60 protein-coding genes, 1 pseudogene and 1 riboswitch (1 of these 62 cut by a window edge) are annotated in these 54738 nt (G+C 72.0%); of the genes and pseudogenes, 37 read left to right on the top strand and 24 right to left on the bottom strand.

Annotation, left to right across the window (positions count from 1 at the left end; genetic code table 11):
- From ACZ4TR_RS10875 to ACZ4TR_RS10860, 4 genes are all read left to right on the top strand, one after another.
- Positions 1-2113, top strand: the 3' end of a protein-coding gene (locus ACZ4TR_RS10875; protein ID WP_465286839.1) for an amino acid adenylation domain-containing protein. The gene continues 16076 nt to the left of window position 1, outside the view; the window shows 2113 of its 18189 coding nt (coding positions 16077-18189); its start codon lies off the left edge, out of view; the stop codon is at positions 2111-2113.
- Complete coding sequence (gene panD / locus ACZ4TR_RS10870) at positions 2113-2523, top strand: aspartate 1-decarboxylase (protein WP_465286838.1); 411 nt, start codon at positions 2113-2115, stop codon at positions 2521-2523. The genes ACZ4TR_RS10875 and panD overlap by 1 nt, the downstream gene beginning before the upstream one ends.
- An 82-nt stretch (positions 2524-2605) precedes the next feature.
- Entirely contained in the window at positions 2606-3646 is a 1041-nt protein-coding gene (locus ACZ4TR_RS10865; RefSeq protein ID WP_465286837.1) for an ABC transporter substrate-binding protein, read from the top strand.
- An 11-nt stretch (positions 3647-3657) separates the two neighbouring features.
- Complete coding sequence (locus ACZ4TR_RS10860; RefSeq protein ID WP_465286836.1) at positions 3658-3867, top strand: MbtH family protein; 210 nt, start codon at positions 3658-3660, stop codon at positions 3865-3867.
- 253 nt (positions 3868-4120) lie between these two features.
- On the opposite strand, the gene ACZ4TR_RS10855 is transcribed toward ACZ4TR_RS10860, so the two are convergent.
- Genes ACZ4TR_RS10855 through ACZ4TR_RS10845 form a run of 3 tightly spaced genes read right to left on the bottom strand, consistent with a single transcriptional unit; the run spans position 4121 to position 8453 of the window.
- On the bottom strand, positions 4121-5872 hold the full coding sequence (locus ACZ4TR_RS10855) for an ABC transporter ATP-binding protein (protein ID WP_465286835.1): 1752 nt from the start codon (positions 5870-5872) through the stop codon (positions 4121-4123).
- Positions 5869-7539: an ABC transporter ATP-binding protein gene (locus ACZ4TR_RS10850; protein ID WP_465286834.1), complete on the bottom strand. Its 1671-nt coding sequence runs from the start codon at positions 7537-7539 to the stop codon at positions 5869-5871. Before ACZ4TR_RS10850 ends, ACZ4TR_RS10855 begins: the two co-directional genes overlap by 4 nt.
- 53 nt (positions 7540-7592) lie before the next feature.
- Positions 7593-8453: a DMT family protein gene (locus ACZ4TR_RS10845; protein ID WP_465286833.1), complete on the bottom strand. Its 861-nt coding sequence runs from the start codon at positions 8451-8453 to the stop codon at positions 7593-7595.
- Positions 8454-8497: 44 nt separating this feature from the next.
- Between ACZ4TR_RS10845 and ACZ4TR_RS10840 the strand changes: the two genes are divergently transcribed.
- On the top strand, positions 8498-9010 hold the full coding sequence (locus tag ACZ4TR_RS10840; RefSeq protein ID WP_465286832.1) for a DinB family protein: 513 nt from the start codon (positions 8498-8500) through the stop codon (positions 9008-9010).
- 342 nt (positions 9011-9352) lie between these two features.
- Positions 9353-10474, top strand: coding sequence for a PheS-related mystery ligase SrmL (gene srmL / locus ACZ4TR_RS10835; protein ID WP_465286831.1), 1122 nt, complete (start codon positions 9353-9355; stop codon positions 10472-10474).
- Here srmL and ACZ4TR_RS10830 read toward each other — a convergent pair.
- Positions 10430-10999, bottom strand: a complete 570-nt coding sequence (locus ACZ4TR_RS10830; protein ID WP_465286830.1) for a TetR/AcrR family transcriptional regulator — start codon at positions 10997-10999, stop codon at positions 10430-10432. The genes srmL and ACZ4TR_RS10830 overlap by 45 nt on opposite strands.
- Positions 11000-11047: 48 nt before the next feature.
- Here ACZ4TR_RS10830 and ACZ4TR_RS10825 point away from each other — a divergent pair, with 48 nt between their 5' ends.
- The 6 genes and pseudogenes from ACZ4TR_RS10825 (at position 11048) to ACZ4TR_RS10800 (ending at position 16463) form a co-directional block, all read left to right on the top strand.
- Positions 11048-12004, top strand: a complete 957-nt coding sequence (locus ACZ4TR_RS10825; RefSeq protein ID WP_465286829.1) for a zinc-binding dehydrogenase — start codon at positions 11048-11050, stop codon at positions 12002-12004.
- A 16-nt stretch (positions 12005-12020) separates the two neighbouring features.
- On the top strand, positions 12021-12731 hold the full coding sequence (locus ACZ4TR_RS10820) for an MBL fold metallo-hydrolase (RefSeq protein WP_364519562.1): 711 nt from the start codon (positions 12021-12023) through the stop codon (positions 12729-12731).
- A 125-nt stretch (positions 12732-12856) separates the two neighbouring features.
- Positions 12857-13674 (top strand): annotated as a pseudogene (locus tag ACZ4TR_RS10815) (ABC transporter permease).
- Complete coding sequence (locus ACZ4TR_RS10810) at positions 13659-14360, top strand: ABC transporter ATP-binding protein (RefSeq protein ID WP_465286828.1); 702 nt, start codon at positions 13659-13661, stop codon at positions 14358-14360. Before ACZ4TR_RS10815 ends, ACZ4TR_RS10810 begins: the two are co-directional and overlap by 16 nt.
- Positions 14347-15363 carry an ABC transporter substrate-binding protein gene (locus ACZ4TR_RS10805; RefSeq protein ID WP_465286827.1) on the top strand — a complete coding sequence of 339 codons (1017 nt, stop codon included), beginning with the start codon at positions 14347-14349 and terminating at the stop codon, positions 15361-15363. The genes ACZ4TR_RS10810 and ACZ4TR_RS10805 overlap by 14 nt, the downstream gene beginning before the upstream one ends.
- Complete coding sequence (locus ACZ4TR_RS10800; protein WP_465286826.1) at positions 15360-16463, top strand: LLM class flavin-dependent oxidoreductase; 1104 nt, start codon at positions 15360-15362, stop codon at positions 16461-16463. The genes ACZ4TR_RS10805 and ACZ4TR_RS10800 overlap by 4 nt, the downstream gene beginning before the upstream one ends.
- On the opposite strand, the gene ACZ4TR_RS10795 is transcribed toward ACZ4TR_RS10800, so the two are convergent.
- The 5 genes from ACZ4TR_RS10795 to ACZ4TR_RS10775 all read right to left on the bottom strand — a co-directional run bounded on the left by ACZ4TR_RS10795 (position 16460) and on the right by ACZ4TR_RS10775 (position 21253).
- A complete protein-coding gene (locus ACZ4TR_RS10795) occupies positions 16460-17050 on the bottom strand; it encodes a class F sortase (RefSeq protein WP_465286825.1) in 591 nt (196 codons plus the stop codon). The genes ACZ4TR_RS10800 and ACZ4TR_RS10795 overlap by 4 nt on opposite strands.
- Positions 17040-17888, bottom strand: a complete 849-nt coding sequence (locus ACZ4TR_RS10790; RefSeq protein ID WP_465286824.1) for a DUF4397 domain-containing protein — start codon at positions 17886-17888, stop codon at positions 17040-17042. Before ACZ4TR_RS10790 ends, ACZ4TR_RS10795 begins: the two co-directional genes overlap by 11 nt.
- A gap of 18 nt (positions 17889-17906) precedes the next feature.
- Positions 17907-19715, bottom strand: a complete 1809-nt coding sequence (locus ACZ4TR_RS10785) for a glycosyl transferase (protein WP_465286823.1) — start codon at positions 19713-19715, stop codon at positions 17907-17909.
- 95 nt (positions 19716-19810) lie between these two features.
- On the bottom strand, positions 19811-20596 hold the full coding sequence (locus ACZ4TR_RS10780) for an IclR family transcriptional regulator (RefSeq protein ID WP_465286822.1): 786 nt from the start codon (positions 20594-20596) through the stop codon (positions 19811-19813).
- 66 nt (positions 20597-20662) lie between these two features.
- Complete coding sequence (locus tag ACZ4TR_RS10775) at positions 20663-21253, bottom strand: TetR/AcrR family transcriptional regulator (protein ID WP_465286821.1); 591 nt, start codon at positions 21251-21253, stop codon at positions 20663-20665.
- A gap of 87 nt (positions 21254-21340) precedes the next feature.
- On the opposite strand from ACZ4TR_RS10775, the gene ACZ4TR_RS10770 reads away from it, so the two are divergent.
- Together ACZ4TR_RS10770 and ACZ4TR_RS10765 are read left to right on the top strand one after the other, a co-directional pair.
- Positions 21341-22258: an oxygenase MpaB family protein gene (locus tag ACZ4TR_RS10770; protein ID WP_465286820.1), complete on the top strand. Its 918-nt coding sequence runs from the start codon at positions 21341-21343 to the stop codon at positions 22256-22258.
- Positions 22259-22267: 9 nt separating this feature from the next.
- Positions 22268-23293 (top strand): LLM class F420-dependent oxidoreductase, encoded by a 1026-nt coding sequence (locus tag ACZ4TR_RS10765; protein ID WP_465286819.1) that lies wholly within the window; start codon positions 22268-22270, stop codon positions 23291-23293.
- A 20-nt stretch (positions 23294-23313) separates the two neighbouring features.
- Here ACZ4TR_RS10765 and ACZ4TR_RS10760 read toward each other — a convergent pair whose 3' ends face one another.
- Complete coding sequence (locus ACZ4TR_RS10760; protein WP_465286818.1) at positions 23314-23790, bottom strand: GNAT family N-acetyltransferase; 477 nt, start codon at positions 23788-23790, stop codon at positions 23314-23316.
- A 16-nt stretch (positions 23791-23806) separates the two neighbouring features.
- Between ACZ4TR_RS10760 and ACZ4TR_RS10755 the strand changes: the two genes are divergently transcribed.
- Genes ACZ4TR_RS10755 through ACZ4TR_RS10745 form a run of 3 tightly spaced genes read left to right on the top strand, consistent with a single transcriptional unit; the run spans position 23807 to position 26700 of the window.
- On the top strand, positions 23807-23941 hold the full coding sequence (locus ACZ4TR_RS10755; protein ID WP_465286817.1) for a hypothetical protein: 135 nt from the start codon (positions 23807-23809) through the stop codon (positions 23939-23941).
- Between the two features lie 43 nt (positions 23942-23984).
- Positions 23985-25298: an MFS transporter gene (locus ACZ4TR_RS10750; protein WP_364519534.1), complete on the top strand. Its 1314-nt coding sequence runs from the start codon at positions 23985-23987 to the stop codon at positions 25296-25298.
- Positions 25285-26700 (top strand): pyridoxal phosphate-dependent decarboxylase family protein, encoded by a 1416-nt coding sequence (locus tag ACZ4TR_RS10745; RefSeq protein ID WP_465286816.1) that lies wholly within the window; start codon positions 25285-25287, stop codon positions 26698-26700. Before ACZ4TR_RS10750 ends, ACZ4TR_RS10745 begins: the two co-directional genes overlap by 14 nt.
- A gap of 6 nt (positions 26701-26706) precedes the next feature.
- Here the strand turns inward: ACZ4TR_RS10745 and ACZ4TR_RS10740 are convergent, their stop codons facing one another.
- The 8 genes from ACZ4TR_RS10740 to mrf form a co-directional block, all read right to left on the bottom strand.
- Positions 26707-26979 carry a DUF6295 family protein gene (locus ACZ4TR_RS10740; RefSeq protein WP_465286815.1) on the bottom strand — a complete coding sequence of 91 codons (273 nt, stop codon included), beginning with the start codon at positions 26977-26979 and terminating at the stop codon, positions 26707-26709.
- Between the two features lie 13 nt (positions 26980-26992).
- On the bottom strand, positions 26993-27733 hold the full coding sequence (locus ACZ4TR_RS10735) for a dienelactone hydrolase family protein (protein ID WP_465286814.1): 741 nt from the start codon (positions 27731-27733) through the stop codon (positions 26993-26995).
- Positions 27730-29424, bottom strand: coding sequence for an MFS transporter (locus ACZ4TR_RS10730; RefSeq protein WP_465286813.1), 1695 nt, complete (start codon positions 29422-29424; stop codon positions 27730-27732). The genes ACZ4TR_RS10735 and ACZ4TR_RS10730 overlap by 4 nt, the downstream gene beginning before the upstream one ends.
- On the bottom strand, positions 29421-29855 hold the full coding sequence (locus tag ACZ4TR_RS10725; RefSeq protein ID WP_465286812.1) for a MarR family winged helix-turn-helix transcriptional regulator: 435 nt from the start codon (positions 29853-29855) through the stop codon (positions 29421-29423). The genes ACZ4TR_RS10730 and ACZ4TR_RS10725 overlap by 4 nt, the downstream gene beginning before the upstream one ends.
- Positions 29856-29934: 79 nt before the next feature.
- Complete coding sequence (locus tag ACZ4TR_RS10720; protein WP_465286811.1) at positions 29935-30990, bottom strand: GTP-binding protein; 1056 nt, start codon at positions 30988-30990, stop codon at positions 29935-29937.
- Positions 30987-31136, bottom strand: coding sequence for a 50S ribosomal protein L32 (gene rpmF / locus ACZ4TR_RS10715; protein ID WP_465286810.1), 150 nt, complete (start codon positions 31134-31136; stop codon positions 30987-30989). Before rpmF ends, ACZ4TR_RS10720 begins: the two co-directional genes overlap by 4 nt.
- Complete coding sequence (locus ACZ4TR_RS10710) at positions 31136-31390, bottom strand: type B 50S ribosomal protein L31 (protein WP_465286809.1); 255 nt, start codon at positions 31388-31390, stop codon at positions 31136-31138. The genes rpmF and ACZ4TR_RS10710 overlap by 1 nt, the downstream gene beginning before the upstream one ends.
- Positions 31387-32637: a ribosome hibernation factor-recruiting GTPase MRF gene (gene mrf / locus ACZ4TR_RS10705; protein ID WP_465286808.1), complete on the bottom strand. Its 1251-nt coding sequence runs from the start codon at positions 32635-32637 to the stop codon at positions 31387-31389. Before mrf ends, ACZ4TR_RS10710 begins: the two co-directional genes overlap by 4 nt.
- Before the next feature lie 78 nt (positions 32638-32715).
- Here mrf and rpmB point away from each other — a divergent pair, with 78 nt between their 5' ends.
- The 5 genes from rpmB to cobA all read left to right on the top strand — a co-directional run bounded on the left by rpmB (position 32716) and on the right by cobA (position 35112).
- Positions 32716-32952 carry a 50S ribosomal protein L28 gene (gene rpmB, locus ACZ4TR_RS10700; RefSeq protein ID WP_086678645.1) on the top strand — a complete coding sequence of 79 codons (237 nt, stop codon included), beginning with the start codon at positions 32716-32718 and terminating at the stop codon, positions 32950-32952.
- Positions 32952-33119 (top strand): 50S ribosomal protein L33, encoded by a 168-nt coding sequence (gene rpmG / locus ACZ4TR_RS10695; protein WP_003091682.1) that lies wholly within the window; start codon positions 32952-32954, stop codon positions 33117-33119. The genes rpmB and rpmG overlap by 1 nt, the downstream gene beginning before the upstream one ends.
- The gene (rpsN, locus tag ACZ4TR_RS10690) at positions 33119-33424 is read left to right on the top strand and encodes a 30S ribosomal protein S14 (protein ID WP_465286807.1); all 306 of its coding nucleotides are present in this window, start codon (positions 33119-33121) and stop codon (positions 33422-33424) included. The genes rpmG and rpsN overlap by 1 nt, the downstream gene beginning before the upstream one ends.
- Entirely contained in the window at positions 33421-33675 is a 255-nt protein-coding gene (gene rpsR / locus ACZ4TR_RS10685; protein ID WP_465286806.1) for a 30S ribosomal protein S18, read from the top strand. Before rpsN ends, rpsR begins: the two co-directional genes overlap by 4 nt.
- Before the next feature lie 210 nt (positions 33676-33885).
- Entirely contained in the window at positions 33886-35112 is a 1227-nt protein-coding gene (gene cobA / locus ACZ4TR_RS10680; protein ID WP_465286805.1) for a uroporphyrinogen-III C-methyltransferase, read from the top strand.
- Here the strand turns inward: cobA and ACZ4TR_RS10675 are convergent.
- Both ACZ4TR_RS10675 and ACZ4TR_RS10670 read right to left on the bottom strand, forming a co-directional pair.
- The gene (locus tag ACZ4TR_RS10675) at positions 35063-35641 is read right to left on the bottom strand and encodes a DEAD/DEAH box helicase family protein (protein ID WP_465286804.1); all 579 of its coding nucleotides are present in this window, start codon (positions 35639-35641) and stop codon (positions 35063-35065) included. The two genes, cobA and ACZ4TR_RS10675, sit on opposite strands and share 50 nt — an antisense overlap.
- Positions 35642-35653: 12 nt before the next feature.
- Positions 35654-36532, bottom strand: a complete 879-nt coding sequence (locus tag ACZ4TR_RS10670) for an alpha/beta fold hydrolase (RefSeq protein ID WP_465286803.1) — start codon at positions 36530-36532, stop codon at positions 35654-35656.
- 135 nt (positions 36533-36667) lie between these two features.
- Between ACZ4TR_RS10670 and ACZ4TR_RS10665 the strand changes: the two genes are divergently transcribed.
- Together ACZ4TR_RS10665 and ACZ4TR_RS10660 are read left to right on the top strand one after the other, a co-directional pair.
- Positions 36668-37510: a crotonase/enoyl-CoA hydratase family protein gene (locus tag ACZ4TR_RS10665; RefSeq protein WP_465286802.1), complete on the top strand. Its 843-nt coding sequence runs from the start codon at positions 36668-36670 to the stop codon at positions 37508-37510.
- A 15-nt stretch (positions 37511-37525) separates the two neighbouring features.
- On the top strand, positions 37526-39235 hold the full coding sequence (locus ACZ4TR_RS10660; RefSeq protein WP_465286801.1) for an AMP-binding protein: 1710 nt from the start codon (positions 37526-37528) through the stop codon (positions 39233-39235).
- Positions 39236-39285: 50 nt separating this feature from the next.
- On the opposite strand, the gene ACZ4TR_RS10655 is transcribed toward ACZ4TR_RS10660, so the two are convergent.
- Together ACZ4TR_RS10655 and ACZ4TR_RS10650 are read right to left on the bottom strand one after the other, a co-directional pair.
- The gene (locus tag ACZ4TR_RS10655; protein ID WP_364528425.1) at positions 39286-39687 is read right to left on the bottom strand and encodes a hypothetical protein; all 402 of its coding nucleotides are present in this window, start codon (positions 39685-39687) and stop codon (positions 39286-39288) included.
- A 35-nt stretch (positions 39688-39722) separates the two neighbouring features.
- Positions 39723-40235, bottom strand: a complete 513-nt coding sequence (locus ACZ4TR_RS10650; protein WP_465286800.1) for a hypothetical protein — start codon at positions 40233-40235, stop codon at positions 39723-39725.
- 315 nt (positions 40236-40550) lie between these two features.
- Between ACZ4TR_RS10650 and ACZ4TR_RS10645 the strand changes: the two genes are divergently transcribed.
- The 8 genes from ACZ4TR_RS10645 (at position 40551) to trxA (ending at position 44723) form a co-directional block, all read left to right on the top strand.
- Positions 40551-40781 carry a hypothetical protein gene (locus tag ACZ4TR_RS10645; RefSeq protein WP_465286799.1) on the top strand — a complete coding sequence of 77 codons (231 nt, stop codon included), beginning with the start codon at positions 40551-40553 and terminating at the stop codon, positions 40779-40781.
- A 13-nt stretch (positions 40782-40794) separates the two neighbouring features.
- Entirely contained in the window at positions 40795-41415 is a 621-nt protein-coding gene (locus ACZ4TR_RS10640) for a CDP-alcohol phosphatidyltransferase family protein (RefSeq protein WP_465286798.1), read from the top strand.
- Between the two features lie 100 nt (positions 41416-41515).
- Positions 41516-41902: a glycine cleavage system protein GcvH gene (gene gcvH / locus ACZ4TR_RS10635; RefSeq protein ID WP_364528410.1), complete on the top strand. Its 387-nt coding sequence runs from the start codon at positions 41516-41518 to the stop codon at positions 41900-41902.
- 137 nt (positions 41903-42039) lie between these two features.
- Positions 42040-42510, top strand: a complete 471-nt coding sequence (gene garA / locus ACZ4TR_RS10630; RefSeq protein WP_284750621.1) for a glycogen accumulation regulator GarA — start codon at positions 42040-42042, stop codon at positions 42508-42510.
- Positions 42507-43253, top strand: coding sequence for a transcriptional regulator FtsR (ftsR, locus tag ACZ4TR_RS10625; protein ID WP_465286797.1), 747 nt, complete (start codon positions 42507-42509; stop codon positions 43251-43253). Before garA ends, ftsR begins: the two co-directional genes overlap by 4 nt.
- 216 nt (positions 43254-43469) lie before the next feature.
- Positions 43470-43943, top strand: a complete 474-nt coding sequence (locus tag ACZ4TR_RS10620; RefSeq protein ID WP_009078856.1) for a bifunctional nuclease family protein — start codon at positions 43470-43472, stop codon at positions 43941-43943.
- Positions 43944-43986: 43 nt separating this feature from the next.
- Positions 43987-44397 (top strand): MerR family transcriptional regulator, encoded by a 411-nt coding sequence (locus ACZ4TR_RS10615; RefSeq protein ID WP_465286796.1) that lies wholly within the window; start codon positions 43987-43989, stop codon positions 44395-44397.
- The gene (gene trxA, locus ACZ4TR_RS10610) at positions 44394-44723 is read left to right on the top strand and encodes a thioredoxin (protein WP_465286795.1); all 330 of its coding nucleotides are present in this window, start codon (positions 44394-44396) and stop codon (positions 44721-44723) included. The genes ACZ4TR_RS10615 and trxA overlap by 4 nt, the downstream gene beginning before the upstream one ends.
- Here trxA and ACZ4TR_RS10605 read toward each other — a convergent pair.
- Positions 44720-45352 (bottom strand): TetR/AcrR family transcriptional regulator, encoded by a 633-nt coding sequence (locus ACZ4TR_RS10605; RefSeq protein WP_465286794.1) that lies wholly within the window; start codon positions 45350-45352, stop codon positions 44720-44722. The genes trxA and ACZ4TR_RS10605 overlap by 4 nt on opposite strands.
- Positions 45353-45629: 277 nt before the next feature.
- Between ACZ4TR_RS10605 and ACZ4TR_RS10600 the strand changes: the two genes are divergently transcribed.
- The 4 genes from ACZ4TR_RS10600 to ACZ4TR_RS10585 all read left to right on the top strand — a co-directional run bounded on the left by ACZ4TR_RS10600 (position 45630) and on the right by ACZ4TR_RS10585 (position 52798).
- Entirely contained in the window at positions 45630-46208 is a 579-nt protein-coding gene (locus ACZ4TR_RS10600; RefSeq protein ID WP_364528395.1) for a MerR family transcriptional regulator, read from the top strand.
- Between the two features lie 42 nt (positions 46209-46250).
- Positions 46251-46349, top strand: a riboswitch (glycine riboswitch).
- A 309-nt stretch (positions 46350-46658) separates the two neighbouring features.
- Positions 46659-49535, top strand: coding sequence for an aminomethyl-transferring glycine dehydrogenase (gene gcvP, locus ACZ4TR_RS10595; RefSeq protein WP_465286793.1), 2877 nt, complete (start codon positions 46659-46661; stop codon positions 49533-49535).
- A 78-nt stretch (positions 49536-49613) separates the two neighbouring features.
- Positions 49614-50573 carry an NAD-dependent epimerase/dehydratase family protein gene (locus ACZ4TR_RS10590; protein WP_465286792.1) on the top strand — a complete coding sequence of 320 codons (960 nt, stop codon included), beginning with the start codon at positions 49614-49616 and terminating at the stop codon, positions 50571-50573.
- A gap of 50 nt (positions 50574-50623) precedes the next feature.
- Positions 50624-52798: a glycosyltransferase gene (locus ACZ4TR_RS10585; protein ID WP_465286791.1), complete on the top strand. Its 2175-nt coding sequence runs from the start codon at positions 50624-50626 to the stop codon at positions 52796-52798.
- On the opposite strand, the gene ACZ4TR_RS10580 is transcribed toward ACZ4TR_RS10585, so the two are convergent.
- Positions 52728-53222, bottom strand: coding sequence for a GtrA family protein (locus tag ACZ4TR_RS10580; protein WP_465286790.1), 495 nt, complete (start codon positions 53220-53222; stop codon positions 52728-52730). The two genes, ACZ4TR_RS10585 and ACZ4TR_RS10580, sit on opposite strands and share 71 nt — an antisense overlap.
- A 241-nt stretch (positions 53223-53463) precedes the next feature.
- On the opposite strand from ACZ4TR_RS10580, the gene ACZ4TR_RS10575 reads away from it, so the two are divergent.
- The gene (locus tag ACZ4TR_RS10575; RefSeq protein ID WP_465286789.1) at positions 53464-54618 is read left to right on the top strand and encodes an NAD-dependent epimerase/dehydratase family protein; all 1155 of its coding nucleotides are present in this window, start codon (positions 53464-53466) and stop codon (positions 54616-54618) included.
- The last annotated feature ends 120 nt before the right edge of the window (positions 54619-54738 follow it).

Below are 54738 nucleotides of genomic sequence, written 5' to 3'. Positions count from 1 at the left end.
GTTCGAGCACCTCGTCGAGCTGCTCAACCCGGCCCGGTCCCTGGCCCGGCACCCGCTGTTCCAGGTCATGCTCGCGGTCTACCACTCGGGTTCGGAGCCGGAGCGGCTGCTCGGCCTCGACGCGTCCTACCGGGACACCGGGCTGCGGCAGGCGAAGTTCGACCTGTCCTTCGACCTGGTCGAAACCTCCGGTGGGCTCGAAGGTGACCTCGAATTCAGCCTCGACCTCTTCGACGAGCCGACCGCCCGGACCCTCACCGAGCGCCTGGTGCGGCTGATGGCGGCCGTCGTCGCCGACCCGGACCGGCCGTTGAGCCGGATCGACGTCCTGGACGCGGCCGAGCGGCACCGGATCGTCGCCGGGTGGGGGCGTGGCGAGCCGCTGACGACGTCCGCGCCGACGGTCGTCGACCGGCTGGCCGCGCAGGTGGCGGCGACGCCGGGCGCTACTGCGCTGAGCGACGCGTCCAGCAGCGTCACCTTCGCCGAGTTCGCGATGCGGACCGACCGCATCGCCCGCTGGCTGACTTCGCACGGTGCCGGACCCGAGAAGGTGGTCGCGCTCGTGCTGCCCCGGTCCGCGGCAGTCGTCGAGGCGATCTTCGGCGTGCTCAAGGCGGGTTCGGCCTACCTGCCGGTGGATCCGGACCAGCCGGCCGACCGGATCTCGGCGATCCTCGAGGACGCCGGTGCCGCGCTGGTGCTGACCAGCCGCGCGCTGGCTTCGCCGGTTCCGGGGGCCCTGTTCGTCGAGGACATTGTGGACACTGGGGTGGCGCTGACTCCGCCGTCGCCCGCGAACCCGGCGTACGTGCTGTACACGTCCGGCTCCACGGGCAAGCCGAAGGGCGTGGTGATCCCGCATTCCGGGCTGGCGAACCTGTTCCACAGCCACCGCGAGACGCTGTACCGCCCGGCGGTCGCGGCCGCGGGCGGGCGCCGGCTGCGGGTCGGGCACGCGTGGGCGTTCTTCTTCGACGCCTCCTGGCAGCCGCAGCTGTGGCTGCTCGACGGGCACGAGGTGCACGTCATCGACGACGACGCGCGCCGCGACCCCGACCGGCTGGCCGCGGTGGTGCGCGACCGCGGGCTCGACTTCCTGGAGCTGACGCCGTCGCACTTCGCGCAGCTGGCCGCGGCCGGGGTGGTCGAAGACGGTGAGTGCGCCCTCGGCGTCGTCGGCGTCGGCGGCGAAGCGGTGTCCCAGCCGCTGTGGGAGACGCTGCGGTCGATGCCCGGCACCGAGGCGTACAACCTCTACGGGCCCACTGAGGCCACAGTGGATGCCCTGGTCGGCCACTTCCGCGACGCCGACCGGCCGGTGATCGGCCGCCCGGTGCACAACGCCCGCGCGTACGTCCTCGACGGCGGCCTGACCCCGGTCCCGGCCGGCGTGCCCGGCGAGCTGTACCTGGCCGGCGCCGGACTGGCGCGCGGCTACCACGGCCGCCCGGCGCTCACCGCGGACCGGTTCGTCGCCGACCCGTTCGGGCCGGCGGGGGAGCGGATGTACCGCACCGGCGACCTGGTGCGGTGGCGGCCCGACGGGCAGCTCGAGTACCTCGGCCGCACCGACGACCAGGTCAAGATCCGCGGCTTCCGGATCGAACCGGGCGAGATCGAGACGGCCCTGGCCCGCCACGACGACGTCGAGCAGGCGCTCGTCGTCGTCCGCGAGGACCGGGACAAGCGCCTGGTCGCCTACACGACTCCGGCGACCGCGGATCCCGCGCGGCTGCGGGAGTTCGCCGCCCGGTCGCTGCCGGAGTACATGGTGCCGGCGGCGATCGTGCCCCTGGACGCGTTCCCGGTGACGCCCAACGGGAAGCTCGACAAGGCCGCCCTGCCGGTACCCGGGTACGAGACGCGGGGCCGGGCACCCGAAACACCCTTGGAGAAGACCCTCTGCGAAATCTTCGCGGAGGTCCTGGACGTGGGCACCGTGGGTGCCGACGACGACCTGTTCACCCTCGGCGGGCATTCCCTGCTGCTGGTGGTCCTGCGCAACCGGATCGCCGAGTGGACCGGGACCGAGCTCCCGATCGCCGAGTTCTTCCGCACCCCGACCGCGGCCGGGCTCGCGGCCCTGCTGACTGAGACACGAGGAAACTGATGCAGCGCACCCTGATGAACGCCAAGATCCACCGCGCCACGGTGACCCAGGCCGATCTGCACTACGTCGGGTCCCTGACCATCGACGCCGACCTGATGGCCGCCGCGGACATCGTCGAAGGCGAGCAGGTCCAGGTCGTCGACATCACCAACGGCGCGCGGCTGGAGACCTACGCGATCACCGGCGAGGCCGGGACCGGCGTGATCGGCATCAACGGCGCGGCCGCGCACCTGGTGCACCCCGGCGACCTCGTCATCATCATCACCTACGCCCAGGTCGACGAGGCCGAGCGCGCCGGGCACCGGCCGCGCGTGGTGCACGTGGACGCGGACAACCGCCAGGTCCACCTGGGCCACGACCCCGCGGAGCCGGTTCCTGGCGCGGAAGCCCAGTTGTCCGGTCGGAAGTGACGCGGGTGGGGGTGGACACAGGACGGTCGCGGTGGTTGCTTTTGGCAGGCTCGCCTAAATAAGGTGTGCCTATCCTAAAAGCTTGCGAGAGGTTCTCATGTCGGTGTTTCAAGGCGGTGCCGGGCTCAGCCGGCGAGGATTCCTGATCGGGACGGGCGGTCTCGCCGCGGCCGCGGCGCTCACCGCCTGCGGCAGCGGTGACGACAAGCCGGCGGCCGCCGCTTCCGGGCCGTGGGAGTTCACCGACGACCGGAACCAGAAGGCGGCGCGCGACCAGCGCCCGTCCCGCGTCGTGGCCTACGTCAGCTCCGCGGCCGCGCTGTGGGACTACGGCGTCCGCCCGGTCGGCGTGTTCGGCCCGCAGAAGACGGCCGACGGCGGCAAGGAGATCCAGGCCGGCAACATCGACCTGAACGCCGTGACGTCGATCGGCAACGCGTGGGACGACTTCAGCATGGAGAAGTTCGCCGCGACGAAGCCGGACCTGGTGATCACCGGGCTCACCGGCGCCAAGCCGACCGACCTGTGGGTGCTCAAGGACGACCTCGGCCCCAAGGTGCAGCAGGTCGCGCCGATCGTCGCGATGTCGGAGTACAAGGTCACGCTGCCGAAGGTGATCGAGCGCTACGAGCAGCTCGCCGTGGCCCTCGGTGGCGACGGGAACTCCGCCGCCATCAAGAAGGGCAAGGAAGACTTCCAGAAGGCGTCCGACGACCTGAAGGCGGCCGTCAAGGCCAAGCCGGGCCTCAAGGTCCTCGTGGTGTCCAGCGACAAGGACAACCTGTACGTCTGCAAGCCGGAGTTCTTCGCGGATCTCGCGTACTACCGCGACCTGGGCCTGGACATCGTCAACGGCGCCGGCTCGGACGACTACTTCGAGACGCTCAGCTGGGAGCAGGCCGGCAAGTACCCGGCCGACCTGATCCTCACCGACAGCCGCACGTACGCGCTTTCGCGTCAGCAGCTGGCGGCGATCCCGACGTGGGCGCAGCTGCCCGCGGTCAAGGCGAACCAGCTCGCCGACTGGTCGACCGAACCCCGGTTCAACCCGGTGCTCGCGGCCCCGGTCATCCAGAAGCTGACCGAGGTCGTCAAGGGCGCCCGCACGGACATCACCGCCTGAGGAGGCTGGGCATGACCAACCCGTTCGAAGACCCGTCCGGAACGTACCTGGTGCTGGTCAACGCGGAAAACCAGCACAGCCTGTGGCCGGAGTTCGTGGAGGTCCCGGCCGGCTGGACGGTCGCCTTCGGCCCGGCCGGCCGCCAGGAGTGCCTGGACCACGTGGAAGCGAACTGGACGGACATGCGGCCCAAGTCCCTGGCCGACGCCATGGACACCTGACCCTTCCCCCGCACGACACGCCGGGAGCCAGAAGGCTCCCGGCGTGTCGTCCGTCCATCACGAGTGATGCCCCCTCAATCACGAGTGATGCCCCTTCAATCACGAGTGATGCCTCTTCAATCACGCGAACCGACCCGCCAGGTACGCGAACCGACCCGCCAGGTACGCGAACCGACCCTCTGGGGACCGTGATCAGAACGCCGGCACGCGTGATTCCCGGGTCGATACGCGTGATCAGAGGGACGACACGGCGTCAGGCTCGCTGACCCGACCACGCCGCCCAGAGCTTCGCGTACCGGCCGCCCGCGGCCACGAGGTCGTCGTGCGTGCCGGACTCCACCACGGCGCCCGCGTCGAGGACCACGACCCGGTCGGACGCCGCCGCCTGGGTGAGGCGGTGCGCCACCACCAAGGCCGTCCGGCCCTCCAGGGCCGCCGCGGCCGCCGACTCCAGGACCCGCGAGCCGGCGCTGCCGGCCTCCGCCGTGGCCTCGTCGAGGATCGCGATCGGCGGGTCGGCCAGCACCAGCCGGACCAGCGCGAGCTGCTGGGCCTGGGTCACCGTCAGCTGGTGGCCGCCTTCGCCGACCACCGTGTCCAGCCCGGACGGCAGACTGTCCACCCAGGACAGTGCGCCCACCTTCGCCAGCGCCGCCCGCAGGTCCGCGTCGGACGCCGACGGGCGCGCGAGGCGGAGGTCTTCGGCCAGCGGGCCGGCGAATACGTGGACCTCCTGGCTGATCAGCGCGACCGTCCGGCGTGTGGCCTCCGGCCCGAGCTCCTCCAATGCCACCCCGCCGAGCGTCACCGAACCCGACGACGGCTGGTGGATCCCGGCGATCAGCTTGGCCAGCGTCGTCTTCCCGGCCCCGCTCGCGCCGACCAGCGCCACCCGCTCGCCGGGGGAGACGTCGAGGTCGACGTCGCGCAGCACCGGGTGACCGTCCACATAGGAGTAACCGGCCGCCGCCGTCTTCACCGACGCGTCGACCGGCCGCGCCGGCCGCGAAGGCGACGCCTCGGCGGGCAGGTCGGCCACGCCGATCAGGCGCGCGAGGCTGGCCGCGGCCGCCTGCGCGTCGTCGACCAGGGCCAGTGCCGTCGTGATCGGCCCGAACAGGCTGTGGAAGTACAGCGCCGCGGCGGTCGCCACGCCGACCGTGACCGCGTCCGCCCCGACCAGCAGGAACCCGACGGCCAGCACGGCGGACAGCCCGACGAACTCCGCCAGGTTGAGCCGCGCGTAGAACCGCGTCACCAGTCGGATCCCGCGCAGCGCCAGGTCGACGGCCGTGTCGGACCGCTGCCGCACCCGCTCCAGGTGCGCGTCCGCCAGCCGGAACGCCCGGACGGTCTTCGCGCCGCCGATGGTGTCGAGCAGCTGCTGCTGTTGCGCGCCGACGGCCTCGCGCTGGCTCGCATACAGCGGCTTCGCGCGCGGCACGTACCAGCGCACCGTCCACAGCTGGATCGGCACGGCGACCAGCGCGGCCAGCAGGAACCGCCAGTCCAGGACGGCCAGCGCGCCCAGCGTCAGCACGACCGTCAGCACCGAGCGGCCCAGCTCGGGCAGCGCCTGCCGGACGCCTTCCGCGACGACCGAGACGTCGTTCGTCACGCGCGCGGTGAGGTCGCCGGACCCCGCCCGCTCGAGCTGGTCGAGCGGCAGGCCGAGGGCCCGTTCGACGAAGCGTTCGCGCAGCTCGGCCAGGATCGTCTCGCCCAGCCGCGCCACCAGCGACACGCCGATCGCGGTCGCGATGGCCTGCCCGACCGCGACGAGGACCAGTGCGACGACCGGCGTGAGCAGCTCGGCCGCCGGCCGCCGCGTCGCGACGAGGTCGACGACCCGGCCGAGCAGGGGTGCGGTGAGCAGCCCGATCGCGGTGGCCGCGACCAGCATCGTGAACGCGGCCGCGGCGCGGCCCTTCGACCGGCCGGCCAGTTCGCCGACGACGGCGCGGATCCGGCGGCCGTCGGCCACGGGGAGGAGTTCACGGGTCATGACAGCACCGCCGCCCGGTAGTCGGCGCGACCGGCCAGGTCGGCGTGGCTGCCTTCGCCCGTGATCCGCCCGTCGTCGAGCAGGACGACGCGGTCGGTCGCGGCGAGCAGCGCCGGGCTGGTGGTCACGAGGATGGTCGTGCGGCCGCGCCGCAGTTCGGCCAGGCCCGCGGCGATGCGGGCCTCGGTGACGGTGTCGACGGCGGTCGTCGGGTCGTGCAGCACGAGCACCGGCGCGTCGACGGCCAGCGCGCGGGCGAGCGCGACCCGCTGCCGCTGCCCGCCGGAGAGCGACCGCCCGCGTTCGGTGACTTCGGTCGCGACGCCGTCGGGCAGCGCGCCGGCCACCTCGTCGACGGCGGCCGCGGTCATCGCTTCTTCGGTGAGCGGCCCGGTTCCGAAGTTCTCGGCGACGGTCCCGGCGAACAGGTCCGCGTCGTGCGCGGCCACCAGCACGACCTCGCGGACGCGGCTCGGGTCCACAGTGGACAGGTCAACCGCGTCGACCGACACCGAGCCGGTCGCGGGGTCGGCGGCGCGGCCGAGGCAGTCCAGGAGGTCGGTCGCGGCCGCGGGGTCGGTGGCGACGACGCCGAGCAGCTCGCCCGGGCGGGCCTCGAAATCGACGTCACGCAGTGCGCCCCGGCTGAGCGCGGACAGCCGGACGTGCCCCGCGGCCGGAGCCGGGATCGTGGCCTCGCCGGCGTCGACGGCGGACGGCGCGTTCAGCACGTCGGCGATCCGCCCGGCCGACGCGCGGCCCTGCGCGAGCTCGCCGTTGACCCACGAGAAGATCGAGAACGGCGTGATCAGGTACTGCGCCAGGCCGACCGCGGCGACGAGGTCGCCGACGCTGATGTCGCCCGCCGCCGCGAGGTTCCCGCCGACGAGCGCGACGACGGCGATGAAGATGCCGGTCAGTGCGAGCAGCGCGCCGTTGTGCCAGGCCTGGGCGCGCGCCGCGCGCAAGGTGGCTCGCAGCGAGTCCTGGCTGGTGCGGCGGTAGCGGTCGACGGCGGCGCGTTCGGCGCCGACGCCCTTGAGCACGCGCAGCCCCGCGACGAGGTCGGTCGCGATGCCGGAGGCGAAGGCGGAGCGCTCCTGTTCGGCCTCGCTGCGGCGTTCGAGCGGCTTGCCGATCAGGTGCGCCAGGTACAGCATCGGCGGCGTGCCGAGCAGCACGAGCAGGCCGAGCGGGAGGCTCATGGTCAGCAGCACGGCGGCGCTGACCAGCAGCCCGGCCAACCCGGCGACGCCGAACGGCAGGACGCCGTTGACCTGGCCGACCCGCTTCGCGTCCGACGTCCCGATGCTGACGAGCTCGCCCGCGAGGTTGCCGGCCTCGGCGCCGCCGCCGGGGTGCAGCACGCGGCGGCCGACGTCGAGGCGCAGGTCGTGGGCGGCGCGTTCGGCGGCGCGCTCGCCGAAGCGGGCGCCGAGGCGGTAGCTGGTCGACAGCGCGGCGAACAGCACGGCCAGCACCGCCAGCCAGAAGACCAGCGTGCCCACCGAGCCGCCCGCGACGGCCTGGTCGATCACCACACCGATCACCACCGGCACCAGCGCTTCGCCGCCCTGGTGGCACGCGGTCAGCAGCGAAGCGAGCGCCACCGATCGTCGTTGCCCGGTGATCGAACGACGGAGGACTTCCCGTCCGGTCGTGCTCACCCGCGCCTCCCTGTCCTGTCGTGGGATAGGTAAGGCTAGTCTAAGTAAACGAGTTACGGGAACACGGTCGGCTTCGTCTCATTTCCCTCGGCCGCCGGTTCTCCGAAGCGGGCCAGCGCGAGCGCGGCCGCGACGGCGAGGGCGAACCCGGCGATCGCGACGACGGCGAACCCGGGCCGGGTCCGGTCGCCGAGGACGAGCACACCGACCAGCGACGGGAAGACGGTCTCGCCGAGCACCATCATCGCGGTCGAGGTGGTGACGCTGCCGCGTTGCAGCGCCGTCGCGTAGAACAGCATCGCCATCCCGCCCGCGACGGCGACGGTGTAGGTGGCCGGATCGGTGAGCAGGTCCAGCGGAGCGAGGCTGGGGATGATCCGCCCGGCGATGGCTACGACGCCGAAGCTGAGCCCGGCGACGAGCCCGAGCGCGGGCGTCCTGATGCGACGGCTCGCCTTGCCGGCCGCGATCCCGGCGGCGGCCAGCACGACGACGGCCCCGATCAGCCCGAGGCGGAAGCCGAGCCCGACCGGGTCGGAGCCCTCGCTCTCGGCGGCCGCACCGAGCAGTCCGAGCCCGGCGCACACGACGGCGACGGCCGCCCATTCCCTTCGGCCGAGCCGGATCCCGAGGAACCGCGCGGCGACCGCGGTCACGGCGAGGCTCGCGGCGAGCGCGGCCTGCACGACGAACAGCGGCAGGACGTGCAGCGCGGCGATCTGCGCGACGAACCCGAGCACGTCCAGCGAGAGGCCGACCACGAACTTCCACTGGCCGAGGACGCGGACGAGCAGCTTCGGATCGACCCCGCCGGTACCGGTGTCTTCGGTCGCCTGGGCGGCGACCGACTGCATCACCGAAGCGACGCCGTACGCGATTGCGGCGCCGAGGGCGCAGAGCAGTCCCCACCACATGCCGATCACTCTATTTTGTCGGACCCGTGCGGTACTTTCCGGTCATGTCGAACACGAGTTCGAAGACGCACCGGTCCTGGCCGGCCCGCCTGGCGTGGGACGAGCTGCGCCTCCAGCTGGACTTCCTGCAGTTCCTCCGCGCGACGGCGGTGAACAAGCTGGCCGGCCTGTCGGTTTCGCAGGCCGCGGCCACCCCGTTCCCGACATCGCCGCGGTTGAGCGCGCTGGGGGTGGTGAAGCACCTGACGGCGGTCGAGCGGTGGTGGCTGTCGATCGAGGCCGGGGGAGCGGACCTGCCGTCGCTGTGGGCGGGATCGCCGGACCCGAGCTGGGACCTGGCCGCGGACGACACACCGGCTTCGGTCGTGGCGGCGTACAAGGCCGAGTGGGCCCGGTCGGAGAAGTCGCTGCGCCGACTGGGCCCGGACGACCGGACGCGGCGGCGATCGGAGTTCACGGTCCGCTGGGTGGTGGCGCACGTCGTGCAGGAGACGGCGCGGCACGTGGGGCACTTGGATCTGCTGCGGGAGCTGGCCGACGGGGAGGTGGGTGAGTGAGGGGGTTGGTGGGGTTGTTCCGGGCCGAGGCGGTGGCCGGGTGAGGTGGCTTGCGGCTTGCGGTTCGCGAAATCCGCGTGACGGCCCGGCTAACCTGGGTTCGTGGCCGTCGTCGCGGGTTACCGCCGATTTACCAGCCCCCTGGCCCTTCGCGGGTGCCAGTGGGGTTCCGGTGCCATGTCCGCGGTCGGCGCTGCCTGAAACGCATCGCCCTCGCGGTTCCGGCCCTTCGCAGAGGCCGGCCGGTCGTGACCGGTCTCAGCGTCGAACCGAACCTCGCCTGGTGTCCGGGCCAGGGGGAGCACCTTCGCTCACCCACCCGTTCACCCAGGAGGTTCCGCCATGCCCGAACTGCTCACCCCCGCCCAGCTCACCCGCGACCTCGCCGTCCGCGATCTCACCGATCCCGCGGCCGGGCCGCACGCCCTCCAGCGAGTCGTCGAGCTGGCTGTCGCGGCCGCCCGGGGACCGCGCACCGAAGTCCGGTGGTGGCGCGGCGATCGGATCGTCACCGTCGCCGACAACTACGACAACCTCGGCTACGACCCCGCCGACGTCACCCGCGACGCGCGCTACACCCGCTACGTCGACCCGGACCACGTGCTGCGCAGTCACTCCAGCGCCATGGTCCCGGCCGCGCTGCGGGCGCTCAAAGCGTGCCCGGCCGACGACGTCCTGCTCGTCTGCCCGGGCGTCGTCTACCGGCGCGACAGCATCGACCGGCTCCACACCGGTACCCCGCACCAGCTCGACCTCTGGCGGATCACCCGCACCGAAAAGACCGACCTGGGACAACTCGTGGCCGCCCTCGTCGAGAAGCTCCTGCCGGGCCGCCGGTGGCGGCTCGAACCCCGCCGTCATCCGTACACAGTGGACGGCGCGCAGCTCGACGTCGACCGGGACGGCGAGTGGGTCGAGATCGCCGAATGCGGTCTCGCCCACCCGGCCGTCCTCGCCCGCGCCGGCCTCGGCACCGGCTGGTCCGGGCTCGCCCTCGGCATGGGCCTCGACCGGGTGCTGATGCTGCTGAAGGGCATCCCGGACGTCCGCCTGCTGCGGTCACCGGACCCGGCCGTCGCCGCGCAGCTCACCGACCTCGCGCCGTACCGGCCGGTCTCGGCCCTGCCGCCGGTGCGCCGCGACCTCTCCATCGCGGTCGCGGCCGACGACCGTGCGGAGGACCTCGGCGACCGCGTCCGCACCGCCTTGGGCGACGACGCCGACCTCGTCGAGTCGGTCGAGATCGTCCAGGAGACGCCGTGCGCGCGGCTGCCGCCTCAGGCCCTGGCCCGGCTCGGCGCCACCGAAGACCAGAAGAACCTCCTGATCCGGATCACCCTGCGCCCGCTGGATACGACCCTGTCGGATCGTGAGGCGAACGTCCTGCGCGACCGCGCGTACGCCGCCCTGCATCAGGGGTCAGGCTCGCAGCCCGCGGAGAGCGAGCGCGGCGAAGCGCCGTGAAGCAACGACACGCGCGGCCGGTGACGGCGCCTGGATGCCGCTATTGGCCCTGACCACCAGGAACACGTCGTCCAGGACGACGTCGGGGCGCAGTTCACCGGCGTCCTGCGCGCGGCGGATCAGCTCCGCGATGGACCGCGTCGCCCGGGCACGGTCCGCGGTGAAGTCGATCGCGTGCGGGAACGTCGAGGTGAAGGCCGCGGTGAAGCCCCGGTCGCGCGCATGCAGCTCGCAGAGCTTCTCGACCACCGAGGCGAACCCGCGCCACGGATCGGGGTCGGCCAGGCCTTCGTCGACGATGGCGTAGCACGCCCGCATCTGATCCTCGAACGCCGCGGTGACCAGCAGTTCCTTGGTCGGGAACCGGCGGTACAGGGTGGCCGGCCCGACCCCGGCGCGCCGGGCGATCACGCGCATCGGCACGTCCAGGCCGTCGGTGGCGAACACAGCGCGGGCGGCGTCGAGGATGCGCTCGCGGTTGTCGCGGGCGTCCGAGCGCAGCAGGTGAGGCAAATGATCGGCCACGCTCTCACTTTAGCCAAACGGACGCCGGCGTCCACTACCGTCGGGCCCATGAAAGCGGTTGCGGTACAGACATTCGGGGCCCCTGAAGGCCTCACGGTCATCGACCTCCCGGACCCCGACCCGGGCGCCGGAGAGGTGCTGATCGCCACCGAGGCGATCGGTGTCGGCGGGGTCGACGCCGTCATCCTCAGCGGCGCCCTCGCCACCTACGGCTTCCGGTCCGGCCACGTCCTCGGCCGCGAAATCGCGGGTACCGTGACGGCGGCCGGTGACGGCGTCGACCCGGCGTGGCTCGGCCGGCGCGTGTGGGCGTTCACCGGCGGCGGTGGTGGTGGTTACGCCGAGCAAGCCGTCGCCCCCGTGGAGACGCTCGTCCCCCTGCCGGAGCCGCTGACCCCGATCGACGCGGTGACGCTCGGCAGCTCCGGCGTGGTGGCGCACTTCGCGCTACGCCAAGCCCACTTCACCCCGGGCGAGTCGGTGCTGGTCCGCGGCGCGGCCGGCGGGATCGGGATCATGACCGTCCAGCTCGCGACCGGCGCCGGCGCGACCGCGGTCACGACGTCGTCGCCGGAGCGCGGGCAGCGGCTGCGCGAACTCGGCGCGACGCACGTCCTGAACCGCGCCGGCGACGGCCCGGACACCTACGACGTCATCGTCGACGTCATCGCCGGCCCGGGGCTGCCCGGGTTCATCACCAAGCTGAAGCCGAACGGTCGCATGGTGGCGGTCGGCGTGGTCGCCGGCGAGCCGCCGGCCGACTTCGGCAAAGAGCTGATCACGGCGTTCCGGAAGTCGCTGTCGTTCGCGACGTTCAGCGCCGACACGATCCCCTGGGCCGACCGGCGCGCGGCGATGGCGGGCGTGTTCGCCGCGGCGAACAAGGGAGAGCTGACCTCGGTCGTGCACGAGGTGCTCCCGCTGGAGCAAGCGGTACTGGCGCACCGGAAGATGCAGGCCGGGGAGGTGTTCGGGAGGATCGTGCTGACCCCGTCGGAAAGCTGACCCGTAGGGTGTGGCCATGGCAGATCGGCTCTACTTCCGGCAGCTGCTCGCGGGGCGGGACTTCGCCGTCGGCGACCCGGTCGCGACGCAGATGGTGAACTTCGCCTACCTCATCGGCGACCGGGACACCAAGGAAGCGGTGATCGTCGACCCGGCCTACGCCGTGCAGGACCTGCTCGACGTCCTCGACGCCGATGGCATGCGGCTCACCGGCGTGCTCGCCACGCACCACCACCCCGACCACGTCGGCGGCGCGATGATGGGGTTCGAGCTGCCCGGGATCGCCGAGCTGCTCGCGATCCGGCCGGTGCCGATCCACGTCAACGGCGCCGAAAGCGAATGGGTCCGCCGCGTGACCGGGGTCGAGGACACCGACCTGCGCGCGCACGACCACGACGACGTCCTCGAGGTCGGGTCGATTCCCGTGCGGATGCTGCACACCCCCGGCCACACGCCCGGCAGCCAGTGCTTCCTCGTCGAGGACAAGCTCGTCTCCGGCGACACGCTCTTCCTCGAAGGCTGCGGCCGCACCGACTTCCCCGGCGGCGACGCCGACGAGATCTACCGCAGCCTGCAGGCCCTCGCCGGCCTGCCCGGCGACCCCGTCGTCTACCCCGGGCACCAGTACTCGGCCGAACCGTCGGCCGCGCTGTCCGACGTCAAGCGCACCAACTTCGTGTACCGGCCGCGGTCGCTCGACGAGTGGAAGGTCATGTTCGGCGGCTGATCAAGGGCGTTCCACGGGCTGAAACACCGCTATTTCACGGACTGGGCACCGATTGACTTTGCCCGGCCGGGGCTCGACTGTCGGGATCACGCAAGCCCGAACATCCCCGTCCCCGGGAGAAATCCGTGTCGATTTCCACCACGGGCGTGCTTCCGCGCGCCCGGAAACGCGCCGAAGGGCCGCCGCGCCGGACGGTGCGCCGGCCCGACCTGCGGCGCTGGATCAGCCCGGTGGCGCTCGTCGCCGCCTGGCAGATCGCGAGCGCCACCGGCGTCCTGCCGCCCGACAAGCTCAGTTCACCGTGGACGGTGGTGCAGGCCGGCGTCGAAGTCGCGCGCAGCGGCGAACTCGGGACCGCGTTCGCCGTGTCGCTCGGGCGCGTCGGCGCCGGGTTCGCGATCGGCGCCGTCATCGGTGTCCTGCTGGGCATCGTCTCCGGGCTTTCCCGCTGGGGCGAAGCGCTGGTCGACCCGCCCGTGCAGATGCTGCGCACCTTGCCGTTCCTGGGCCTGATCCCGCTGTTCATCCTGTGGTTCGGCATCGGCGAGAAACCAAGATCGTGCTGGTCGCGCTCGGCGTGGCCTTCCCGCTCTACCTGAACGTCCACTCGGGAATCCGCGGCGCGGACCCCAACCTCGTCGAGGCTTCGCGGGCGCTCGGCTTCAGCCGCACGGAACGGCTCTGGCACGTCATCCTCCCCGGCGCGTTGCCGCAGGCGCTCGTCGGGCTGCGGCAGTCGCTCGGGCTCGCGTGGCTCGCGCTGATCGTCGGCGAGACGGTGAACGCCGACGCCGGGGTCGGCTACCTCATCACCAACGCGCGGGAGTTCCTGCGCACCGACGTCGTGGTCGTCGGCCTCGTCCTGTACGCCGTGCTCGGCCTCGTCACCGACGCGCTGGTCCGGCTGCTCGAACGGAAGGTGCTGCGATGGCGCACCCGGTAGCCGAGGTCCGGGACCTCACCAAGCGGTTCGGGGACCGGACCGTCCTCTCCGGCCTCGACCTGACCGTCGACCGCGGCGAGTTCGTCGCCCTGCTGGGCCGCAGCGGATCGGGCAAGTCGACGCTCCTGCGCGTGCTGGGCGGTCTCGACGACGACGTCGACGGCCGCGCGGACGTGACCGGCACCGTCTCGGTCGCCTTCCAGCAACCCCGGTTGCTGCCGTGGCGGAAGGTCTGGCGCAACGTCGTCCTCGGCCTGCGTCAGGACGGCGTCGCGAAGTCCCGCAACCGCGCGCTGGCCGAGAAGGCGCTCGGCGAGGTGCACCTGGCCGACCACGCCGACGACTGGCCGCTCACCTTGTCCGGCGGCGAGGCCCAGCGCGTCTCGCTGGCCCGTGCCCTGGTGCGCGAACCCGATCTCCTGCTGCTGGACGAGCCCTTCGGCGCGCTCGACGCGCTCACGCGGATCGCGATGCACGGGCTGGTCCAGGACCTCTGGCAGCGCCACCAGCCGGGCGTGCTGCTGGTGACCCACGACATCGACGAGGCCCTGCGGCTCGCCGGCCGGGTCCTGGTGCTCGACGGCGGGCGGATCGTGGCCGAGCACCGGCCGCGCGAAGCCGACCACGACGACCTCCGCCGGCGCGTGCTGGCGGACCTGGGAGTGACCGAAGATGCAGTGGCGTAAGGGAATCGCCGTCGTCGCGACGGCGCTGGTGCTGACCGGGTGCGGCTCGGCGACGGGCTCGGACCCGGGACCGGCCGCCGTGCCGGGCCCGGTGAGCGCGGCCGACCTGGCGAAGGTGACGCTGAAGGTCGGCGACCAGAAGGGCGGCGTGAAGTCGCTGCTCACCGCGGCCGGCCAGCTCGACGGCACGCCGTACAAGATCGAGTGGTCCACCTTCACCTCGGGGCCGCCGCTGCTCGAAGCGGCTTCGGCGGCGGCGATCGACCTCGGGCGCGTCGGCAACACGCCGCCGATCTTCGCCGCCGCGGCGAAGGCCAAGATCGCGGTCGTCAGCGTCGCGCGCAGCAACGTCGAGCGGGAGACGATCCTCGTCCCGCCCGATTCGCCGCTGACGGACGTCGCCTCGCTGAAGGGCAAGACGGTCGGGGTCGCGAAGGGCAGTTCCGCGCACGGCCAGCTGCTGAACACGCTGCACAAGAACGGACTGTCCACGAAGGACATCAAGGTGAGCTTCCTGCAGCCGTCCGAGGCCTACGCGGCGTTCACCCAGCACACGATCGACGCGTGGGCGATCTGGGACCCCTACACCGCGCAGGCCCAGATCGAGGCCAAGGCACGGGTGCTCGCCGACGGGCGGGGCGCGTCCAACGGGCTGGCCTTCGAAACCGCGAGCACCGCGGCGCTGGCCGACCCCGGCAAGAACGCGGCGATCCGCGACTTCGTGATCCGGGTGGTCAAGGCCCAGAAGTGGGCCTACACGCACCGCTCGGAATGGGCGGCGGCGTGGGCCAAGGAGACCGGGCTGAAGCCCGAGGTCGCTCAGAAGGCCGTGGACGCGGGCCGTGACCGGCCGATCGCGCTGGACGACTCCGTGGTGGCCTCCGAACAGCAGCTCGCGGACGCCTTCACCGACGAGAAGACGCTGCCGGGCAAGGTGGACTTCGCCGCGTTCGCCGACCGGCGGTTCGCCTCCGGCCTGGATCAGGCGAGGAGCAACGGATGAGCATCAGGCTGCACTGGTTCCTGCCCACCAGCGGCGACGGCCGCACGATCGTGGAACGCTTCCACGCCAACCGGTCCCAGGGCCCGTCGGCGCAGCGCGAACCCGACCTCGACTACCTCGCCCAGGTCGCCCGCGCCGCCGAACGCCAGGGCTTCGAAGGCGTCCTGACCCCGACGGGCACGTGGTGTGAGGACGCCTGGCTCACCACGGCCGCGCTGATCCGCGAGACGACCCGGCTGAAGTTCCTGGTCGCGTTCCGCCCCGGCGTCCTCTCCCCGACGCTCGCGGCGCAGATGGCGGGCACCTTTCAAAGACTGTCGAACGGCCGCGTGCTGCTCAACATCGTCACCGGTGGCGACACCGTGGAGCAGCGGCGGTTCGGCGACTGGCACGACCACGACGCCCGGTACGCGCGCACGGACGAGTTCCTCACCATCGTCCGCGGCGTCTGGTCCGGGCAGCCGTTCACCTTCGAAGGCGAGCACCTGCGCGTCGAAGGCGCGACGACGCTGGCCGCGCCGGACCCGGTGCCGCCGATCTACTTCGGCGGCTCGTCGCCGGCCGCGCTGCCGGTCGCGGCCCGGCACGCCGACGTCTACCTGACCTGGGGGGAGCCGCCCGCGCAGGTGGCCGAGAAGATCGGCAAGGTCCGCGAGCTGGCCGGCGACCGGCCGGTCCGGTTCGGCGTCCGGCTGCACACGATCTCTCGCGACACCTCGGCCGAAGCGTGGGCGGAGGCGCAGAAGCTCCTCGACGCGCTGAGCCCGGAGCAGGTCGCCAAGGCGCAGGCGCAGCTCGCGGCGAGCGAGTCGGTCGGGCAGCAGCGGATGGTCGCCCTGCACGGCGGCCGGACCGACGGCGGCGTCCGCGGGCTGGAGATCCACCCGAACCTGTGGGCCGGCGTCGGCCTGGTCCGCGGCGGCGCCGGGACCGCGCTGGTCGGCAGCCACAGCGAGGTCGCCGACCTGCTCGAGGAGTACCACAGCGTCGGCGTCACCGAGTTCGTCCTGTCGGGCTACCCGCACCTCGAAGAGGCGTACTGGTTCGGCGACGGCGTGCGGCCCGAGCTGGCCCGGCGCGGGCTGATCAAGGAGGTCTAACCCCAGCGGGTCGAGGCGTAGACGACGATGTTGTCGCGATAGGACCGTTTCGCCGCGTCGAAGCTGCCGCCACAGGTGATGAGCCGCAAGGCGCTGCCCGGCGCCGGCCCGTAAACCGCGTCGGTCGGGAAGGCGTTCTTCGGGTAGCGCTGGACGGCGTCCACGACGAACCGGGTCTCCTGGCCGTCGGAGCGCGCGACGAACACTTGGTCACCGTCGCGCAGGTCGCGCAGCCGGAAGAACGGCGCCGGCCCGGAACGGGAGTCCACGTGCGCGGCGATCACCGCCGGCCCGGGGTCTCCCGGCACCGGGCCGGCGGCGTACCAGCCGACGTCTTCGAAGCGTCCAGGCGCTTGGAGCTCGTGGTCGGCATCGAGCCCGAGCGGGACGAGCGCGGGCGCGTCCACGCCGATGGCGGGGATCCGCAGCCGCACCGGGCGGACGTCGGCGGCCGGGGGCAGCGGCTGTGGCCCGCTCGCCACCGGCGCCGGCGGAACCGAGGACGAGGATGGAACCGGGGGCGGGGTCGCCGAGCAGCCCGCGGCCAGCAGGACCGCGACGAGCAGCGCGCCGAGGTCAGCGCGCACGGACCAGCCGGCGTCCGAGCACGAACGCGGCCAGCAGCCCGGCAGCGGCGAACGCCGGCCAAGGCGGCAGGCCGGACGACGGCGCCGTGCCGCCGCCACCGGTCTCGACGCCCAGCTTCGGCGGTTCGGGCAGCGAACCGCCGTCGGAGATCGGATTCGCCTTGAGCGCCCCGGCGTTCTCGGTGACCAGCAGCGTCGTGGACGTCCCGGCCTTGACGTCGACGTCGGCGGTGGACTTCACCGAGCCACCGGACAGCCGCAGCGGCCAGCGTCCTTGCGGAACGTCCACATAGGACGACGTCTGGCCGTAGGGCGCGTCCTCGGCGAGTGAGACACCCTGCGGGCCTTCGACGCTGACCGGCGCGATCGCCGCCGACCCTTCGACCACCCGGATCCGGCCCTTGCCCGCACCCGGCGCGGTGAGGTCGTCGGTGACCAGGTCGCCCTTGAGCGTGCCGTCCGGGCCGTTCGCGAAGACCAGCAGCGAGTAGGCGCTGCGCTCGGCGACGTCGATCGTCGCCGACAGTGCCGGCGGGGTGCCGGCCGCGGCGTCGGCGGGCCGCATCGACAGCGTGTACTTGCCCGGGCCGAGCGAGGAGTACGGGGTGACCGCGCCGTAGCCGGCCTTGCGGATGACGACCTTTTCGGCCTGGCCGAACGGCGCGAAGTAGATGTCGACCGGTGGGACCTGGGGAGAGAGGTGACCGACCCGGATCCAGCCGACGCCCGGGCCGGGGGCGGTCGCCGCTTCGGCCGTGACCGGCGTCAGCGCGACGAGGAGGAGGGCCGCGGCGGTCAGCCCGCCGGGTCTGAGCAATCGCCGGGGGAGAGTGCGCATCGGAGGGCCTTTCGCTGGTCAGGGGGAGGAGAAGGGGACGAGCAGTCCGGGGGGCGCGAACAGCGGATAGGTGACCAGCACGCCGCCGCCGGTCCGGGCGACCGACGAGGGGCGGAACAGGTCGCGCTGGCCGGTGTAGAACGCGGCCGCGCCGTCTTCGCCGCCGGTCAGCAGGACCCGGCGGCGGGGTTGCCCGGCGGGGTCTTCGCCGGGGACCTCGGGGAACGCCGCGACCCGGACCGGTTCCAGGGCCGCGAGCGCGGCGATCGTCGCGATCAGCCGGGGGTCGACGCGGCCCGCGCGGAGCTGGGCGGCGGCGTCCGGGGCGAAGGTGATGCGGGCCGACGCCTGGAGGGCCTCGCCGGCGTGGGCGCGCGCCGACGACTCCGACGGCGCGGCCGGGTCGGCCGGCGGCAGGCCGAGACGCGAGACGGTGACACGGCGCTCGCCGGTGCCGAACACCGCGGTCGCGCCGGCGTTGTCGAAGGCGGCTTCGAGGGCCGGATAGCGGCTGCGGAGGTCGGTCGCGTCGTCCGCGAAGACGGCCCACTCGGCGAGCGGGCAGGCGGCCGCGCACGCGGCGGGCGCGACGAGCATGCCGGTCGGCCAGCCGGCCTGGGCGAGTTCGGCCCAGGCGGCGTCGTCGACGAGGACGCGGGAGCCGGAAGCGTTGGCGCGCAACCACTCCCGCGCGTCGGCCATCGGTCCGCCCCGGTCGGTCGAGGGGTGCAGGGCCGGGTAGCCGTACACCCAGCCGGCGGCGACCATCGCGAGAAGGACGGCCGTGCCGAGCGCGACGCCGGTTCCCTGCTTCGCCTCCCATCGGTGAGCGGGGACGCGCTGCCGCGTGAGAGCTTGCACGATCCCGGCCAGCAGCAACGGCGTCACCGGCAGCAGCAGCGCGAGGACGGCGGTGTCCGGCACGCCCGGTATCGCCAGAGCGGCGGCGAGCAGCAGACCCGACACCGCGAACGGGCGCAGGGACGTCACGGCCAGCGCGGCCACCAGCGCGACAGTCGACAGCACCGCCCACGCCGGGTCGAGCGCGACCCAGTCGGCGGCCGACGGGCGGCCCGCGGCCGCGAGGTGCGGCCGGAGGATCCCCGCCGCCGGGCCGAACGCGATGCCGAGCCCGAGGTTGAGCAGCACCGCCACCAGCGCGGCCCGCACGGGGGCGCGCCGCACCAGCAGCCAGCCGGCCGCGGGCAGGAAGAACAGCGCCAGCGGCGAGGTGAGCACGGCGGCCAGCAGGCACACCGCGGCGAGGATGTCGTGCCGGATCCGGGCATCGGGCCGGGTGACGAGCACCAGCGCACCCAGGGCCCACCCCACCGCCAGGTGCTCGACGACGACCAGCCGCTGCAGGCCCAGGGCCAGGGGTGAGGCCGCGACCAGCAGCACCGCGACGGCCGCCGCCCACCGCGTCAGGCCGAGCCGGCGCGCCAGCACCCACAGCAGTACGGCACCGGCCAGCGCGGCGACGAGCATTGTCTCGCGGACCGCCGCCAGCGCCGTGGCCGAGCGGCCGAACGCGTCCGAGACCATCGTGTAGGCCGACAGCTGCCACCAGCCGAACGGGCTGACGCCGGCGCCACCCGCGTCGGTGAACGGCGTGAGGTGGCCGAGCGCGTAGGCGTGGGCGACGTTCGCGGCTTCGGTGGGCAGCGCCGGGGCGGGGGCGGCGAGGTAGAGCACTCGCAGGCCGCCGGCGAGGGCCAGCAGCGCGAGCACGATGTCGAGCGACAGCAACCGGTGACCGGCCGCCGGCTCGGGCTGCGTCGCGGGGGAGCGGCCCGGGAACGTCGTCCCCCGGCTGTGCTGGGCCATTCGACGGATCGTAGCCGCTGCCGATCACCCGTCCAGCTCGGGACGGTCACGTCAGCCGGACGGCCTAGAGCTGGGGAAAGCGTTGTCCCGCAAGATTATTTCCGACTGTCTCGAGTGGATCCGGAGAGTGTCCGGGTCAACGCGAGCGCGACCGTGCGGACCGCGGGCGAGACCCGTTCGGTCCGCATCCGGTTGGCCCAGCCGGAGATCGAAACCGCGGCGACCGCGACGCCGCGGGCATCGAGCAGTGGGCTGGCCGCGCACACGACGCCGACGCCGGATTCCTCGCGTTCCAAGGCGATCCCGTCCTCGCGGACCCGGGCGAGCTGCCGGCGCAGCAGGCCCGGCACGGTGATCGTCTTCGGGCTGATCCTGGGTAATCCGGCGTCGATCACCTGGTTCACCACGGATTCCGGAGAAAACGCGAGGATCGCCTTCCCGACCCCGGTGGCGTGTGCGGGGAACCGGCCGCCGATGCGTGAGGGCAGCGTCGGCGCGTCCGGACCGCGGAGCACGTCGAGGTAGACGACTTCGGTGCCTTCGAGGATGGCGAGGTGGACGGTGTTGCGCGTCGCTTCGCGGAGGTCGGCGAGGTACGGGCGGGCCGCTTCGACCAGTCCGCGGCGGGGTGAGGCGAGTTGGCCGATTTCGAACAGCCGCAGCCCGAGCCGCACCGCGCCGTCCTCGCGGGTGAGGAGGCCGGTTACGGCGAGGTGTCCCACCAATCGGTGCACGGTCGTCTTCGCCAGGCCGGTCCGGCGGGCCAGCTCGGAGACGCCGAGGGTCTCGTCGCCCGGCCGGAAGGCTTCCAGGAGCGCGGCGAGCCGGGCCGCGACGAGACCGTCGCCGCTCGCGCCGTCGTTCCGCCCAGCGGTACGCATGGGTTGAGTGTGCCCGATCGTCCCCGCCAGTGTCACGAGCACGGTCACCGGTCAGCGGAGGTGAGGTCAGTGGTCGTCGGCGCCGAGCACGAGCCGCACGCAGTGGGCGACGAGCCGCTCGCGGGAGACCTTGAGCGAGCCGTCGAGGTAGGCGATGAAGACGTTGCTCAGCGCCCCGACCAGCCCGACGGCGATCAGCCGGCGCTCGGTCTCGTCGCCGTGGGACAGCTGCTCGCCGACGAGCGCGGCGAACACCGGCAGCAGGTGCAGGCCCCGGCGGGTGAGCGCGGGGTCGGTGAGCGGCGCGAGGAGCAGAATCCGGCCCTTGCGGGGGTCGTCGACGATCAGCTCGACGAACGCGCGTACCGCGTGTTCGGCGCGCAGGACCGGGGTCGGGGCGTCCCGCACCGCGTCGACCAGTGCCTGCCGCGCCTGCTCGCCGACGTGTTCGTAGACCGCCGCGACGAGCTCTTCCCGGTCGGCGAAGCTCTCGTAGAAGTACCGCTCGGTGAGCTTCGCGTGCCGGCAGACCGCGCGCACGCTCGTCCCGGCCGAGCCTTCGGTGCCCAGCAGCTCGAGGCCCGCGGACACGAGCTGCTCGCGCCGCAGCGCCTTCCGGTCGTCCAGGGTCGTGCCCGCCCACGTGCGGCCCGGCATGATCGCTCCTCGGTTGACTACGTCTGTTGTCAGATCCTAGCCTGACAACAGCCGTGGTCAGTTCCGACTCGACGAGGAGCGCTCCCGATGACGCCGAAACCGCTGGGCCCCGACTCGCTGACGTGGAAGTACTTCGGCGACTGGCGCGGCCTGCTCATCGCGTTGTGGGCGGGGTCGATGCAGAACATGCACCCGGGTCTCGGCGCCGGCGTCGAGCAGCACTCGCGGTTCTTCGAGGAGCGCTGGCAGCGGCTCTTCCGCTCGCTCTACCCGATCGGCGGGGTCGTCTACGACGGGCCTCGCGCGCACCGGACTGCTCTGGAGGTCCGCGGCTACCACGACCGCATCAAGGGCGTCGACGCGCTCGGGAGGCGCTACCACGCGCTCGACCCGGACACCTACTACTGGGCGCACTCGACGTTCTTCGTCAGCACGATCCTCATCGCCGACCACTTCATGGGCGGCATCGGCGAGGCGGAGAAGCGGCGGCTGTTCGACGAGCACGTCACGTGGTGGCGGATGTACGACATGACGATGCGGCCGGTGCCGGAGAGCTGGGAGGACTTCCGGCGGTACTGGAAGCACATGTGCGCCGAGGTCCTCGAGGACAACAAGGCCACCCGGGACGTCCTCGACCTCCGCGGGATCGCGAAACCGCCGTTCCTGCCCTGGCTGCCGGACCCGCTTTGGCGGCCGGTCAGCGCGCTGATCGCCCGCACCTTCGTCTGGCTGACGACCGGGCTGTACGACCGCGAGGTCCGTGACCTGCTGGGGCTGCGCTGGACCGAGCGGGACGCGCGGCGGCACCGGCGCGTGGGGAAGCTGATCAACGCCGTGTTCAAGCTCGTCCCGCACGACCGCCGCTACCACCCGCGGGCCCGGGCCGGCTGGCGCCGGGCGCGCGGCGAGGTGGCTCCGGACGCCGCCTTGGTCGAGACTCCACGGAGGAACCTGCCGCCGCTGCCGGAGCGGGGCAAGCCCGAGCACTACGCGCCGAACGTCTAGGAGGCATTCGTGAAGCTGGGATTCCACGTCGGGTACTGGGGCAGCGGGCCGACCCCGGGCGCACTCGAAGCGGTGCTCAAGGCCGAGGAGCTCGGCTTCGACTCGGTGTGGACGGCGGAGGCGTACGGCTCGGACGCCTTCACGCCCCTGGCCTGGTACGGCGCGTCGACCAGCCGGATCCGCCTCGGCACCAACATCGTCCAGATGGCGGCGCGCACCCCGACCGCGACGGCGATGAGCGCGATGACGCTCGACCACCTCTCCGGTGGCCGGATGGTGCTCGGGCTCGGCGCGTCCGGGCCGCAGGTCGTCGAGGGCTGGTACGGCCAGCCGTACCCGAAGCCCCTCGCACGGACGCGGGAGTACGTCGACATCGTCCGGCAGGTGATCGCCCGCGAGGCCCCGGTGACCCTCGACGGCCAGCACTTCCAGTTGCCGCTCCAGGGCGGGACCGGGCTCGGCAAGGCGCTGAAGCCGACCGTGCACCCGCTGCGCAAGGAGATCCCGATCCACCTGGCCGCGGAGGGCCCGAAGAACGTCGCCCTCGCCGCCGAGATCGGCGACGGCTGGCTGCCGCTGTTCTTTTCGCCCAAGAGCAACGACTTCTACAAGGCGGCGCTGGAGGAGGGGTTCGCCCGCGAAGGCGCCCGGCACACCTTCGCCACGTTCGAGGTGCCGTGCTCGATCCCGGTGATCGTGCACGACGACGTCGAGGAGGCAGCGTCGTGGATCAAGCCGTCGCTGGCGCTCTACATCGGCGGGATGGGCGCGAAGAGCGTCAACTTCCACCACGACGTCTTCGCCCGCCTCGGCTACGAGGACGTGGCGGACAAGGTGCAGGAGCTCTACCTGGCGGGCCGCAAGGACGAGGCGACCGCGGCGATCCCGACGTCACTCGTGGAGGACACGTCCCTGATCGGGCCGCCGGCGAAGATCCGCGACGAGCTGCAGGCCTGGGAGGAAACGGTGGTCACCCAGCTGCTCCTGCGCGGCGACGCGGCGACGCTGACGAAGATCGCCGACGCCCTGGGCTGACGCCCGCCGGCGGGCGGACCTCAGGTGTCCCGCCCGCCGGGCGGCGCGGTCTGCAGCAGCTGGGGTGACGCGGCGAACCCGCGCCGCTCGTAGGCCGGCACGGCGCGTTCCGACGAATGCACGGTGACCCGCTCCAGCCCGAGCTCCGCGGCCAGCCGCAGGGCCGCGTCGATCAGCCGGCCGCCGAGGCCCTCGTCGCGGGCTTCCGGCACTACGTACACGCACTGCACGTCCCCCGAGGCCCGCGAGAACACCGCCGGCGCCGGCACGCGCGAGGTGATCGCCAGGAACGCCATCCCGATCACCCGGTCTTCGCGCACCAGGACCAGGCACCGGTGAGTGGCAGCGTTGGCCCGCGCCCAGGTGGCGAAGGCGCGTACGAACGCTTCGCGGCCGGCTTCGGGCAGGCCGTCGCGCTCGGCGACCCAGCGCCACCGCAGCCCGGCGACGGCTTCGAACTCGGCAGGGGCAGCGGGACGGACTTCGCACTTCGGCACCCGTCCATCTTGGCGCGTGCCGGCACTCCTCGGCCGCTGCGCGCCGCCCGCGTACGGACACGCCGAGGTCGGCCCGGTACGGCCGGTGCATTACGACGGTGGCACGATTCCCCCCGACCACTACCCGGTGCGGGCCGAGATCCACTACTGATCCCCTCTGTAGTGAACTCGGAATCCGCTCTGCGAGGAGGACCATGGCGACGCTGTCCGGCCGGACGAGGTTCCGCTATTCGCTCGGCTCGTTCGTCACCGGGTCCTTCGGCACGGTCCCCGGGCTCGTGCTGGTGAAGTACCTGACCGACACGATGGCCGTGCCCGCCGGCTGGGCCGCGGCGATCGTGTTCGTGCCCAAGGCCTGGGACGTCCTGTTCAACCCGATCGCGGGCCGGCTGTCCGACGCCGACCTGATCAAGACCGGCAGCCGGCGGCGCTTCCTGCTGATCGGCGGCATCGGCGTCGCGATCCTGTTCGCGGCGATGTTCGCCCACCCGGGGTTCGGCACCCCGCTGCCGGACGCGCTGTACGTGGCGATCACGTTCGCCCTCTGCGCCACGGCGTACGCGCTGTTCCAGGTGCCGTTCAACGCGCTGCCCGCCGAGCTGACCGAGTCGGCGACCGAGCGCACGAAACTCACCAGCGTCCGCATCGGCGTGCTGGCCGTGACGATCCTGATCTGCGGCGGCGGCGCCCCGGCGATCACCTCCGCGATCGAGGGCGTCGCCGGCTACCGCGTGATGGCCGTGGTGATCGGGCTGATCGTGCTGGCCGCGACGCTGCTCGTGTACTTCGGCCTCAAGGACGCGCCGGTCGGCTCGCTGCGGCCGAACACCGTGAACCTGAAGGAGCTCGTCCGCACGCTCGCCGGCTGGCGGCCGTTCCGCTGGCTGCTCGGCACGTACTTCATCCAGGCGCTGGGCATCGGCACGGTGCTCGCCGCGATCCCGTTCTTCGCGCAGCGCATCCTCGGCAACGACGGCTACGGCACGATCCTGTTCGTCATCTTCGTCGGCCCGGCGCTGGTCACCATGCCGCTGTGGCCGCGGCTGGGCGACCGGGTCGGCAAGCTGAACGGCTTCCGCCTGGCGACGGCGACGTTCGCGATCGGCCTGCTCGGCCTGGTCTTCGCCCAGGAGATCCCGCTGGTCGTGACGTTCGTCTTCGTCGCGCTGTGCGGCGTCGGGTACGCGGGGATTTCGGTGTTCCCGCTGGCCATCCTGCCGGACCTGATCACGGCGGAGGAGGAGCGCACCGGCGAGACCCGCGCCGGGATCGCGGCGGGCGTGTGGACCGCGGGGGAGACCCTGGGGCTCGCTTTCGGCGGTGGCCTGTGGGCGCTCATCCTCGCGTTCGGCGGTTACGTGTCCAGCACGGACGCCACGGCCGCCCAGCCGCACAGCGCGATCGTGGCGATCCTCGTCGGGGCGTCGATCGTGCCCGGCGTGCTGATCGCGCTGGCTCTGCCGCTGCTGCGGCGCAAGGTCCTGGAGCCGCGCCATGAACCCGCCTGAGGACGTCCTCGCGGCCCTGCGGGAGCTGCGCGCGGGGGACCTGCCGACGCACGGCGGCCGGACCCTGGCGTACGTCTACGACAGCGGGATGTCCGAAGTGGACTCCCTGGGGGCCGCCGCGCACGCGCTGGCGTCGTCGGCCAACGGCCTCGACCCGACGGCGTTCCCCAGCCTGCTGCGGATGGAGAACGACCTCGTTCTCGCGGCGTCTGCGTTGCTCGGCTCAGTGCCGGGTGTGGTCGGCTCGGTGACTTCCGGCGGCACGGAGTCGTGCCTGCTGGCGGTGCTCGCCGCCAGGGACGCGCACCCGGAGATCGCCTCGCCCTCGATCGTGCTGCCGACCACCGCGCACGCGGCGTTCCACAAGGCGGCGCACCTGTTCGGGCTGCGGCGGATCGACGTCCCGGTCGACCCGGTGACGTTCCGCGCGGACCCGGCGGCGATGGCGGCGGCGATCGATGATTCGACGGTCCTGGTGGTGGCGAGCGCGCCGTCGTACGCGCACGGCGTGCTCGACCCGATTTCCGAGATCGCGGCGGCGGCTCTCGAGCGTGGCGTCCGGATGCACGTCGACGCGTGCATCGGCGGCTGGGTGCTGCCGTACTTCGCGCGCCTCGGCGCCGACGTCCCGCCGTTCGACTTCCGCGTCCCCGGCGTCACGAGCATTTCGGTGGACCTGCACAAGTACGCGTACTGCCCGAAGGGGACTTCGGTGCTGCTGCACGCGTCGGCGGAGCTGCGGCGTTCGCACTACTTCGCGAGCGCGACCTGGCCGGGCTACACGATGCTGAACACGACGATCCAGAGCACGCGGTCGGGCGGTCCGCCGGCGGCGGCGTGGGCGGTGGTCCGGCACCTCGGCGAGGACGGCTACCTGCGCTTGGCGGCGTCCACACGGGAAGCGGTTTCCCGGATCCGGTCCGGCATCGGCGAGCTGCCCGGACTCCGCGTGCTGGGCGACCCGGTGTCGACGCTGATCGCGTTCACCGGCGACGACGGCTTCGACCTGTTCACGGTGGCGGACGAGATGAAGGTCCGCGGCTGGTACGTCCAGCCGCAGTTCGCGCACCTGGCGTCCCCGGTGAACCTGCACCTGACGGTGACGGCGGCGAACCACGGGAGCGAGAAGGAGTTCCTGACGGACCTGGCGGCTTCGGTCGACGCGGCCCGCGCGGCCGGTCCCGTGGTCATCGACGCCGCCGTGGCCGACTTCGTCGCGGCCCTCGACCCGGCGACCTTGACGTCCGACCAGTTCGCCGGCCTTCTCGCCGCGGCCGGCCTGGGCGGCGCTGCGGGGCTGCCGGACCGGATGGCGCCGATCAACGCCCTCCTCGCCACGGCACCCGCACCCCTCCGCGAACGCCTCCTGCTGGAATTCCTCGGCGCCCTCTACACCCCGTGACTTGGGCTACTGGTTGCGGGAAGCGAGGCCCGCGGGGGCGGACTCGACGGCCGCGTGGATCGCGTCTGCCAGCGCCAGCGCGTCTTCCTCGGTGAGTTCGAGGGCGACGCGGGCCGACGCGCCCAGCCCCGGGTTGCGGAAGTCGATGTTCACCGTGTGCCCGTAAGGCGCGTGGACCGGGTGGTCGACGTACACGGTTCCCTCGTTCAGGCGGAACCAGCCGCGAGCCCCCTTGCCGCTGCCTTCGAGCGCGAACTTCTCGGTCAGATACGTGCACATGAGCGGGGTCCTCTCAGGCGGTGAGCGTGCGGGAGTAGAAGTCGAAGATGCGTTCCCAGCCGTCCTTCGCGGCTTCGGGACGGTAGCTCGGGCGGTCGACGGAGAAGAACGAGTGGCCCGCGCCCGCGTAGGTGTGGAACTCGTGCTCCTTGCCCAGCTTCTCCAGCTCGGCCGCCAGGACCGCGACCTCGTCCGGGCCGGGGAACTGGTCGTCGGCGCCGAAGAGTCCCAGCAGCGGGCACGACAGCTGCGGTGCCAGGCCGAGCAGCGGCTTCATCTGCTTCATGGCCTCCGGCGGGTCGTTGACGACGAACGCGCCGTAGCAGTCGACCGCCGCGTCGAGGTCGAGCGAACAGCCGGAGAGGAACGCCTGCCGGCCGCCCGAGCAGTGCCCGATGACCCCGATGCGGCCGTTCGCGTTCTCGAGGGCGCGAAGGTAGTCCGCCGCGCCGGAGACGTCGCCGACGAGCCGGTCGTCCGGGACGCCGCCGGCCGCGCGGACCGTGGCGGCCGCGTCGTCCGGGTCGGCGCCCGGTGCTTCGCGCGTGTACAGGTTGGGGCAGAGCGCGTTGTAGCCTTCGACGGCGAAGCGGCGCACCATCTCCTTCGTCGCCGCGTCGTAGCCGGGCATGTGGTGGATCACCACGACGCCGCCGCGCGGTGTCGTGTCGGTCGGCTTGGCCAGGTAGGCCTCGAGCTCGTCACCGCCGTGGCCGGTGATGGTGACGGTCCCGGCGACGATCTCGTCGGTCATCGAAACTCCTTCGATCCCTCGGGGGTGTGGAAGTAGCGCTTGCCGCGTGAGGCCGAAGCCACCGCGGCGACGACGGCCATCACCGCGGCCGCCGTGAACACGACCACCAGGCCGTGGTGGAACGGCCCGGAAACCAGCTGGGGGAAGAAGTCCCCGCCGGTCAGGGCCGAGCGGTCGGCCGGGGCGAGCCCGGCCAGGACGTCCGGGCCGAGCAGGTGCCCGACCGGGTTGCTGCCGAGGAACGCCGCGAACAGCGTGCTGACCGGCGGCAGCTGGGCGACGCCGTCGGCGACGGACGCCGGGACGCCGTGGGCCTGCAACCCGCCGGTCAGCGTCTGCGGCAGCGAGGACGCCAGCCCGGCGATCATCAGCGAGAAGAACACGCCGATCGACAACGACGTCCCGGAGTTCTGGAACGTCGCCCGCATCCCGGACGCCACCCCGCGCTGCTCGGCCGGCACGCTGCTCATGATCGCCGAGGTGTTGGGCGCGGAGAACATGCCCTGGCCGATCCCGCTGACGACGAGCAGCGCGGCGAACGCCGGGTACGGGAAGTCCACCGGCAGCGCCAAGAGCCCGAGGAACGCCGCCGCGACCAGCAGCAGCCCGCCGGTGGAGAACAGCCGTGCCCCGAACCGGTCGGACAGGTAGCCCGACACCGGCCCGGCGATCAGGAACCCCACGGTGAGCGGCAGCAGGTAGATGCCCGCCCACAACGGCGTCTGCTCGTAGTCGAACCCGTGCAGGGGCAGCCAGATCCCCTGCAGCCAGATGATGAGCATGAACTGCAGGCCACCACGGGCGACCGACGTCAGCAACGCGGCGACGTTGCCCGCGGCGAACGCGCGGACCTTGAACAGGCCCAGCTGGAACATCGGCGCCGCGACCCGGGTCTCGATGACGCCGAACAGCAGGAGCAGCAGCACCCCGGCGCCGATCCCGCCGAGCACCCACGGGCTGCCCCAGCCGGTCGCGGCGCCGCCGTAGGGCTGGATGCCGTAGGTGATCGCGGCCAGCAGCACCGCGGTCCCGGCGGCGAAGGTGGCGTTGCCGCCCCAGTCGACCTTCGCGCGCTTCGGCGTGCCGACCTCACGGAGGCTGCGGATCGACCAGATCGTGCCGAGCAACCCGAACGGGACGCTCACCCAGAACACGGCGCGCCAGTCGATCTCGGCGAGCAGCCCGCCGGCGACCAGGCCGAGGAACTGCCCGGCCAGCGCGGTGATCTGGTTGACGCCGAGCGCCATCCCGCGTTGTTCGGTGGGGAAGGCATCGGTCAGGATGGCGGCCGAGTTCGCCGTCAGCATCGACCCGCCGACGGCCTGCACGACCCGCCAGCCGATCAGCCACAGCGCCCCGCCGCCGGCGTGGAACGGGTCGAACGACAGGGCCACCGACGCGGCACTGAAGACGACGAAGCCGAGGTTGTACATCTTGACCCGGCCGAACATGTCGCCGAGGCGCCCGAGCGTCACCACCAGCACGGCCTGCACCAGCAGGTAGCCGAGGATCATCCAGAGCAGGTAACCGATGTTGCCCGGGGCGAGCGGGTCGAGGCCGATGCCGCGGAAGATCGCCGGCAGCGAGATGGTGACGATCGAGCCGTCGAGCGCGGACATCAGCACGCCGAGCGTGGTGTTGGAGAGGGCGACCCACTTGTAGCGGCCGCTCGTGGCCGGCGGCGCGGTCACAGCTCGCCCGCCAGCCGCTCGATCAGCGGGATGGCGGTGACGAGCTCGCGCTGCTCGGCCGCCGTGAACTTCTCGGCCAGCGCGGTCGCCATCAGCTGGGTCGTACGCGAGCGCCGGTCGGTGAGCAGCTTGACCCCGGCCTCGGTGACCGACATCAGCACCTTGCGGCCGTCGGAGTCGTCCTTGCGCCGCTCGACGAGCCCGCGGTCGACGAGCCCGGCGAGCGTGACCCCCATGGCCTGTGGTTTGACGCGTTCCAGGTCGGCCAGGCACCCCGGCGTGGCCGGACCCTCGCGGTCGAGCCGGGAGAGCACCGAACGTTCGGGCAGGGTCAGCTCGCCGACGACGTACCCCTGCCGCAGCCGCCGGATCAGCCGCCCCAGGGCGACGCGCAGGTCGGTGCTCGCCTGGAGCAGCTCCTCGTCCGTCACGATCGTCAACCTAGGCTGATAAACCTGGGTTGATCAACTCGGACGTTCGCCCGCTATCGGGTGAGCCGGGAGCTTTCGCTCAGTGGACGTGGACCGGACCCCAGTCCGGGAACGGATCCGGTCCGGTCGCATCTCCCAGGCAGTCCCGCAACGCGGCCAGCAGTGCCTCCCCGGCGAGGTCGACGCCGATGAACACCAGTTCCTGGCGCGGCTCGTCCGCCACGCCCTGAGGCTCGAACCGGGCCACCGTCCCCGCCTGGGACCACAGGCCGGTCACCCCGGGCCGGGACGCCAGCGCGAAGAACCCCTTGGACCGCACCACGGTCCCGAACTCACCGGAGTCCAGCCGCCGGGCGACGAAGTCCCACAGGGCCGCCGGGTCGAACGCCCGCGAGGCGCGGAAGACCACGCTGGAGATGCCGTACTCCTCGGTCTCCGGCACGTGGTCGCCGTTCAGCTCGGCGACCCAGCCTGGTGCTTCCTGGGCCTTCACCGCGTCGTACCGGCCGGTGCCGAAGACCCGGTCGAGGGGCACCTCGCCGAAGCTGCCCGTGACGACGTCGGCGGCCGGGTTGAGCCGCCGCAGCGTCGCCACCAGGCGGTCCACCTCCGGAGGCGGAACCAGGTCGGTCTTGTTCAGCAAGAGCACGTCGGCGAACTCGACCTGGTCCACCAGCAGGTCGCTGACCGTCCGCTCGTCGTCTTCGTACTGGTCCAGCCGGCGCTCCACGAGGGAGTCGCCGGCCGCCAGTTCCCGCGCGAAGTTCGCCGCGTCCACGACCGTCACCATCGTGTCGAGACGGGCGACCGAGTCGAGGAAGGTGAACGTCGCCGCCACCGGCATCGGCTCGGAGATCCCGCTCGACTCGATCAGCACGTGGTCGAAGCGGCCCTCGGCGCAGAGCCGGGACACCTCCTCCAGGAGGTCCTCCCGCAGGGTGCAGCAGATGCACCCGTTGGTCAGCTCGACGAGACGCTCCCGCGAGCGCACGAGCGCCGCGTCGATGTTGACCTCGCTCATGTCGTTGACGATCACCGCCACCCGCATCCCCGACCGGTCGGCGAGGATGCGGTTGAGCAGCGTCGTCTTGCCGGCGCCGAGGAAGCCGGACAGGACGGTGACCGGGACGGTCATGCGTGGAAGTGCCGCATCAGCCGGCGCGGGACCAGCTGGACCTCGCCGTCGACCTTGATCGGAACCAGGTCCGGCACCGCCGCTTTCCACCGCGCGCGCCGGGACCGGGTGTTGCTGCGCGACTTCCTGCGCTTCGGGACGGCCATCAGCGCGTGCCCCGCTTCCCGTAGCGGCGGTGGAACTTCTCGACCTGACCGGCGCTGTCCATGATCCGCTGGGTGCCGGTCCAGAACGGGTGCGACCACGAGCTGATGTCGACCACGACCAGGGGGTAGGTCCGGCCGTCGGACCACTCGATCGTCTTGTCCGAGGTGATGGTGGAGCGGGTCAGGAACGCGTCGCCGGTGGACGAGTCCTTGAACACCACGGGGTGGTAGTCGGGGTGGATGCCTGTCTTCACTGGTCTTCCTTTCGGTTCACCGCGGTCGCGTCATGCCGCGCCGGGTCGGTTTCGGTGTCCTCGCACGGTTCTTCGTGCCAGTCGCCGAACGGGTCGGGGTAGCGCTGCCACACCTCCGGGCCGGCGGCCAGTTCTTCTTCGGTGAGTAAAGCGCCGCGCAGGGCCGCGTCGATCTCGTCGGGCGTTGTCTGGTCCGTCACCACGACGAGCTCCTGCGCGCGGTCGCCGTGCACGGGGTGCCAGCGCAGCGACGCCAGGGTGCGGCGCTCGGCGGAGACGTCCGTCCATTCCGGACCGTCCGGCGCCGCGAGCCACGGTCCGGCGTGGCCGATGCCCAGGCCGCCGCCGGCCGACTCGATCCAGAACGCGATGTCGGGCCGGCTCGCCACCCAAGCCCGCCCGCGGGTGCGGACGACACCGTCGAGCAGCACGTCGAGCGCGTCGTGGAGCCGTTCGGGGTGGAACGGCCGTTGGGCGGTGAAGGTGACCAGCCCGATGCCGCAGTCGACGTGCACGGGCGGTTCGCCGCGCAGCAGCGCGCCGTGCATGTCGGTGACCTCGCCGCGGCGGGCGTCCTCCGGCACGGCGTCGAGCACGCTGTGCCCGTCGATCCGCGACAGTTCGACCCGCGGGACCGACGGCGCGACCCGGTCGAGGACCGCGGACGCCTTCGCGGCGGTCCACGCGTCGCCGGCCGCGCCGGCCAGCACGAGGACGTCGGCGAACTCGACCTGGGACAGCGCGACCTGGGCGACGGTCCGCTCGTCCTCCGGACTGGCCTGCAGGTTCCGCTCGGCGAGGACGTCGTCGCCGGTCGCGTCGGAGAGGAAGGTCGCGCAGTCCACGACGGTGAGCACCGCGCGGAGGTCGACGTCGTCGCCGACCGGGTGGTCGCCGACCAGGACGTCCCGGATCGCCCAGCTGACCGGCTCCGGCTCCATGGCCTCGTCGAGCCGGACGACGATCCGGCGGACCTGAGGCATGCGGGCGAGGTGCCGCAGCAGGGGAAGCAGGTCCTCGCGCAGGGTGCAGGACACGCACCCGTGCGCCAGCTCCAGCACGGTGAGCTGGTCGCGCTGTTCCAGCCGGAGCCGGCGGCGGACCACGCCGGAGTGGATCTCGCGCAGGTCGTGGTGGACGACGGCGGTGCCGGGCCCGGCGACGCGCAGCAGTTCGGCGAGTTCGGCGTTCGGTCCCGGGGCGAGGCCGCTCACGAGGACGAGCGGGACGCGGGGGTGAGGGGTCACGAGTGCTCCAGGAATACGGGCGGGGTACGGTGCGTAGAGTAAATGAAAACGACAACCACTATCAACTCGGGAGGGTCCGTGTCCGCCGTGTGCCAGGTCACCGGCCGCAAGCCGGGCTTCGGCAAGCAGGTCTCGCACTCGCACCGCCGTACGTCGCGGCGCTGGGAGCCGAACCTGCAGAACCGCCGGTATTTCGTGCCCAGTGAGGGCCGCTGGGTGCGCCTGCGGGTTTCCGTCAAGGGCATGAAGACGATCGACAAGCGCGGCATCGAGGCCGTCGTGGCCGAGCTGAAGGCAAGGGGAGTGAAGCTGTAATGGCGAAGAGCACCGACGTCCGGCCGATCATCAAGCTGCGGTCGACCGCGGGCACCGGCTACACGTACGTCACGAAGAAGAACCGGCGGAACGACCCCGACCGGATGGTCCTGCGCAAGTACGACCCGGTCGCGCGCAAGCACGTCGAGTTCAAGGAAGAACGCTGATGGCCAAGAAGTCCAAGATCGCGAAGAACGAGCAGCGGAAGGTGATCGCGGCGCGGTACGTCGACCGCCGGCGCGCGCTGAAGGCCGTCATCGCCTCGCCGTCGTCATCGCCGGAGGAGAAGGGCGAAGCGGTCGTCGCGCTGCAGAAGCTGCCGCGCGACGCGAGCCCGACGCGCATCCGCAACCGCGACGCCGCCGACGGACGTCCGCGGGGCTACCTGCGGAAGTTCCGGCTGTCGCGCGTCAAGATGCGCCAAGCCGCGCACCGCGGCGAGCTGCCCGGCGTCGCGAAGTCGAGCTGGTGAGCCGGATGCCGAAGCCGAACCGCGACCGTCCCGCCAAGCGCAAGGTGAACCTGTTGCGCGCCAACAAGGTCACCGAGGTCGACTGGAAGGACGTCGACCTGCTGCGCAAGTTCGTCTCCGACCGCGGCAAGATCCGCGCCCGCCGCGTCACCGGATTGACGCCGCAGCAACAGAAACAGGTTGCCACGGCGATCAAGAACGCGCGCGAGATGGCCCTGCTGCCGTACCCGGCGTCGGGTCGCGCGAGCTGAACTCCGGCCGCCGGGCGGGTCACGCCCGGCGGCCGGCAGTCCGGTCGGCCACCGCCGCCACGCCGACCGCCGGCGCCGGCGGTGGGGCGCTCGCGCGCGGCCGGGCGCCGGCGCCCGGGTGACCGCGTCCGGCCTCGCGTGGCCGGTCTTCGGCGTGGCGTGACCCACGCTGGGCTGGCGCGCGGGTGAACCGTCAATAAACTCCCGCCCATGGACGACCCGCACTACCTCTCCGGCCTCCAGCTCACGGGCCGCCGCGTCGTGCTGTTCGGCGGCGGCTCGGTCGCCCAGCGGCGGCTGCCCCGGCTCATCGGCGCGGGTGCCCGCGTCGAACTGGTGTCGCCGCACACGACGCCGTCGGTGCAGGGGATGGTGGACGCGGGCGAGCTGGTCTGGCATCGGCGCCGCTACACCGAGGGCGACCTCCGCGACGCTTGGTACGCGCTGGCCTGCACGAACGACCCCGACGTGAACGCGGCGATCTGCGCCGAGGCCGAGCGCGAGCGGGTCTTTTGCGTCCGCGCCGACGAAGGCGAGTCGGGTTCCGCGGTGACCCCGGCGTCCGGCCGTCACGGCGGGCTGCTGTTCGGCGTCCTCTCCGGCGGCGAGCCGCTGCGCTCGGCCGCGGTCCGCGACTCGATGCTCGACGGCCTGCACAACGGCACGATCGAGGACGGCCGGCAGCCGCACCCCGAGGGCAGCCTCCCCGGCGTCGCGCTGGTCGGCGGCGGTCCCGGCGATCCCGAGCTGATCACCGTCCGCGGCCGCCGGCTGCTCTCGCGCGCGGACGTCGTGGTCGTCGACCGGCTGGCGCCGCGCGAGCTGCTCGACGAGCTCGCCCCCGAGGTCGAGATCGTCGACGCGGCCAAGATCCCCTACGGCCGCGCGGCCAGCCAGGACGTCATCAACAGCACGCTGATCGAGAAGGCCAAGGAAGGCAAGTTCGTCGTCCGGCTCAAGGGCGGCGACCCGTACCTGTTCGGCCGCGGCTTCGAAGAGGTGCTGGCCTGCGCCGAGGCGGGCGTCCCGGTGACGATGGTCCCGGGCATCACGAGCGCGTTCGCGGTCCCCGCGGTGGCGGACGTCCCGGTGACCCACCGCGGCGTCGCGCACGAGGTCGTGGTGGTCTCCGGCCACGTCGCGCCGGGCGACGACCGGTCCCTGGTCGACTGGGAGCTGCTGGCCCGCCTGCGGGGGACGATCGTGCTGATGATGGGCGTGGAGCGATTGCCGCAGTTCGCGAAGGCGCTGCTGGACGGCGGCCGCCCGGCGGACACCCCGGTGGCCATCGTCGAGGACGGCACGATGCGCACCCAGCGCACCCTCCGGTCCACTCTGGACGCGGTGGTCACCGACGCGGCGGCCTCGGGCGTCCGGCCGCCGGCGATCATCGTGATCGGCCCGGTGGCCGGCCTGGCCCCGGTTCGGCCCGCGTAGGGGACAGCCGGCCGGCGGCGGCCAGGATCGCGTCGGCGACTTCGGCGAGCGGGCGGCGACCGTCGACGACGATCGTCGCCCCGAGCTGCCGGTAGGCGGCCTCGGCACCCGCATTGGCTTCGAGGGCCGCAGCCAGCTCCTCCGGGTGCTTGCCGAAGGAGTTCGACGTGCGGGTCAGGAGCCGGTCCCGGAGCGTGTCGTCGTCGACCGTCAGGCAGACCACGAGGTCGAAGAGGTCCAGCAGGTCCGCGTCGTTCTCGGCGGATCCACAGAAGAACGCGATGTCCTCGCGAGCTCTCGCCGCGAGGGACTCGACCTCGGCGCGGCTGGTCTCCCACCCGAAGCGGTCGAGCCAGCCCGCCGGCACCGGATCAGGGGGATCGGCGACCACCTGTCCGCTCGTCCGGTCCACCCAGTGGTTGTAGCCCTCCCAGTCCGCGTCGACCGCGAGCTTCCCCTGGCTCTTCAGGAACACGCAGACCGCCGACTTGCCGGTCCCGGAGTTGCCGGTCACCCACACCAAAGGCACGGGCGGAGCATCTCAGTCTTCGTAGCAGCTCGCGGCGAAATCGCGGATCGCGTCCGACAGCCGGGTCGGGTCGAGGCGCAGCTCGACCGGGCTGCGCGCCTGGACGAACTCCGCGGCCGGCATGTCGATCGCCAGGGTGTCCGCGTCGCCGAACGGGTGGATCGGGTCGCCCTGGTGGCCGATCACCAGTGTCCGCGTCGCGATCTTGCGGCGCACCGACTTCGGTGGCGCGATCCGGCCGAACAGCACCCCGTGCAGCAGCGCCGCCATCGGCGCCGGCCGCTGGGACAGCGTGTCCGTGACGACGTCGACCCACTGGTTGCCGTGCGGGACCAGGGACGCCGCCAGCGCCACCGCCTGGACCGTCACCGGCAGGAACCGGGCCGCCATCAGCAGCGGCGCGAACGTGATCAGCCCCGCGACGATCGCATTGTCCAGCACCGGCATCTCGACGATCAGCCCGCGGGCCCGTTCCGGAGCCTGCACCGCGACCTCGAGGGAGACGTTCGCACCGAGCGACGTCCCGCCGATCACGGCGGTGCCGACCTCGAGGTGGTCGAGCAGCGCCAGGGTCTGCTCGGCGAACGAGGGCATCGAGTAGAGCCACGACTCGGTCGGCCGGTCGGAGTCACCGTGGCCCAGCAGGTCGAGCGTGACCACCCGGAACCCGGCCCGGGCCAGCCGGCGCGCGAGCGGGGCGTGCATCCGGCGGGTCAGCATGATGCCGTGGGTGAGGACGACGACCCGGTCGCCGCTGCCGAACTCCGTGTACCAGAGCCGGTGGCCTTCGTGGTCGAAGGAACCGGTCAGCTCGATCGGGCGGGACTCGCGCCGGGCGGGCGCGGCCGCGGGCTCCGGCTCGATCAGGGTCGCGCTGCTCGCCGGGCTCATGTCCCACCGTCCTCCCCGTGTCGCGGTCACCTACGTCCAGGAAAACATCCCCTGATCACCTTGGCACAGTGACCATGGCATCAATTGACAACGCGCCAATGGCGGCTCGTCGCGGGCATGGGTCAAGATGACCCCATGACCGCTACTGCTGACAGTCTGCCCGACCTCGTCTCCCTGAAGGTCGACGTCGACGGCCCCGTGGCCGAAGTGACGCTCCTCGGCCCGTCGAAGGGCAACGCGATGGGGCCGGACTTCTGGCGCGAGCTGCCGCTGGTCTTCCGCACGCTGGACGCCGACCCGCAGGTCAGGGCCGTGGTGCTGACCGGCAGCGGGGCGCACTTCTCCTACGGTCTCGACCTGCCGGCGATGATGGGCGACTGGGCACCGATGCTGGGCGGGGACAACCTGGCCGGGCCGCGGACGGCGTTCCTCGACCAGGTCCGGTCGCTGCAGGCGGCGGTCAGCTCGATCGCGGACTGCCGCAAACCGGTCATCGCGGCTGTTTCGGGCTGGTGCATCGGCGGCGGGGTCGACGTGGTCGCGGCCGCCGACATCCGCCTGGCCAGCGCCGACGCCAAGTTCAGCGTCCGCGAGGTGCGCGTTGCCATCGTGGCCGACCTCGGCAGCCTCCAGCGGCTCGCCTCGATCATCGGCGAAGGCCACCTGCGCGAGCTCGCGCTGACCGGCAAGGACATCGACGCCGCGCGGGCCGAGAAGATCGGCCTCGTCAACGACGTCCACGCCGACCAGGACGCGCTGCTGAAGGCCGCGCGGGAACTCGCCGGGGAGATCGCTGCGAACCCGCCGCTCGTGGTGCAGGGTACGAAGCAGGTACTGGCGGCGAACACCGAGCGCCAGGTCGCCGACGGCCTCCGGTACGTCGCGGCGTGGAACTCGGCGTTCCTGCCCAGCAAGGACCTCGGCGAAGCGGTCCAGGCCTTTATGGAGCGCCGGAAGCCGGAGTTCAAGGGCGAATAGCAAGGAGGCAGCAGGGTGAGCAACGGCGCTTCGGAAGTCCACCACGCGTTCCGCGTGGCCCGGGACTACCTGCAGACCCACCGCGAGGACTACGACACGGCCTACCGTGACTTCGCGTGGCCGGAGTTCGACGAGTTCAACTGGGCGATCGACTGGTTCGACGTCGTCGCGCACGACCCGGACAACGCCGAGCGGTACGCGCTGTGGATCGTCGAGGAGGACGGCACCGAGAACCGCTGGACCTACCCGGAGCTGTCCGGCCGGTCCAACCAGGTGGCGAACTGGCTGCGGAGCCTCGGCGTCCGCCGCGGCGACCGGCTGATCCTCATGCTGGGCAACCAGGGCGAGCTGTGGGAGACCATCCTCGCGGCGATCAAGCTCGGTGCCGTGATCATCCCCGCGTCCACCCTGCTCGGGCCGGCCGACCTGACCGACCGCGTGGAGCGCGGCGCGGCCAAGCACGTCGTGGTCCGCTCGGTGGACGCGGAGAAGTTCGCGGACGTCGAGGGCGGTTACACGCGGATCGCGGTGGGGGAGCCGGTCGAGGGCTGGCGGCCGTACTCGGAGGCGTTCGCCCAGTCGCCGGAGTTCGCCCCGGACGGCCCGACGAAGGCCGCCGACCCGCTGCTGCTCTACTTCACCTCCGGCACGACGGCGAAGCCGAAACTGGTGCAGCACACCCACGTCTCGTACCCGGTGGGCCACCTGTCCACGATGTACTGGATCGGGCTGGAGCCGGGTGACGTCCACCTGAACATCTCCTCGCCCGGCTGGGCGAAACACGCGTGGAGCAACTTCTTCGCCCCGTTCAACGCCGAGGCGACGGTGTTCCTCTACAACTACCAGCGGTTCGACGCGAACGCGCTGATGGCCCAGATGGACCGGTGCGGCGTCACGAGCTTCTGCGCGCCGCCGACGGTGTGGCGGATGCTGATCCAAGCGGACCTGACGGCGCTGAAGACGCCGCCGAAGAAGGTCGTCGGGGCGGGGGAGCCGCTCAACCCCGAGGTGATCGAGCAGGTCCGGAAGTCGTGGGGCGTCACGATCCGCGACGGCTTCGGCCAGACCGAGAGCAGCGTCCAGATCGCGAACACGCCCGGCCAGGACGTCGTGCCCGGCTCGATGGGCCGCCCGCTGCCCGGGTTCGTGGTGGCGCTGGTCGACCCGGTCAGCGGCGAACGGGCGTCGGAGGGCGAGATCTGCCTCGACCTCCAGCACCGCCCGGTGGGCCTGATGACCGGCTACACCGGCGACGACGAGCGCACGTCGGCGGCGTTCAGCGGCGGTTTCTACCACACAGGTGACGTCGGTTCGGTCGACGAGCGCGGCTACATCACCTACGTCGGGCGCACGGACGACGTGTTCAAGGCGTCGGACTACCGGATCTCGCCGTTCGAGCTGGAGAGCGTGCTGATCGAACACGAGGCGGTGGCCGAGGCGGCGGTGGTCCCCGCGCCGGACCCGATCCGGCTCGCGGTGCCCAAGGCGTACGTCGTACTGGCCGCCGGCCACGGGCCGACGCCGGAGACGGCGAAGGCGATCCTCGCGTACTGCCGCGAGCACCTGGCGCCCTACAAGCGGATCCGCCGGCTCGAATTCGCGGAGCTGCCCAAGACGGTCTCGGGCAAGATTCGCCGCGTCGAGCTACGCGGCCGCGAGAGCGATCCGGCGCGCGGCGCGGGCACGGAGTTCCGTGAAGAGGACTTCCCGGACCTGAAGTCCTGACCCCGGCCCCGGGCGCCCCAAGGTGGCCTTGGGGCGCTCGGGGCCGGGTCTCAGGCGCGGGTGCCCTCGACCTGGCGGCCGTCCTCCGTCGAGCAGGCCGTCACCGGGTCGTTCGGGCCGCTGCCGCACGTCCACTCGTCGAGGACGATCGGGCCCGGGCCGTCGGCGGAGGCCGCGTCGGCCGGGGTCAGCTTCGCGAAGTAGTCCTTCAGCAGCTTCGTCGCCGCGGCGCAGTCGACCTGGCCGTGCGCGACGACCGCCGTCTTCGCGCCGCCCGTGCCGGTGACGTCGCCGCACGGCACGCCCGGCGCCGTCGACCCGGCCGCTGCGGCTTCGGCGGGGACGGGCGCGGGGGCAGCCGCGGACGGCGCCGCGGGCGCCGGGTCTCCGCCGCAGCCGGCCAGCACGGCGGAGGCGGCGACGAGCAGCAGGGGATAGGCGAGTGTCTTCATGGGCCCTTCAGGAGCGGAAAACGGATCGGGAGAGGTCACTCGGACGGCACGACGGCGGCGAAGACCGTCTGCTCGCCCTTCGTGCAGGTGGTGCCGCCCTGGGCGGCGGGCGGTCCGGACGTGCACAGCCAGCCGTCGACGGTCTCGTTCACCGCGTCGTTCGAGCCGGCGCCCTGGCGCCCGGCGATCGTGCGGTGGAAGTCGCCGACGAGCTTCGTCGCCGCGACGCAGCTGACACCGGCCGAACCGCTGTCGAACACGTAGAGCGTCAGCCCGCTGGCGGCGGTCACGGTGCCGCACGACCCCGGGACCGACGGCGGCGCGCCGGACGGCTTCGGCACCGGCGGGGGCGCCGGGGAGCTGCCGTCGGCGGGTGGTGGAGGCGGCGTGCCGGTGGACGACGCCGGCGCGGAGGTGGTGGCCGCCGGGGAAGACGAGGACGGCGGTGCCTGGGCGGCCGGCTCGCCGGAGCAGGCCGCGAGCGCGGGCACGGCGAGGCAGGCGGCGAGCAACGGCCGCCACGTCCTCGTGGTGGTCGGGTGGGGCACCGCGATCGTTCCTCCCCGGTCAGGCTGGCCCGGTCATCCTGGCCCATCCGGGCCGGGGCCCCGTGGACCGGCTCGCCCACAGGTGTGCGGCAGATTACTCCAGCCGGGTCGCGGCCCGGCCCGGTGGCCACCAAAGCACCGTCCACAATGGACAATTAACATTCCGTTCACGCTCCGAAACCTCACGCTGCCATCAAGAATCGATCGGTCTAATTCCGGCCGTGCCGGTTAACATCCCGGCCCCGGCAGCCGAAGATCTCGGTGGAGGCCGACGAGCTTCCCGTCCCCGACAACCGCCCCGAGCCCGTGAGAGCGATGAACGCCGACGCTGTGACCAGCCCCCAAGCCAGCACCGACACCAGCACCGAAACCGCCGGCCCCCCGACCGTCCCCAGCAGCGTCGTCTGGTGCTGCGGACGTCCCTACGTCCTGGAGGCGCGCCCCGGCCGCGCCCGCTGGATGGGCACCGACCTCCGCGGCCGCCCCGAGGCGCTGAGCAGCGCCGAACTGCAGCGACGCGGCTGGAGCAGCCGCCGCGCGTGCTGACTACGCTGGCCGGGTGAGCACCGCCGCACCCGAACCCGCCGCTCAGGCGAGCGCCGCCGAGCCGTCCCTGCTGAGGCAGGCCTTCAACGTCCCCAACATGCTGTCGCTGCTGCGGCTGGCCGGCGTGCCGGTGTTCTTGTGGCTGCTGCTGGGACCGGAGGAGGACGGCTGGGCGCTCGCGCTGCTCGTGTTCAGCGCGCTCACCGACTGGCTCGACGGCAAGCTGGCCCGCTGGCTCAACCAGATGTCCCGGCTGGGCCAGCTGCTCGACCCGGCGGCCGACCGGCTCTACATCCTCGCGACGCTCATCGCGTTCCTGGTCCGCGACATCATCCCCTGGTGGGTCGTGGTGCCGCTGGTGCTGCGCGAAGCCGTCCTCGGCGGGTGCGTGCTGGCCCTGCGCCGCGGCGGCTTCGCCCCGCCGGAGGTGACCTACCTCGGCAAGGGCGCGACCTTCGTGCTGATGTACGCCTTCCCGTTCCTGCTGCTCGCGCAGGGCGGCTCGGACGTCGCCGCGGTCGCCCGGCCGATCGGCTACGCCTTCACCATCTGGGGCGGGGTCCTCTACGTCTGGTCCGGCGTGCTCTACGTCGTGCAGGCGCGCGCCGCGCTGCGCGGCGCGGCCGACGACTGAGCGCGACATTTTTCCCGGCCCGGACCCGGCGCTGCGCCGTGTGGGTGTAAGACTTCGCCCAGCACGTTTTCGCCAGTGAGGGCATGAAAGGGGACCGGCGGTGTCCGCTCCTGAAGAGCTTCGCTACACCGAGGAACACGAGTGGGTCGCCACCCGCGGCGAGGACACCCTCGTCCGCATCGGCATCACCGAGTACGCGCAGGACCAGCTCGGCGACGTCGTGTTCGTCGACCTGCCGGAGGTCGGCCGCCAGGTGAGCGCGGGCGACGTCTTCGGCGAGGTCGAGTCGACGAAGAGCGTGTCCGAGCTGTTCGCGCCGGTCGACGGCGAGGTCGTCGCGATCAACGACGCCGTCGCCGAATCGCCGGAGCTGATCAACAGCGACCCCTACGGCGAGGGCTGGCTGATCGAGATCCGGCTCGACGACCCGGCGGGGCTCGAAGCCCTGCTGGAAGCCGAGGCGTACGACGCCCTGACCAAGGGCTGAGCTCCGCCGGCGGCCGCCCGGACCGGCACTGCGCCGGTTCGGGGAGCCGGGGCTCGGAGAATCGATCAGGCACGGTACGTTGGCAGCTACACGTTCTTGAGTACTAGGCAACACAGCATGTGTGGAGGAGAGCTCAGGTGAGCACGAACGACGGGCCCGGTGGCGTTCCCCCGGAGCAGTCTCCGGAGCGGACCTCTGTCTTCCGGGCCGACTTCCTGGCCGAAGCCGAAGGCCACGAGTCCGCCCCGGCCGCGGAGGCGCCCGTCCAGGGCGTCGACGCCCTGCCCGCGGGTTCGGCGCTGCTGGTCGTGAAGCGCGGCCCGAACGCGGGTTCGCGGTTCCTGCTCGACCGCGACACGACCAGCGCCGGGCGCCACCCGGACAGCGACATCTTCCTGGACGACGTCACGGTCTCCCGCCGGCACGCCGAGTTCCGGCGTGAGGGCGGCGAGTTCGTCGTCATCGACGTCGGCAGCCTCAACGGCACCTACGTCAACCGCGAGCCGGTCGACCAGGCCGTCCTCGCGGGCGGCGACGAGGTGCAGATCGGGAAGTTCCGCCTGGTCTTCCTGACCGGCCCGGGGCACGGGGGCCAGGGGGCGCAGTGACGGCGGCCGGGCGGCCACAGAGTCACGGACTGAGCATCGGGGCCGTCCTGGCGCAGCTGCGCCAGGACTTTCCCGACGTCACCATCTCCAAGATCCGGTTCCTCGAAGCGGAAGGCCTGGTCCAACCGGGCCGGACGGCTTCGGGGTACCGGCAGTTCGTCGCGGCGGACGTGGAGCGACTGCGGTTCGTCCTGGCCGCCCAGCGGGATCACTACCTGCCGCTGAAGGTCATCAAGGAGCAGCTGGACGCGGCGGACTCGGGTGCCGGGCCCGTCGCGGACCTGCCCCGCCCGCCGCGCCGGCTGGTGCCGATCGACGCGGTGGCGGAGAACGTCGGCCTGCCGGTGGCGGAGGACTTCGCCGGCGGCAAGGAGCTGCGCCTGACCCAGGAGGAGCTCCTGGAGCAGGCCGGCATCGACGCCGCCGCACTCGCCGAGCTGCAGCAGTACGGCCTGGTCCGGTCCGGCCCCGCGGGGTTCTTCGACCCGGACGCGGTGCTCGTCGCGCGGACGGTGAAGGCGATGACCGAATTCGGTATCGAGCCGAGACACCTGCGTGCCTTCCGCGCCGCGGCCGACCGCGAGGTCGGGTTGCTGGAGCAGATCGTGACCCCGGTGTACCGGCATCGTGATCCGGAAGCCAAGGCGAGGGCCGACGAAGTGGTGCGAGAGCTCGCGGCACTGTCCGTGACCCTGCACACGCTCCTCGTGAAGGCGGGAATCCGTGGCGCCACGGGTTGTTGAGCCGTAACGGGACGGTGAGATCCTCTTTGCGGTCCCATGTCAATGACTGAATGTTCGGCACCTCATGCCGTACCGTGAGAACAACGGTTTGCGGTAGGCGAGCCGAGAGTGTCCGACAGCGAGCACAGCGCACGGATGACGGGTAGCGTCGGGAGTGAACGGCGCGAGGCGGTTCCAGCGCTGAAGCCCGTGTGCACGAGAGGGAGGCGAAGCCCGATGAGCGAAATGCGCGTCGTCGGTGTGCGGGTCGAGCTGCCCGCGAATCAGCCGATCTTGCTGCTGCGGGAGACCGAGGGCGAACGGTACCTGCCGATCTGGATCGGCTCGGTCGAAGCGACCGCCATCGCGTTGGAGCAACAGGGGGTCCGCCCGGCCCGTCCGCTCACCCATGACCTGCTGAAAGAGGTCATCGGAGCGTTGGGCCGCGAGCTCGAGCAGGTCGTCATCACCGACCTCAAGGAAGGCACGTTCTTCGCCGAGCTCGTGTTCGACGGCGACATCCGGGTCTCCGCCCGGCCGAGCGACTCGGTCGCGCTGGCCCTGCGGATCGGCGTCCCCATCCACGCCGTGGACGCGGTGCTGGAGGAGGCGGGCCTGATCATCCCGGACGAGCAGGAGGACGAGGTCGAGAAGTTCCGCGAGTTCCTCGACTCCGTGTCGCCGGAAGACTTCCGCGGAGCCGATACGTGAGACCTTGCCTTGACGCGGACGTCAACGTCTAGCGTCTTCAGGCATGCGGATCGGAGAGCTTGCGCAGCGCACGGGTGTCACCACCCGTGCGCTGCGTTTTTACGAGGCCCAGGGCCTTCTCGAGGCCCGTCGCTCGGCGAACGGCTACCGCGAGTACGACGAGGGCGACCTGCAGCTGGTCCGGGAGATCCAGACGCTGCAGACGGTCGGCCTGACCCTCGACGAAACCCGCCCGTTCGTCGACTGCCTCCGCAGCGGCCACGAGACCGGCGACTCCTGCGCGAGTTCGATCGAGGTCTACCGCCGCAAGCTCGAAGAAGCCGACGCGCTGCTGGCCCGCCTCGGCGGCATCCGGGCCGAACTGGCGGCCAAGCTCGCCGGCGCGCTGGCCCGGCAAGCCCCCGATCCGTGTGTCGTCCCCGATGCCCCGCGTCCGTCAAGGAGCTCGTCATGACCGCTGTTGCCGTTTCCGACGTCACCGACGCCACGTTCGCCGCCGAGGTCCTCGGCAGTGACGTCCCGGTGCTGGTCGAGTTCTGGGCCACCTGGTGCGGGCCCTGCCGGATGGTGGGCCCGGTGCTGGCCCAGCTGGCTGCCGAGCGGGCCGGGAAGCTCGCCGTGCGGAAGGTCAACGCCGACGAGAACCCGGAGACGACCCGGTCGTACCAGGTCATGTCCCTGCCGACGATGATCCTCTTCTCGGGCGGCGAGCCGGTGACGACGATCGTCGGCGCCTACCCGAAGGCCCGGATCGAGGAGCGCCTCGACCAGGTCCTCTAGGGAGCCGTCGCCTTCACGAAGGTGTCGGCGACTTCCCGCCCGTACTGCTCCAGATCCAGCGACGGGTCGGCCGCGTAGGCCGCGGCCACCCCGTCGATGGCCTGCGCGATCGACATCGCCATCACCTCCGGCGTGAAGGCGCCGAACCGCCCTTCCGCCTGACCCTGCTTCAGCTGGCGGGCCGGCCCGTGCACCCGCATGTCGTCGACCAGGACCTTCGTCATCACCCAGCCGTCGGCGTCGTCGGCGTTGGCCGCCATCTCGGTCAGCACCCGGACGCACTCCGGGTACGCGCGCAGGAACGCGATCGACGTCTCGATGTGGGCCCGCAGGTACCCGGGCCGGTCGGCGGGGTCGACCCCGCCGCCGGTGCGTTCCTTCAGGAACTCGTTCTTCGTCTCCACGACCGTGCTCAGCACGGCCTGCATCAGGCCGGCCTTGTTCGTGAAGTGGTACGAGATCATCCGGGTGCTGCTGAGCCCGGCGCGTTCCTTGATCTTGGCGAACGTGGCTTTCCGGTAGCCGAGGTCGGCGATGACGCCGATGGTCGCGCCGATGATCTGGGCGCGGCGCGCCGCCTCGGTGGCGCTGAGCCCCATCTCGGCCATCAGGTCGGTGTTTACTTGCATGAGTAAAAAGTTACTCAGCCGAGTAAAAATCGTCAAGGGGTTTGAACCGCCGCGACCGGGGTACGGCGAACGGCTCAAAGGCTCAGCCGACCGTCGAGGCTTGCCGCGCGTCGCGTTGACCGGTGTTCTCCGGGCGCTTACCGTCGAAGGAGGTAAATCGCCACGGTGTGATTCACGGTCTGGGGCCGGACCGTGGCGATTGATCTCCGGCGGGTCCCACTCTGGGACCGTCCGGCTGTCATTCGCCGGCCATCAGGTCGGGCGAAGGGAGGCTTGCGTGGTCGAGGCTGGTTCCGAGAAGCAGCCTGTTCAGGTCGCGGCTGGTGAGCAGGGTGAACTGTTCCCTGACGACTCGCTGCCGGACGAGCTGGTGGGCTACCGCGGCCCGGCCGCGTGCCAGATCGCCGGGATCACCTACCGCCAGCTCGACTACTGGGCCCGGACGAAGCTGGTCGCACCCAGCATCCGCACGGCGCACGGCTCCGGCTCGCAGCGGCTGTACTCGTTCAAGGACATCCTGGTCCTCAAGGTCGTCAAACGGCTCCTGGACACCGGAGTCTCCCTGCAGAACATCCGGGTCGCCGTCGACCACCTGCGCGTCCGCGGAGTGCGCGACCTCGCGAAGGTCACGCTGTTCTCCGACGGCACCACGGTCTACGAGTGCACCTCACCCGAGGAGATCGTCGACCTGCTCCAAGGCGGCCAAGGCGTCTTCGGCATCGCGGTCAGCGGCGCCATGCAGGAAATCAGCGGCACCATCCACGAGTTCCCCGCCGAACGCGCCGACGGCGGCATCGTCGAGCAGCACGAGCCGGACGAACTCACCCAACGCCGCAACGCCCGCAAGACCGGGTGATCACCGCCGCGGCGGACCGGGTAAGGTTCAGCCTGCGGTCGACGAATCCGCGCGGGAGAGTCCGAGCCACACCTCGAGCTCGGCGCCGAAGGAGCAAGTCCTCCCCGGAACCTCTCAGGCACCCCGGACCGCGCGGACGAGACGCCTCTGGAAAGCGGGTCGTCAGGACACAACCTGATGGCCCCGCCGACGGTGCAAGCCCGGCTCAACCTCGGGCGAAACTCTCAGGCGCCTGTTCTGCAGGTACGGACAGAGTGGGGAGGATTCCTCCGGGGTTTGGGTGAGCTGTGCTCGCGAAGAGCGCTCGCCCGAACCCTCCGGAGTGTCCTGTGGGGGTGCAACCCCCACAGCCCGCCCGGCGGGCTCCGCCCCCGGACCCCCGCCGTGGTCGCGTTCCGTTCTCGGGTCCGGTTAGCTGGGTGGAGACACCGCCGTTCGGAGGAGGCCACCTTGGACTTGTCGCTCGCCTCTTTGGAACAGGGCATCCCCTTCGCCGACCGGCACATCGGGCCCGGGCCGGACGAACTCCGCCAGATCCTCGACGTCGTCGGAGTCGCTTCTCTCGACGAGCTCTCCGAGCGTGCTGTTCCCGCATCGCTGCGCGCCTCCGCTGGGCCGCTCGAACTTCCCCCGGCCGCCACCGAAGCCCAGGCCCTCGCCGAACTCCGGGCGCTCGCCGCGCGGAACCGGCCCATGGCCCAGATGATCGGCCTCGGCTACCACGACACCGTCACCCCGCCCGTCATCCGGCGGAACGTGCTCGAAAACCCCGCCTGGTACACCGCGTACACGCCCTATCAGCCCGAGATCTCGCAAGGCCGGCTCGAAGCGCTGCTCAACTTCCAGACCATGGTCGCCGACCTCACCGGGCTGCCCGTCGCCAACGCGTCGATGCTCGACGAGGCCACCGCGGCCGCCGAGGCGATGACGCTCGTGCGCCGCGCCGGGAAAGCCGCGTCGCACCGGTTCGTCGTCGACCGGGACACCCTGCCGCAGACCCTCGCCGTCCTCCGGACCCGCGCCGAGCCCCTCGGCATCGAGCTTGTCGTCGAAGACCTCTCCCAGGGCCTGACCGGCCTCGGCCTCGGCGGCGACTTCTTCGGCGTCCTGCTGTCCTACCCGGGCGCGTCCGGCGCGGTGCACGAGCTCGACCTGACGATCGCCGAGGCCAAAAAGCACGGCGCCGCGGTGATCGTCGCCGCCGACCCGCTCGCCCTGACCCTGCTGCGGCCACCGGGAGAGCTCGGCGCCGACGTCGCCGTCGGGTCGACGCAGCGGTTCGGCGTCCCGCTCGGCTTCGGCGGCCCGCACGCGGCCTACCTCGCCGTCCGCCAAGGCCTCGAACGGCAGCTGCCCGGCCGGCTGGTCGGCGTCTCGAAGGACGCGGACGGCGCGCCCGCGTACCGGCTCGCCCTCCAGACGCGGGAGCAGCACATCCGCCGCGAGAAGGCGACGTCGAACATCTGCACCGCGCAGGTCCTGCTCGCGGTGATGGCCTCCATGTACGCGGTGTACCACGGCCCCGACGGACTGCGCGGGATCGCGCTGCGCGCCCACCGGATGGCCACCGTGCTCGCCGCCGGCCTCGCCGAAGGCGGCGTCGACGTCGGGCACGGCGAGTTCTTCGACACCGTCACCGCGGCGGTGCCCGGCCGGGCGCACGCGGTCGTCGCGGCCGCTCGCGACCTCGGGGTGAACCTGCGGCTCGTCGACGACGACCACGTCGGCGTCGCCTGCGACGAGACCACCACCCGCGAACGGCTTTCCCTCGTATGGAAGGCGTTCGGCGTCTCGGTGTCCGATGTGGATGGCCTCGACGCGGACACGGCGGACGCGCTCCCGGCGCCGCTGCGGCGCACCAGCGCGTTCCTCACCCACCCCGTGTTCCACACCCACCGGTCGGAAACCGCGCTGCTGCGGTACCTGCGGCAGCTGGCCGACAAGGATGTCGCGCTCGATCGCAGCATGATCCCGCTCGGCTCGTGCACCATGAAGCTCAACGCCACCGCCGAGATGGAACCGGTCACCTGGCCGGAGTTCGCCGGGCTGCACCCGTTCGCGCCCGCCGAGGACGCCGCCGGGCTGCTGGAGGTGATCGCCGACCTCGGTGCCTGGCTCGCGCGGATCACCGGCTACGACACGGTTTCCCTGCAGCCCAACGCGGGCAGCCAGGGCGAGTTCGCCGGGCTGCTGGCCATCCGCGCCTACCACCGTTCGCGCGGCGAGGGCGAGCGCGACGTCTGCCTGATCCCGGCGAGCGCGCACGGCACCAACGCGGCGAGCGCCGTGATGGCCGGCATGCGGGTGGTCGTCGTCCGCTGCGACGACGACGGCGACATCGACCTCGCGCACCTGCGGTCCACTGTGGACGAGCACCGCGCCGACCTGGCCGCGATCATGATCACCTACCCGTCGACGCACGGGGTCTACGAGGACACCGTCGGCGAGGTGTGCGCGCTGGTGCACGACGCGGGCGGGCAGGTGTACGTCGACGGCGCCAACCTCAACGCGCTCATCGGCGTGGCGCAGTACGGCCGGTTCGGCGCCGACGTCTCACACCTCAACCTGCACAAGACCTTCTGCATCCCGCACGGCGGCGGCGGGCCCGGCGTCGGGCCGATCGGGGTCCGCGCGCACCTGGCGCCGTTCCTGCCGAACCATCCGCTGCAGCCCGCGGCCGGCCCGGTGACCGGGGTCGGTCCGGTCAGCGCGGCGCCGTGGGGGAGCGCGTCGATCCTGCCGATCTCGTGGGCGTACGTCCGGATGATGGGCGCGGACGGCCTGCGCCGGGCGACCCTCGTCGCGGTGGCCAACGCCAACTACGTCGCCCGGCGGCTCGGGGAGCACTACCCGGTGCTGTACGCGGGCCGGTCGGGTTTCGTGGCCCACGAATGCATCCTGGACCTGCGGCCGCTGACGAAGGCGACGGGCGTGACGGTCGATGACGTCGCGAAGCGGCTGGCGGACTACGGCCTGCACGCGCCGACGATGTCGTTCCCGGTGGCGGGCACGCTGATGGTGGAGCCGACCGAGAGCGAGGACCTGGCCGAACTGGACCGCTTCTGCACCGCGATGATCGCGATCCGCGCGGAGATCGACCGCGTGACGGTGGGGGAGTGGGCGCTGGCGGAGTCGCCGCTGCGGCAGGCCCCGCACACGGCTCGCTGCATCGCGGGCGAGTGGGACCGGCCGTACAGCCGCGAAACGGCGGTGTTCCCGGCGGGCCCGGGCGCGCCGAAGATCTGGCCGCCGGTCCGCCGCATCGACGGCGCGGCGGGCGACCGCACCCTGGTCTGCTCCTGCCCGCCCCCGGAAGCCTTCGCCTGACCCCTGCGTAAAGGGGCGATGCGCGGTAGTGCGTACGCCGGGCCGGGCCCGCACAGGAACGGGAGGTAGGTTGACGCCATGGCGAGTGCGCACGGTCCTGATCAACCGTCCGTGGTCGTGACCGGCGGCAGCGGCTTCATCGGCCGGGCCGTCGTGCGCGCCCTTCGCGACCGGGGTGTCCCGGTCACCGTCGTGGACCGGGTCCCGTTCCCGGACGGCGGCGATGGCGGCGGCGACGGCGTCCGTGTGGTGACCGGTGATCTCCGCGACGCCGGTGTCCGCGAGGAGGCCGTGCCGCGCGGGACCGCCGGGATCGTGCACCTCGCCGCGCTGACGTCGGTGCTGAAGTCGGTCGAGCTGCCCGAAGACACCTTCGCCGACAACGTCCTGGTGACCCAGGAGCTGCTGGAGCTCGCGCGCCGCCGTGAGGTGCCGAAGTTCCTGCTCGCCTCGACCAACGCGGTGATCGGCGACGTCGGCACCGCGACGATCACCCCGGACCTGCCGCTGCGGCCGCTCACGCCCTACGGTGCCACCAAGGCGGCGTGCGAAATGCTGCTCTCGGGCTACGCCGGCGCGTACGGCATGACGACGTGTGCGTTGCGGTTCACCAACGTCTACGGCCCGGGAATGTCCCACAAGGACAGTTTCGTGCCGCGCATGATGCGCGCCGCGCTGACCGGCACCGGGGTCCGGATCCACGGCGACGGCCGCCAGCGCCGCGATCTCGTGCACGTCGACGACGTCGTCCGCGCCATCCTGCTCGCGCTCGACAGCGGCCACACCGGCCGCGCGATCGTCGGCGCCGGGCGCTCGGTGTCCGTGCTGGAGATGGTCGAGGCCGTGCGCGAGGTGACCGGCGCCGAGCTGCCGGTCGAGCACGTCGAGGCGCCGGCGGGCGAGATGCCCGCCGTGGTCGTCGACGTCTCGGCCAGCGCCGAGACCATCGGGTACCGGCCGGAGGTCTCGCTCACCGACGGCCTCGCGACGGCCTGGAAGTACTTCTCCGGGCTCGACCGTCCAAACGCGACACCGTGACTCCATCCATGCCCCCGCCGCCACCCTCAACGGAGGCGCTTCGCGCCGCTGTGTTTTCTTTTCTCAAGCGGCACTGGCTGCTGCTCCTGCTCCTCGTCCCGGCGATCGCCCTCCGGGTGCTGACCTGGCCGGCCTACCGGCCCGCGCTGCTGTTCATCGATTCGTTCCGTTACCTCGACAATCTCCACGCGCTGCGCGCCGACCAGCTCGACCCGATCGGCTACGACCTCGTGCTGCGGCCGCTGCTGGCCGTCGGCGGGCTCGCCTGGGTCGCGGCGGTGCAGCACGCCGGCGGGACCCTCATCGCGATCGGCGTCTACGCGCTGGTGCTGCGCCTCGGCGGCCGCCCGTGGGTCGCCGCGCTCGCCGCGGTCCCGGTCCTGCTCGACGCCTACCAGCTCCAGATCGAGCAGAACATCATGTCCGAGGTCGTCTTCGAGGCGGTTCTGCTCGGTCTCCTCTGGCTCCTCCTCGGCTGGGGTACGCCGGGCTGGAAGCGCGCCGGCGTCGCCGGCCTGCTGGCCGGGTTCGCCGTGCTGACGCGGCTGATCGGCATCTCCCTGGCCCTGCCGGTGCTGGGCTACCTCGTCGTGGCCGGGGGAGCGTGGCGGCACTGGGCGGGCTGGCGCCGGGCCGGTGCCGGCGTGCTGGGCCTGCTCGTCGTGCTCGTGCCCTACTCGGCGCGGGTGCATTCGGAGACCGGCAAGTGGGGGCTGACCGGGCCGTCCGGGAACATGCTCTACGGCCGCACCGCCGCCGTCGCCGACTGCGCGAACCTCCACCTCGACCCGACGCTGCAGGTGTTCTGCCCGGCCGAACCGCGCGAGACCAGGCTGGTGGACAACTACACGCACGCCGACCTCGACCCGAACTGGCCCGGCCCGCTGCCGCCGGGGGCGGACAAGGCCGCGCTGGCGCACGAGTTCGCGCTCGACGTGCTGAAGGAGCAGCCCGGCGACGTCGCGGAAGCGATCCTCGACGACTTCTCGAAGAGCTTCGCCTGGACCCGCGAGCAGGACCCGACCGACGTCCCCCTGGACCGGTGGCAGTTCCAGCTCACGTACCCGCAGTGGGCCGACCAGTCCCTCATCGACCTCGTCACGCGGCAGAACGACGGTGTCGTCGCGAGCGTCGACCAGCCGCTCGCCCGGATCTTGCGCGACTACCAGCTCGGCGGCGGCTACGTTCCGGGTGCGGTGCTCGGCATCGGCGCGCTACTGGGCCTGCTCACGGTGTTCCGCCGCAAGAAGCCCCTGGACCGGGCGCGGGCGGGCGCGCTGCTGGCGGCGTCGAGCGGCCTGATCCTGCTCTTCGCCTCGGCGGTGTTCCAGTTCTCCTGGCGCTATCAGATCCCCGCGCTCGTGCTGCTGCCGGTGGCCGGGGCGCTGGGCTTCACCACACTGACGTCGGCCAGCCGGAAACGCCTCGCCGCGTTCCCCGACGACGTCGACCGGGGCGCCCTCGACGACTTCGGCGGCCGGCACCCCGAGCTGGAGCTGGCCCCGCTGACCGTCGTCATCGCGGCCTACAACGAAGCCGACGGCATCGGCGGAGTCCTGGAGAAGATGCCCGACGAGTGCCTCGGCATGCGGGTCGACGTGCTCGTCGTGGTCGACGGCGGCACCGACGACACCGCGGCGATCGCCGAAGACCACGGCGCGTACGTCTGCGTCGCACCCCGCAACCGTGGCCAGGGCGCCGCGCTGCGCCTCGGCTACCACCTCGCGGCCGAGGCCGGCGCCGAGTACGTCGTGACGACGGACGGCGACGGCCAGTACGACAACAGCGAGCTCGAAGCCCTGGTCAGGCCGGTCGTCGACGGCACTGCGGACTTCGTCACCGGCTCCCGGCGCCTCGGCCACGAAGAGGCCGACAGCCGCGTCCGGTGGCTGGGTGTGCGCGTGTTCGCCCTGCTTGCGTCGGTGCTGACCGCGCGGCGGATCACCGACACGTCGTTCGGCTTCCGCGCGATGCGGGCGGACCTGGCGTGCTCGGTGCCGCTCAACGAGCCGCAGTACCAGTCGTCGGAGCTGATGCTCGGGGTGACCGCGCGCGGTGCCCGGATCGTCGAGCTGCCGATGAGCATGCGGCTGCGCAAGGCGGGCAAGAGCAAGAAGGGCGGCAGCCTCGTCTACGGCGCCAACTACGCCCGGGTCATGACCGGGACGTGGTGGCGGGGGTACGTGCTGCGCCGCGGCCGAACACGAGCCGGTCGAGCAGGGTGAACTTGACGAGGAACACCAGCGCGTAGCTGGCCACGTACGCGCCGTCGACGAGCACGACCCACCAGAAGTGCGGCAGGTCCAGCGGCGTGAGCAGCGAGCCGGCGAGGGTCGTGAGGCCGATGGACGCGAGGCCGCCGAGGCCGATCACGGCCAGGTAGGGCAGCAGTTCGCGGCGCACGCGCGGGCGTCCGGTGCGGCCCCACACCCAGCGGCGGGTGACCAGGAAGTTCAGCACCGCGCCGGCCGCCCAGGCCAGCGTGCTCGCCAGGGCCGCGGCGCCGCCGGTCGCGAGGACCGCGAGCAGCACCACCTGGCTGACGACCGTGGCCGCGACGGAGGTCGCCGCGGCGCGCGCCAGCCGGGCCCGGCCGCGGCGGGTCTTCTCCGTCGTGCGGGGCCGCACGCCGTTGGTTACGGTCGTCATGCCCCCATCCTCCCCGCGAGCCGGTCGCGCCGCCGTCCGGGTCCCCTACGCATAGGAGATTCACAGCTCATTGCCAGGTCCTCATCAGCAGGAGATCGATAACTTTCTTCGGGGGGTTCCGGGTGGCGGAGCCCCCGGCCCGGGGCGGAGCCCCGGATCAGCAGCGTCGGGTTCTCGCAAGCCTCTGCTCGCTCGTCGGATCAGCACGCTTGTGGCGTAAACGAACAGGAAAGGCGGCACAATGCGTGTGCTGGTTCTCGGCGGTGACGGATATCTGGGCTGGCCGACCGCGTTGCACTTATCGGACAAAGGCCACGACGTAGCCGTTCTCGACAATTTCGCCCGCCGCGGCTACGACGCCGAACTGGGCGTCGAGAGCCTCGTGCCGATCGAGTCCCTGGCCGACCGGATCTCGGCGTGGCAGGAGGTCTCCGGGCGCACGATCACCAGCTACGAAGGCGACTTGCTGGACGCGGAGTTCCTGTTCGGAGCGGTGCGCGACTTCGCTCCCGACACGGTGGTGCACTACGCCGAGCAGCGGTCCGCGCCGTATTCGATGATCGACCGCGAGCACGCGGTGTACACCCAGCACAACAACGTGATCGGGAACCTGAACCTGCTGTACGCGATCGCCGAGATCGACCCGGCGATCCACCTGGTCAAACTGGGCACGATGGGCGAATACGGCACGCCGAACGTCGACATCGAAGAAGGCTGGCTGGACCTCGAGCACAACGGGCGCAAAGATCGTGTGCTGTTCCCGAAGCGGCCCGGCTCGTTCTACCACCTGACGAAGGTCCACGATTCGCACAACATCGAATTCACGTGCCGCGCCTGGGGGCTGCGCGCGACGGATCTCAACCAGGGTGTCGTGTACGGCCAGCAAACGCCGCAGACGGCGCTGGACCCGCGCCTGGCGACCCGCTTCGACTACGACGCCGTGTTCGGCACGGTGCTGAACCGGTTCGTCATCCAGGCGGTGCTGGGCCAGCCGCTGACCGTGTACGGCAAGGGCACCCAGACGCGCGGCCTGATCGACATCCGCGACACCGTCGAATGCATCCGGCTCGCCGTGGAGAACCCGGCCGGGGCGGGGGAGTTCCGCGTGTTCAACCAGATGACCGAGAGCATGTCCGTGGCGGCCATCGCCGACCTCGTCGCCGAGCGGTTCCCCGGGCCGGTGCAGATCGAGCAGCTGGAGAACCCGCGCACCGAGGCACCGGAGCACTACTACAACGTGAAGCACACCGGGCTGGTCGGGCTGGGGCTGGAGCCGCACCTGCTCTCGGACACGCTGATCGAGTCGATGTTCGACATCGTGGGGGCCAACAAGCACCGGGTGAACCCGGAGAAGCTGCGCCCGACCGTGCGCTGGCGGGGCGCGCTGAAGGGCTAGCGGTGCGGGTGGCGGGGGGGGGGGGGGGGGGGGGGAAGAAAGAGACAGCGATGCGCGGTGGGGGGGTGTCCGGGGGGGCAAGGGGGCGGGGGGGAGGTTCATCTGTGTGTTGGTCCTGAG

It is taken from the genome of Amycolatopsis sp. NPDC028719, assembly GCF_055565395.1.
This window is presented reverse-complemented; position numbering and strand designations above follow the sequence as displayed.

Coding starts and splice junctions, on each gene's coding strand:
- ACZ4TR_RS10670 (WP_465286803.1), bottom strand. CDS start 36,532: ATGAGCCCGGCGAGCAGCGCGACCCTGATCGAGCCGGAGCCCGCGGCC.
- ACZ4TR_RS10810 (WP_465286828.1), top strand. CDS start 13,659: ATGGCGCACCCGGTAGCCGAGGTCCGGGACCTCACCAAGCGGTTCGGG.
- ACZ4TR_RS10665 (WP_465286802.1), top strand. CDS start 36,668: ATGACCGCTACTGCTGACAGTCTGCCCGACCTCGTCTCCCTGAAGGTC.
- ACZ4TR_RS10800 (WP_465286826.1), top strand. CDS start 15,360: ATGAGCATCAGGCTGCACTGGTTCCTGCCCACCAGCGGCGACGGCCGC.
- ACZ4TR_RS10620 (WP_009078856.1), top strand. CDS start 43,470: ATGAGCGAAATGCGCGTCGTCGGTGTGCGGGTCGAGCTGCCCGCGAAT.
- srmL (WP_465286831.1), top strand. CDS start 9,353: ATGCCCGAACTGCTCACCCCCGCCCAGCTCACCCGCGACCTCGCCGTC.
- ACZ4TR_RS10750 (WP_364519534.1), top strand. CDS start 23,985: ATGGCGACGCTGTCCGGCCGGACGAGGTTCCGCTATTCGCTCGGCTCG.
- ACZ4TR_RS10720 (WP_465286811.1), bottom strand. CDS start 30,990: ATGACCGTCCCGGTCACCGTCCTGTCCGGCTTCCTCGGCGCCGGCAAG.
- rpmG (WP_003091682.1), top strand. CDS start 32,952: ATGGCGAAGAGCACCGACGTCCGGCCGATCATCAAGCTGCGGTCGACC.
- ACZ4TR_RS10855 (WP_465286835.1), bottom strand. CDS start 5,872: ATGACCCGTGAACTCCTCCCCGTGGCCGACGGCCGCCGGATCCGCGCC.
- ACZ4TR_RS10605 (WP_465286794.1), bottom strand. CDS start 45,352: ATGCAAGTAAACACCGACCTGATGGCCGAGATGGGGCTCAGCGCCACC.
- ACZ4TR_RS10580 (WP_465286790.1), bottom strand. CDS start 53,222: ATGACGACCGTAACCAACGGCGTGCGGCCCCGCACGACGGAGAAGACC.
- ACZ4TR_RS10740 (WP_465286815.1), bottom strand. CDS start 26,979: ATGTGCACGTATCTGACCGAGAAGTTCGCGCTCGAAGGCAGCGGCAAG.
- ACZ4TR_RS10805 (WP_465286827.1), top strand. CDS start 14,347: ATGCAGTGGCGTAAGGGAATCGCCGTCGTCGCGACGGCGCTGGTGCTG.
- ACZ4TR_RS10655 (WP_364528425.1), bottom strand. CDS start 39,687: ATGAAGACACTCGCCTATCCCCTGCTGCTCGTCGCCGCCTCCGCCGTG.
- ACZ4TR_RS10645 (WP_465286799.1), top strand. CDS start 40,551: ATGAACGCCGACGCTGTGACCAGCCCCCAAGCCAGCACCGACACCAGC.
- ACZ4TR_RS10770 (WP_465286820.1), top strand. CDS start 21,341: ATGACGCCGAAACCGCTGGGCCCCGACTCGCTGACGTGGAAGTACTTC.
- ACZ4TR_RS10860 (WP_465286836.1), top strand. CDS start 3,658: ATGACCAACCCGTTCGAAGACCCGTCCGGAACGTACCTGGTGCTGGTC.
- ACZ4TR_RS10735 (WP_465286814.1), bottom strand. CDS start 27,733: ATGACCGACGAGATCGTCGCCGGGACCGTCACCATCACCGGCCACGGC.
- ACZ4TR_RS10775 (WP_465286821.1), bottom strand. CDS start 21,253: ATGCCGGGCCGCACGTGGGCGGGCACGACCCTGGACGACCGGAAGGCG.
- ACZ4TR_RS10590 (WP_465286792.1), top strand. CDS start 49,614: ATGGCGAGTGCGCACGGTCCTGATCAACCGTCCGTGGTCGTGACCGGC.
- cobA (WP_465286805.1), top strand. CDS start 33,886: ATGGACGACCCGCACTACCTCTCCGGCCTCCAGCTCACGGGCCGCCGC.
- ACZ4TR_RS10825 (WP_465286829.1), top strand. CDS start 11,048: ATGAAAGCGGTTGCGGTACAGACATTCGGGGCCCCTGAAGGCCTCACG.
- rpsN (WP_465286807.1), top strand. CDS start 33,119: ATGGCCAAGAAGTCCAAGATCGCGAAGAACGAGCAGCGGAAGGTGATC.
- ACZ4TR_RS10785 (WP_465286823.1), bottom strand. CDS start 19,715: ATGGCCCAGCACAGCCGGGGGACGACGTTCCCGGGCCGCTCCCCCGCG.
- ACZ4TR_RS10790 (WP_465286824.1), bottom strand. CDS start 17,888: ATGCGCACTCTCCCCCGGCGATTGCTCAGACCCGGCGGGCTGACCGCC.
- ACZ4TR_RS10615 (WP_465286796.1), top strand. CDS start 43,987: ATGCGGATCGGAGAGCTTGCGCAGCGCACGGGTGTCACCACCCGTGCG.
- ACZ4TR_RS10575 (WP_465286789.1), top strand. CDS start 53,464: ATGCGTGTGCTGGTTCTCGGCGGTGACGGATATCTGGGCTGGCCGACC.
- ACZ4TR_RS10780 (WP_465286822.1), bottom strand. CDS start 20,596: ATGCGTACCGCTGGGCGGAACGACGGCGCGAGCGGCGACGGTCTCGTC.
- ACZ4TR_RS10840 (WP_465286832.1), top strand. CDS start 8,498: ATGTCGAACACGAGTTCGAAGACGCACCGGTCCTGGCCGGCCCGCCTG.
- trxA (WP_465286795.1), top strand. CDS start 44,394: ATGACCGCTGTTGCCGTTTCCGACGTCACCGACGCCACGTTCGCCGCC.
- rpmF (WP_465286810.1), bottom strand. CDS start 31,136: ATGGCCGTCCCGAAGCGCAGGAAGTCGCGCAGCAACACCCGGTCCCGG.
- ACZ4TR_RS10745 (WP_465286816.1), top strand. CDS start 25,285: ATGAACCCGCCTGAGGACGTCCTCGCGGCCCTGCGGGAGCTGCGCGCG.
- panD (WP_465286838.1), top strand. CDS start 2,113: ATGCAGCGCACCCTGATGAACGCCAAGATCCACCGCGCCACGGTGACC.
- ACZ4TR_RS10820 (WP_364519562.1), top strand. CDS start 12,021: ATGGCAGATCGGCTCTACTTCCGGCAGCTGCTCGCGGGGCGGGACTTC.
- ACZ4TR_RS10845 (WP_465286833.1), bottom strand. CDS start 8,453: ATGTGGTGGGGACTGCTCTGCGCCCTCGGCGCCGCAATCGCGTACGGC.